Source organism: Paraburkholderia sp. RL17-347-BIC-D, from assembly GCF_046027915.1.
Classification (GTDB): domain Bacteria; phylum Pseudomonadota; class Gammaproteobacteria; order Burkholderiales; family Burkholderiaceae; genus Paraburkholderia.
In genome coordinates this window covers 112145-169815 of record NZ_JARESS010000013.1, presented here as the reverse complement: position 1 = coordinate 169815, position 57671 = coordinate 112145, and the positions used below count along the sequence as shown (strand labels likewise).

Sequence of the window (57671 nt, the reverse complement as noted above, 5' to 3'; positions counted from 1 at the left end):
AAGTGAGGCAAACACAGGAAATGCGCCCGCTATTCGTTGCCGCGAGACATATCCGTTGCACCGCGCGCCGCCTCTTCGAACCGCCGGTTCGCCTCCGCCACTTCCACTCTGAACTGCTGCAATGCGCTCATCGCCAGATCTGGCGGCGTCAGCGCGGCCCACAAGACGTCGATGAGCTGATCCGCGGTCGCATCGATATCGATATGCCGGTTCGCGAGCGTAGCGTCCCACAGCACATGCTCCATCGGCCCGAACACCATCGAGCGCAACAGGCGCAGCGGCATGTCGGCGCGAATCTGCCCGCTCTCCTGGCCTTGCGCCAGTACGCGCATCAACGGCGCGGTATAGCGGCGCTGCAACTCCGTGAGCGCCTCGCTCAGCTCATGATGCCGGGCCCGACCTTCGGATAACACCAGCGCGCACAGATCAGTGCCGTTGACCAGCATCAGCCGCAAATGCGTGCGCACGATGAACGCGAACTGCTGGCGCACATTGCCGTCGCGCGGCAAGCCGGATTCGATCGCGTCGATGATCTCGTCGTACCAGTCGCCGATCACCCGCGCGCACAGCTCGCGTTTGCCGCGGAAATAGCTGAACACGGTCGCCTCGGAAATGCCGAGGCGCTGCGCGATTTCGGCCGTTGTCGCGCGCTCGTAGCCCTTTTCGGAGAACACGTCGCGCCCCGCCTGAAGGATCTCCTTCACGCGCTGCTGCGACTTGCGCCCGGCCGGCTGGCGGCGCGAGGCGGGTAACTCGGCCTTCGTGGCAACCGTCATATGAGTCCAGTTCAGATTTGTGAGGCGAATTCGGCTCGTAAAGGTGCGGAATAAGTTTGATGACTGCGATGCTATCACGCCATAGCGATGTTGTAGGCGGTCGCTTCAGTTTCTGAGTAACACTCAAAAATACCTATTGACGCTTACGTAAATCTAGCGTGAAATGCACCTTGAACGTTTCGCGCCTCGTGCGGGACGACAGGGGCGGCCCACAAAGCCGCCGCCGTCCGCCGAGCCGCAACCGGACCAGCCGGCGCCCACCCAGGGCCGGCCGCCAACGAACTCTGGAGACACAGCAATGAGCAACCTGCCCGGTTTGCAATTCCCGCTCGGCGAAGAAATCGAAATGCTGCGCGACAGCATCGCGGGATTCGCTGCCAAAGAAATCGCCCCGCGTGCCGCGGAAATCGATCGCACGGATCAGTTTCCCATGGACCTGTGGCGCAAGTTCGGCGATCTGGGCGTGCTCGGCATGACGGTCTCGGAGGAATACGGCGGCGCGAACATGGGCTATACGGCGCACATGATCGCCATGGAGGAAATCTCGCGCGCGTCGGCGTCGGTCGGTCTCTCGTACGGCGCGCATTCGAATCTGTGCGTCAACCAGATTCATCGCAACGGCACGGAAGCGCAAAAACAGAAGTATCTGCCCAAGCTCGTGTCGGGCGAACATATCGGCGCACTCGCCATGAGCGAGCCGAACGCGGGTTCGGATGTGGTCAGCATGAAGCTGCGCGCGGAGAAGAAGGGCGACCACTACGTGCTCAACGGCACGAAGATGTGGATCACCAATGGCCCGGATTGCGACACGCTGGTCGTCTATGCCAAGACCGATCCCGAAGCGAATTCGCGCGGCATTACCGCGTTTATCGTCGAGAAGGGCATGAAGGGATTTTCCGTTGCGCAGAAACTCGACAAGCTCGGCATGCGCGGCTCGCATACCGGCGAACTGGTGTTCCAGGACGTGGAAGTGCCGGAAGAAAACATTCTCGGCCAGTTGAACGGCGGCGCGAAGGTGCTGATGAGCGGCCTCGACTACGAACGCGCCGTGCTCGCAGGCGGCCCGACCGGCATCATGGTCGCGGTCATGGACGCGGTCGTGCCGTATATCCACGACCGTAAGCAGTTCGGTCAGCCGATCGGCGAATTCCAGCTCATTCAAGGCAAGGTGGCGGACCTCTACACGACGTTGCAGGCGTGCCGCGCGTATCTCTACGCCGTGGGTCGTCAACTAGACACGCTTGGCAAGGAGCATGTGCGCCAGGTGCGCAAAGACTGCGCGGGCGTGATTCTCTACACCGCGGAAAAAGCGACGTGGATGGCCGGCGAGGCGATCCAGATTCTCGGCGGCAATGGCTATATCAACGAGTATCCGGTCGGCCGTTTGTGGCGCGACGCGAAGCTCTATGAAATCGGCGCCGGTACCAGCGAGATCCGCCGCATGCTGATCGGCCGCGAACTGTTCGCCGAAACGGCCTGAGCGGTTGTGCACTTAGTGCACTTCGCAGCGCACCATACATCGTACGGCGCGTCACGCTGCGTGTCAGCGCAAAGCCTATAAAGAAGCGGCGAAAGCAATTACCTTGCATGGGATCGGAGTAAGTGCTGAAGCACTAACTCCGATCGACAGGAGAAGCCCGTAATGCCGATCATCGAATCAAAGCTGAATCCGCGCTCGGACGACTTCCGCGCCAACGCGACGGCGCTCGAAGCGCTAGTCGCCGACCTTCGCGCGAAGGTCGAGAAGCTCGCGCTGGGCGGCGGTCAGGCGGCGCGCGACAAACACACGGGACGCGGCAAACTGCTGCCGCGCGATCGCATCGAGAAGCTGCTCGATCCGGGCACGCCGTTTCTCGAGTTCTCGCAACTCGCAGCCTACGGCATGTATCACAACGATGCGCCGGGCGCGGGCGTGATCACCGGCATTGGTCGGATCGCCGGGCAGGAGTGCGTGATCGTCTGCAACGATGCAACGGTCAAGGGCGGCACCTACTATCCAGTTACCGTGAAAAAACACGTGCGGGCGCAGGAAATTGCCGCTGAAAATCATCTGCCCTGTGTGTATCTGGTGGACTCGGGCGGCGCGAATCTGCCGAACCAGGACGACGTGTTTCCGGACCGCGATCACTTCGGCCGCATCTTCTACAATCAGGCGAATCTGTCCGCAGCGGGCATTCCGCAGATCGCCGTCGTGATGGGTTCGTGTACCGCAGGCGGCGCCTACGTGCCGGCCATGAGCGACGAGTCGATCATCGTCAAGAATCAGGGGACGATTTTCCTCGGCGGTCCGCCGCTGGTGAAAGCCGCCACCGGTGAAGTGGTGAGCGCCGAAGATCTCGGCGGCGGCGACGTGCATACGCGTCTGTCGGGCGTGGTCGATCATCTCGCGCAGAACGACGCGCATGCGTTGGGGATTGCGCGCAGCATCGTCGGCAATCTGAATCGCGGCAAGCAGGTGCCGGTGGCATTGCAGGAACCGAAACCGCCGCGCTACGACGTGAAGAGCATGTACGGCGTGATTCCCGTGGATACCCGCAAGCCGTTCGATATCCGCGAGGTGATCGCGCGGATCGTCGACGATTCGGCATTCGACGAATTCAAGGCGCGCTACGGCACCACGCTTGTCACCGGCTTCGCGCATATCTGGGGGCATCCGGTCGGCATCATCGCGAACAACGGCATTCTGTTTTCGGAGTCCGCGCTCAAGGGCGCGCACTTCATCGAGCTGTGCTGCCAGCGCAAGATTCCGCTCGTGTTCCTGCAGAACATTACCGGCTTCATGGTGGGCCGCAAATACGAAAACGAAGGCATCGCGCGTAACGGCGCGAAGATGGTGACGGCGGTGGCTACGGCCAAGGTGCCGAAGTTCACGGTGATCATCGGCGGGTCGTTCGGCGCGGGCAACTACGGCATGTGCGGTCGCGCGTATTCGCCGCGTTTCCTGTGGATGTGGCCGAACGCGCGCATCTCGGTAATGGGCGGCGAGCAGGCGGCGTCGGTGCTGGCCACCGTCAAGCGCGACGGCATCGAAGGCAAGGGCGGCTCGTGGAGCGCTGAAGAAGAAGAGGCGTTCAAGCAGCCGATTCGCGATCAATACGAACATCAGGGCCATCCGTACTACGCGAGCGCGCGCCTGTGGGACGACGGCGTGATCGATCCGGCGCAAACGCGCGATGTGCTCGGTCTTGGCTTGTCCGCCGCGATGAACGCGCCGATCGAAGACACGCGTTTCGGCGTGTTCAGAATGTGACGATGCGCGACCAAGCGCGGGAGCAGCGACGATGCAATACGAAACACTGAATGTCGAATTCGCCGGCCAGGTCGCGACGGTCACATTGAGTCGTCCGGACGTGCGCAACGCGTTCAACGAAACGATGATCGCCGAAGTGACCGCGGCCTTCACCGCGCTCAACGATCGCGACGACGTGCGCGCGGTGGTGCTCGCCGCGAACGGCAAGGCGTTCTGCGCGGGCGCGGATCTGAACTGGATGAAGAAGATGGCCGGCTACTCGGACGACGAGAACCGCGCCGACGCGATGCTGCTCGCGAACATGTTGTCGTCGATCTATCGCTGCAACAAGCCGGTGATCGCGCGCGTCAACGGCGACGCGTACGCGGGCGGCATGGGTTTGATCTCGGCGTGCGACATCGTGGTGGCTGTCGACAGCGCGCGCTTCTGCCTCTCGGAGGCGCGCCTCGGTCTGATTCCAGCCACCATCGCGCCGTACGTGATTCGCGCGCTGGGCGAGCAGGCATCGCGCCGCTATTTCACGACCGCCGAGCAATTCGATTGCGCGACGGCGTTGCGCCTCGGGCTCGTCAGCGAAGCGGTGAGCATGGAGCAACTCGACGCCACTATCCAACAGATTGCCGGGACGCTCTGCGCGAACGGTCCGCAAGCGGTGCGCGCGTGCAAGCAGCTCGTGCAGGACATCGCGGGCCATGAGTTGAACGCTGCGATGATCGAGGACACGGCGGCGCGTATCGCGCGCACGCGTGCCGGCGCGGAAGGGCGCGAAGGCGTCGCGTCGTTCCTCGAGAAACGCACGCCCGCCTGGCGCAACTGAAGCACACATTCCAGGGCGCGCGCCGCGCCTTGACCAGAACAACAGCCCCGAAAAAACGGCACACTTCATCGAGACACTTCATGTTCAACAAGATCCTGATTGCCAACCGGGGCGAGATTGCGTGCCGCGTCGCCGCGACCTGCAAGCGGCTCGGCATTGCGAGCGTGGCCGTCTATTCGGATGCGGACGCCAACGCGAAACATGTGGCCGCGTGCGATGAGGCGGTGCACATCGGCGGCTCGACAGCCGCGCAAAGCTATCTGCGCGTCGAGCGCATTATCGAAGCCGCGCGCGCCACCGGCGCGCAGGCGGTGCATCCGGGCTACGGCTTCCTGTCGGAGAACGAAGACTTCGCGCATGCTTGCGAAGCGGCCGGCATCGTCTTCATCGGGCCGCCGGTCGAGGCCATCGCCGCGATGGGTTCGAAGGCCGCCGCGAAGGCACTGATGCATGCGGCCGCCGTGCCGCTCGTGCCGGGTTATCACGGCGACGATCAGGATCCGCAACTGCTGCATCGCGAGGCGGATGCGATCGGTTATCCGGTGCTGCTCAAAGCCAGCGCGGGTGGCGGCGGCAAGGGCATGCGCGTGGTCGAACGCGGCGAGGATTTCGCGGCGGCGCTGGCTTCATGCAAGCGGGAAGCGGCAAGCAGCTTCGGCAACGATCGCGTGCTGATCGAAAAGTATCTGACGCGGCCGCGTCACGTGGAAGTGCAGGTGTTCGCGGACCGGCACGGCGGCGCGGTCTATCTGTTCGATCGCGATTGCTCGGTGCAGCGGCGGCATCAGAAAGTGCTGGAAGAAGCGCCCGCGCCCGGATTGTCCGGTGAAATCAAGCGCGAAATGGGCGAGGCGGCGGTGGCGGCCGCGCGCGCGGTGAATTATGTCGGCGCGGGCACGGTCGAGTTCATCATGACCGGCACGGGCGACTTCTACTTCATGGAAATGAACACGCGTCTGCAGGTCGAGCATCCGGTCACGGAGATGGTGACCGGCCAGGACCTGGTGGAATGGCAACTGCGCGTCGCCGCCGATGAACCGCTGCCGCTTACGCAGGCCCAGCTGAAAATCGATGGTCACGCGATCGAAGCGCGCATCTACGCCGAACATCCGGCGCGCGGCTTCCTGCCGTCGACGGGCACGCTCAAGCATCTGCGGATGCCGGATGGCGTGGAGTTCGCCATCGACGCGGCCGGTCTCGGCGAGCCCGGACGCAAGGCGCCGGTGCGTATCGACAGCGGTGTGCGTGAAGGCGACACCATCACGCCGTTCTACGATCCGATGATCGCCAAGCTGATCGTGCACGGCGCCACGCGCGAGGAGGCGCTCGCGCGTCTGAGCCGCGCGCTGCATGCATGCGAGGTGGTCGGCCCGCATACCAATGTCGAGTTCCTGCAAAGCATCGTTGCGAGCGAGCCGTTTGCAACGGGCGATCTCGATACGGGCCTGATCGAACGTCATCACGACGCCCTGTTCGCGCCGCGCAAGAAGCCATTCAAGGAAGCGTTGGCGCTGGCGTGCGCGGCGTTGCTCAAGCGCGAGGGCGGCACGGCGCACGGCGCGTCGCCGTGGGATGCGCTGTCGCACTGGCGCCTGAATAGCGGCTATACGCAGACGCTCGGCTGGCGCGATCTGGACAGCGGTAGGACGGGTAACGACAGCGAAAGCAACTTCACCGTCACGTTCGCGCGCGACGGCAACACGCAAACGCTCGAACACAACGGCGTGCGCGAGGATTTCAGCTGGTCGGACGGCAGCGGTCCGCACGAATTCCGCGCGACGATCGGCGACGCGCGCGCAACGGGCCGCGTGTTCGTCGACGTCGATACGTTCCATGTGTTCTGCCTTGGCGAAGCGCTGTCGTTCGAGTGGCAGAACCTGCTTGCGCACGCCGCGGACGCCGAAGGCGGCGAAGGCCGTTTGACTGCGCCGATGCCCGGCAAGGTGATCGCGGTGCTGGTCGAGCCGGGCACCGTGGTGGAGAAGGGCACGCCGCTGATCGTGATGGAAGCGATGAAGATGGAGCACACCATCGGTGCGCCGGCGGCCGGTACGGTGTCGGAGGTGCTGTATGCGGTCGGCGATCAGGTTGCCGACGGCGCGCAGCTTCTGGTGCTGGACGTGCAGCAGCACTAAATCCGCGGCTCAGGCCTCAGGCGAGGCGCGTATAGCCGACGGCGCGCGCTTCGTTTTCGAGCTGCTCGATGCGTTCGTAGTCCGAGGGCGGCAACACGGAAAAGCCCTGCAAACGCAGGCGTTTCGCGCGCTCGGGCTGATTGGCGAGCGCCTCGTTCAGCGCTTCGCGCAATGCCTCGATCGTCGCCGAGGGCACCGTGTCCGAGGCGATCAAAGGCAAGCCCGGCGACGGCGCAGTCGTGCCGATCCGGCGAACCTGGCGGGCCAGTTTCGGCATTTCATCGCACACGAAAGCGAAGGTCACGCAATCGATCGCGGCGACGTCCGCGCGATTTTCCGCCACCGCGCGCAGCGAGCCGAGATGCGAGCCGGTTCGCAACACTGAGCTGAAGAACATGCCGCCGCTCGAAAGCGGCGCCACGGCGTGGCGAAACACGTTCATGCCGCTATTCGAATCGTCCTGGTTGTAGGCGGCGCGTGCGCCGCGGCAGGCCGCGAGCGTGTCGAACTGCGCGTCCGCGCGCGTTACCAGCACGCTCGAATAGTGCGCCCCCTCGCAGCCCGGCGCGTCGAAGCGCGGCGTCGCGATCAGTTGAACCTGTTCGTGCAAGCCGTGCATCAACGGATAGCCGCAAGTCTGCGAGATCAGCAGATTGGGGCGCCGCCAGAAGCCGTGCAATTCCTCGTCCGGTTCGACAATGCGGCACGCGGGCTTGACCATGCGCAGCACGTCGGCGAGCCACTCGCGCCACTCGAGGTCGAGCGCGGGCGTGACGTTATACATCGGCAGGGCGGCGATCCAGGTCATGATGCGATTCTGGCATACCTGCTGTTTAATGTCTGACCATTCGGAATTCGTCGAGGCCGAGACGCACCGGCTCCGTCGGTCTAAAGGCCCACTTCTGCGCGGCGACTGAAAGGATTTCCAGTTGCGCACCTTCGAATGCGACGAGTAGATCCTCCTTGCGCTTGCTCGCCGCGCCACAATAGGCCACGAGTGCCTCGGCGCTGACCTCGAAAATCTGCGCCCGATCATCACAGCACACCCGGAACGCGACCGTCGCGCATTCCGTCACACAGGGCCTGAACCCTTCATCGACATAGACCGACATAGCCATCTCCCGCCATACACACGCCTGAGCCTTCAGGATGACAAGTCGTAAGCTGGCGGTATGTGGGAAAACCGGCATTTGCGATGAAATGGCCGTGACTTCATGGGCTGCGCCGAACAGAAGCTGAATACGTCTGCGGAAGCTTTTGTAAGCGGCTCCGTCTTTGTCCCCGGTATTCGACCGTTTTGCGCGAAGCGCGCTGGCTACACTCGTTTCAGCGATTTCGCGTTGGCTCAGGCCAATCAACACGGAAGGGGGGACGATGATCCACAGGAGTCGATACAGCCGGCCGGCGCGCCGCCGCACCCGGCAACTTCTCATGGTGGCCACGCTGGCGTGCGCCTGCGGTCTGCAGGGCTGCGCCACGTCGCTCGAAACGTTCGGGCTCGGCGCGGGCGTCGGGATTGTCGGCGCGTTCAGTCTGCTCGGCTGCGCGATTGGTTGCCGCTGACGGATGGCCCCGGACTTTCTGGCCGTGCTCGACGCCTATCAGGAGCGCGCCGAAGAAGAGCAGGCGAAAGAACGCAAGCCGCGCCCGCGACGCAAGCAGAAGGCAACGAAAGGTCGCTATGTTTGCGCGGCGGGCGTGGAGACCGCGCGTTTCATCAACATCCTCGCGGCAAGCCTGCACGCGCCGCACATTCTCGAACTCGGCACGTCGGATGGCTATGCGACGCTCTGGCTCGCGCAAGCGGCGCGGGTCGCGGGCGGCCGTGTGACCACCATGGAATTGCACGACGACAAATCGGCCTATGCACGCGAGATGACGACCCGCGCCGGCCTTGCCGCTTACGTCGACTTCAAGGTCGGCAATGCGGTCACGCTGATCGCGGACATGCCGCTCAAGCCGGATTTCGTCTTCATCGATCTTTGGAAAGATCTCTATGTGCCGTGTCTCGACGCGTTTTATCCGAAGCTCAATCCGGGGGCGATCATCGTCGCTGACGATATGATTCGGCCGGGCGGCGAGAACGCGTTGCGCTATATCCGCGCGGTTCGCTCGAAGCCGGGCATGACGAGTCTATCGTTGCCGGTGGGTTCCGGTCTGGAGATCAGCCGGTATCGCTGACGACGCGAATGGCTGCCAGCGGCTGACCGGTGTCAATGCGTGGTTCGCCATTCATTCCTTAAATTCTCTTACCAGAAAATACCCGCCGTGTTCGAGACAGGCCTCGCGTCGTAGCGGGTAAACCCTCTTGAACGGATCATGGCAGCGACCATTAGGAACACTCGGTAAAGCCGGCTCGCACAGCGCAAAATGATGATCGATCACGCTGTTGTGCTTCCGGTCTCGCGGCGGGGACCAGGTCGTCAAGCGCCCGTGCTATCCCACAGCGGGGCAAGACCGGGGGGATCTACGATTCGGCTGTTTGCCGTCGCCAATGCGTGTATGGCGGCAATGTCCGCACCGTCCAACTCGAAGTCGAATACCGCCAGGTTTTGTGCCAGTCGATCGACCCGCGTGGTTCTCGACAGCGCTACCACGCCGGACTGCTGAACAAGCCACCGTAAGACGATCTGGGCGATGGTTTTGTCATGACGGGCCGCGATCTCCATGAGCGTCGGGTCCGAGAACACGCGGCCAATCGCCATGCCGCAATATCCTGTCACGGCAAGCCCGGCCTGGCGCGTGCTTCCGATGAGCAAGGACTGGTTCAGGTACGGGTGGTATTCGAACTGATTCGTGACCAGCGGAGCCGCCGAAAGCCGGATAGCTTCCGTCATCGATGCACGGTTGAAATTGCTCACGCCTATGTGCCGGACCTTGCCGGCGCGCACGACCGCATTGAGCTCCGCGATCTGTTCGGTCAACGGCACATCCGAGCCAGGCCAGTGCAGCAGGAGCAGGTCGATATAGTCCGTCTTGAGTTTGCGCAGGCTCTCGTTCACGGACGCATCGAAGTGTCTTGCGGAGTAGTTGCTGACCCAGACCTTGGTCGTCAGAAATATTTCGCTTCTTGGAATGCCGGATTCGGCGACGCACTCGCCGATCTCGGCCTCGTTACGGTAGATTTGCGCGGTGTCGATATGGCGGAAGCCAGCACGAAGGGCGGCGGGAATCATTCGATAGATGTCGTCGCCATTCATCCCGTAGGTGCCAAAGCCTATGGCCGGAATGAGCGCGTTACCGGCACGGACGTTTTGCATGAACTATTCCTTATGGACTAAGTGTCAAGGAAGATGAGCCGGAAGAGTTTGTATTGAAGGTCACACGTAGGAATCCTGCGTTAAATCGTGAGAGAAGATCTCAGATCAAGTGGAGGGAAGAGTAAGCGTTGGCGTGTCGAGGAAGAAGCCTATATGTTTCGATGAGACCTATCGTCAGAGACGATACATATTGAGCAGCATTTATCGACGTGAGGCCATTCGCGAAGCCTCAGGCAATTACGCTCGCACTATCACTTCCGGTTCAGATCTTCGAACCCCGAAACCAGGGCGTCCAGTAGTTGCCGGACGGCCGGAACCATACCGCGTCGTGTGGGGAAGATCGCGTGAACGAGGCCCGGCGTCGTGGCCAGGCCCGCCAGTAAGTGCTGCAACCGGCCGGCGTGAATATCGGCGTCGACCAGTTCACGGGGCAGCATGGCCACGCCGACGCCTCGCAAAGCCGCAATCCGCAAGCTCGCCAGATCGTCCGTCGCCAGGCGAGGTTGATGCGCCCATGACGTCGTGCGGCCCTCGGCGTTCACCAGGTTCCACGCGAAGCGCTCGCTGCTGCTGGACATGGCGAGCGTGGGCCATTCTTCGAGCGACTCAAGGGACGTGGGCACCGGATGGCGCGCCGCCAGTTGCGGACTGGCGACCAGAATCTGCACGGATAAGCCTAGTTGCCTGACTGCGAGATCGGTGTCTTCCAAAGGGGGAAGCCTGACCCGGATGGCGAAGTCCAGACCTTCCTCGACCACATCCACGCGACGGTTGGTTGCATCGACGAGGACCTGCACCTGCGGGTTGTCCTGGACATACTGCGCAATGATTGTGGAGATGCCGGAGGTCAGCAGTCCCACGGGGCAGCTTATCCGTATGGTGCCCTGCGGCTTTGAGCGTGTCTGGTCCACAAAATCCTTGGCGGCCCTCGATTCCGCCACCAGGGCGAGGCAATGCTGATGGAACCGCCGCCCGGTTTCCGTCAGGGACAGGCTCCTGCTGGTGCGATTGAGCAGACGAACGCCAAGCTCTTCCTCCAGTGCGCGAACACGCCGGCTGAGTTTCGACGTCTGTACGCCGAGGCTGCGGGCCGCTGCCGTGAAGCTTCCGTGCTCGACGACTTCAGCGAAGAGTCGAAGATCATTGAGGTCAGTGATTCGGTTCATCCGGGGCTCTGAGTGGGGCCTTTAACGTTCTACCACTCGCAATGTTGCTTTGCAATTCAGGACATAGGCGAAATATCGTTGCGGATATAGCATCCCTAACAGGTCAAACCATCGGCCTGCAGGCAGAAGCCAAACCAATGCAACACAGGAATTCATCATGACGAAGACGAACGCTCCCGGGTCGTTCATGCTTGGGGACCGCCACGTGAGCCGCATGGGGTACGGCGCCATGCAACTCGCCGGCCCTCGCGTGTTCGGGCCGCCAAAGGATCGAGACACGGCGATTGCCGTCCTGCGCGAGGCAGTGGAGCGCGGCGTCAACCATATCGATACCAGCGACTACTACGGTCCCCACGTAACGAACCAGATCATTCGCGAGGCGCTGCATCCGTATCGTGACGACCTCACGATCGTGACCAAGGTGGGCGCTGTGCGCGGTAGCGATGCCTCATGGATCCCCGCGCAGAGTCCGGCAGCACTCACCGTTGCCGTGCACGACAACCTGCGCAATCTGCATGTCGATGTCCTCGATGTCGTCAATCTGCGCACCATGATGGACGACAGACGTCCGGCCGAGGGGTCGATTGCCGAGCAGTTTACGGTCCTTGCCGAGTTGCAGCAGCGGGGCTTGATACGGCATCTGGGTCTCAGCAATGTGACCGCCGCGCAGGTCGAGGAAGCCCAGTCAATTGCCCCGGTCGTCTGCGTGCAAAACATGTTCAATGTGATGCAACGCCACGACGGCCCGTTAGTCGATGCTCTCGCGCAGCAGGACATCGCCTATGTGCCGTTCTTCCCGCTAGGCGGCTTCACGCCTTTGCAGTCCGCGACGCTGACCGAAGTGGCGTCGTCGCTGGACGCAACGCCGATGCAGGTGGCGCTGGCGTGGCTGCTGCAGCGCTCGCCCAACCTCCTGCTGATTCCCGGGACGTCGTCGCTCATGCATCTGCGCGAGAACCTGGCGGCTGGCTCGCTCCTGCTCCCGGCTGACGTGCTCGAACAACTGGACGGCACGATTTGAACGCGCGTGAGGCGCAATCGGCTTCAGTGGCGTGGACTATTTCGGGGCGATCACTTCGACGCCCGGCAGCGCCCCCAAGTCTCGCGCGCGTGTTGAACCCGCAGTGTCATATAGCGCTGATTGACAACTTTGACGGCAGCGGATCTGCAAGGCCCACGAACGGATCGAAACGGGAAGGGCAATCGGAAAAACCGTGCTGGAAGGGTTCCACTGATGATTGTCGTCTCTGTGTGGCGCGGTCAGTGTCGCTTCATCGCCGGCTGGTGCCGATTGTGTTCGCGATGCTTACCGCGCGGAACCCATTGACTTTGATTGTTCTGTTTTGTAATCATTCTATGTGAATCGAATTCGTGTCGAATGATAGTTGGCGGGATGACGTGAGACTTTGCTAAAGCGCCAACTCAGGTCGACTAGCTTTGCATGGGACCGGAGTAAGCGCTAAAGCGCTAATTCCGGTCGACACAGGAGACAAACCGTGAAACGTGCTTCAGTCGTCGACGTCCAAGGCTTCATCAACGAGCACCCGTTCGGCCGTTTTCAACGACTCGTTTTTCTCATGTGCTTCGTGATTGTCGTGCTGGATGGCTTCGACACTGCGGCAATCGGTTTCATCGCGCCGTCGTTACTGACGCAATGGCATCTGGCAAAGCCCGATCTCGCACCGGTCCTGAGTGCCGCGCTGTTCGGCCTCGCGTTCGGCGCGCTCGTGTCCGGCCCTTTGTCCGACCGCGTTGGACGACGGTCTCTGATGATCGCCTCCGTATTCCTCTTCGGCGTTGCCTGTCTCGTGTCCGCGTTCTCGACGAACATTGGTCAATTGACCGTGCTGCGCTTCATCACGGGCGTCGGCCTCGGTGCAGCCATGGCTAATGCGGTGACCATGATGGACGAGTTCTGTCCGACCCGGCGCCGCGCGACCGTAACCAGTCTGATGTGCTGCGGATTCCCACTCGGCGCGGCTTTGGGTGGTTTGCTCGCGGCATGGTTGATTCCCCATGCCGGCTGGCGAAGTGTTCTGATGCTGGGCGGCGTCGCGCCGATACTTCACGGTGTCCTGCTATGGCTCAAGATGCCGGAATCGGTACGCTTCATGGTTGCAAATGGCAAACCCGTGGCGCGTATTCGCACAACTCTCGCGCGTATCTCCGTTGAAGCAATTCACGCGCGCGGGTTCGCACTGACCGAGCGCGCGCCGGGAACGGGCGACAAGGGGCTCGGTGTCGTGCTGTCGCGTTCATACATCGTTGGTTCATTGATGCTATGGCTCGCGGCCTTTATGGGCCTTCTGATTTTCTATGCGCTGATCAACTGGATGCCGATTCTGCTGAAAGATGCAGGCCTGAGCCAGAAGAGCGCGACGCTGATCTCCGCATTGTTCCCGCTCGGTGGTGTCGGCGCGGTGCTGTGCGGCGTGCTGATGGATCGCTTCAATGCAAATCTCGTGATTGCCGCGTGCTACCTCCTCGCTGCGATCAGCCTCTTTGGTATTGGAGAGACGGCGGGACACGTGGCTCTACTCGTGCCAATGGTACTGGTGTCCGGCGTGCTGATGAACACCGCGCAAGCCTCCATGAATGCGCTTGCGGCCGCCTTTTATCCGACCGAAGGGCGTGGCACCGGCGTCGCGTGGATGCTCGGCATGGGCCGTTTTGGCGGCATTGCGGGCTCGTTTCTCGTAGCCGAACTCGTACGCCGGCACTTTACGCTTGAAGGCGTCTTCGCGACGATCGCCGTCGCTGGAGCCCTTTCGTGCATCGCTTTGCTAGTCAAGCAGCTTGCACCGCCGCGCGTCTTCGGAGCGCCGCCCGACGGAGTCGGATCGCTGAGTCATTGACCGGCCGGTAGTGGCTGCCTCGCGGCGCTTGCTATCTGCAATGTCGTACTCAATCACCATTCGAAGAGGAGACTCGACATGTCCACCGAGGCGTCCACAGCGGCATTCGAATATGTATCGGAGGTGTACGAGGCGGTTGATTCGAAGGACGAGCGTCGGTTAGCGCGCTTCTTGACGGACAACTGCACGTTTGTCTATGCCGATAACGACCCCGTCATCGGGCGCGCAAAGGTTGCCCGTGACGACTTGGCGGGTGCGCGATCGGCAAATCGACGACTACCGTATCTACATCGACGTTGCGCCGCTGTTCACGCATTGACGCCAGAGGCAACATGAGCCGGGCTCTTGAACGGAAAGCGAGCATCGTCACGGGCGACGGCCATCACCTCCTTCGTGACGGACGCTGATCTAGCCGTGGACGGCGCTCATCTCGCAACATAACTGCTCCAGGCGGCTTGTTTGGACGCCTCCCGAATTGCAGGCCGGGCGCGAACGCGACGCTCGAGCTTCGACGTCTAGGCCGGCCCGCTCCAGGGCCGCCGAATAGCTTCCACGCCCCACAACCTCTGCGAAGCGCCGGCGATCGTCCAGGCGAGCGATCCGGTCCATTGGCATGCGCTGACTGAACCTTATCGTTCTGCCAGAAGCAACGATACTTTGCCTCCACGGAGATATGCGCATCAACATTGCGGCCGTAGCATTCATGCCAGTCGTCATTTCTTTTCAGGAGATTGTCATGGACCGTTTTAAGTTTCTTCCGTTGTTGGGCCGCATCTTGATCGGCGCGCCGTTTGTCATGAGTGGGCTGGGCAAGCTCGGAGCGTATGCTGCGACGGTTGGCTATATTGCCGCCATGGGTCTGCCCGTACCGCCGCTCGCGTTCGGTGTTGCCGTGCTGACCGAACTGGGCGGCGGCTTGCTGCTGCTGTCGGGCTACAGGGCTCGCGCCGTATCGCTGGCAATGGCGGTATTCTGCGTGGTCACGGCATTGTTTTTTCACCACAACTTCGCCGATCAGAACCAGATGATTCATTTTCTCAAGAACGTGATGATGGCCGGTGGTCTTTTGCAGATCACCTACTTCGGTGCCGGCGCGTTCAGCCTCGATGCGCGCTCCGGGCGGACAGCATCGGGCGTTTCGCCTCTGACCGCGAGCTAGGAAGACGGCTCCGATGAGACGACCGACCGACCGTTCGGATCGTCTCACCTGGATCGGCCCTTGCAGCAACACGGTGCGTGTTGTCGGGCGCACAACTTTTCCCACAGTGGCATCACCGCAGATATAGGAAGGAGGTCGAAATGTCGAAAGTTCTGGTTCTATATTATTCCTCGTATGGCCATGTCGAAGCGCTGGCGGAAGCCGTCGCTGAAGGCGCGCGCTCGGCGGGCGCGGCGGTCGACGTCAAGCGGGTGCCTGAGACCGCGCCGGAGGACGTGGCGAAGGGCGCCCACTTCAAGCTCGATCAGCAAGCGCCCGTTGCGACGGTTGCCGAACTCGCCAACTATGACGCGATCGTCGTCGGCACACCGACCCGCTTCGGGCGCATCTCGTCGCAGATGGCGACGTTTCTGGATCAGGCCGGCGGTCTTTGGATGAGCGGTGCATTGAACGGCAAGGTCGGCGGTGCCTTCACGTCGACCGCCAGCCAGCACGGCGGACAGGAGGCGACGCTGTTTTCGATTATCACCAACCTCCTGCACTTCGGCATGACCATCGTCGGCCTGCCGTATAGCCACCAGGGGCAGATGACGCTGGACGAAATTGTCGGCGGCTCTCCGTATGGCGCCACGACCATCGCAGGCGCACAAGGTCAGCGCCAGCCGAGCGCTATCGAGCTCGCCGGTGCTCGCCACCAGGGCGAACTGATCGCCCGGACGGCTAACAAGCTGTTTGGCTGAACGTCATTCAAATTCGCACCGCCTACGCGTGCGTGAGACGGCCAGGCGTTTTCCCGCCTGGCCGACACCGGTCCGGGTATCGAATCGCCATCGGCATGCTTGTCAATGAGAAGCTGCCAGCCGGCGCCGGCCTGCATACCGCACGCTGAAACCACGGCGGAATTCACCCAAAACACCACGCTCATCATCTGCAGCGGCGCTCAACTCGGCCGCTCGCACAGGTGACGCGCGCCGCATTGGCGGTGGCTCGAAACAGAGGAGAACATGCTCACACACAGACGTTGGAAATCATTGGACGGGGCGAAACGCGGCTGGCTGCGCGCGAAACATCACTTCGTGGTCAGCGCCGACGGCAATCCCGCGCACGCCGCCCTGGGTCCACTGATTGTCTGGAACGACGACGAGATCGCGGTCGGCACCGGTTTCCCCCTGCACGGACACCGTGACATGGAGATCATCACCTATGTGCGCCAGGGCCTGCTCGGGCATCGAGATACCTTGGGTTCCGAGGGAGCGATCCACGCAGGCGATGTCCAGGTCATGAGCGCCGGCACGGGCATACGCCACGCCGAGTTCAACAAGGGCGACGTGCCGCTCAAGCTTTACCAGATCTGGCTGCTGCCTCGTGAGGCCGGTGGTGAACCGGCATGGGATACCCGGCCGTTTCCCAAAAGCGACCGGTCAGGGCGTTTCGTCGCTCTCGCCAGCGGGTTCGCCCGCGATGAAGGCGCGCTTCCTATTCGCGCCGATGCGCGTGTGCTTGGCGCAATGCTAAGGGCTGGCGAAAGCGTTCGACACGAGTTGGGTCCGGCATGTCGCGCGTATCTCGTCGTGGCGTCGGGACGCATCGAAGTGAATGGCGAGCCCGTTGGGCCGCTAGACGGCGTGGCGATCACGAAGGTCGCCGCGGTGCAGATCTCCGCCCTCGAAGATTCCGAACTGGTGATGGTGGACGCGGGCTGATCGCGTTTCTGTACTCTCTCTACGCAGATCTAGTTCAGACCAAATCGCGGTAATTAGCCTACTTTTCCAGTCGTGCGATGAAGGCGCGGGCAGCCGGCCCCGGCGGCGCGTCCTTGCGGTACACAACCTTCATCGGCATCACGACTTCGCGCGGCAGGCCTTCAATGCGAATCGTCACCAGGCTGCCACTTTCGAGATCCTCCTTGACCATGTGCAGCGGCATATGGCCCCAGCCCAGTCCCGCCTTCAGGAAGGCATGCTTGGCCCCCAGATCTCCGAGCCTCCACGTCGAGGGCGACAGGACACCGAATTCGCTTCCTTGGGACAGTGCGGTTCGGTCGCTGAGCACAAGTTGCACGTGCTTTTTGATGGCGGCCGCCGAAACGAGGCCGCGGCGCTTCGCAAGCGGATGAGCGGGGCTCACGACGGTAACCAGCTCGAGCTCGCGCAACAGTTCGACCTGGAGTTCGTCCGTCACGATCGGCAGAGTGCCGATCACGCCGATGTTGCAAATCCGGTCGAGTACCAGCTTCATCACACCACCCAGCGCCTCGACATAGAGCCGCAGCGGCGTGTGCGGATAATCCTTCTGGGATTGAGCTGCCGCGCTCGTCAAGCTGTCCATCGGGTACATCACGTCCATCGCCACCGAGAGTTCGGGCTCCAGACCGTCTCGCATTGCGCGCGCTCGCGCCTTGAACCCATCGATCGTGTCAGCCACGGAACGCGCGTCAAGCAGCAGGCTCTTGCCGGCGTCGGTGAGCTGCGGGTAACGGGCCGTGCGGTCGAACAGTTTCACCCCGAGCTGGGCCTCGAGATTCGAGAGGGTTTGACTGACCACCGACTGCGCGCGCCGAAGCTTGCGTCCGGCCGCTGAGAAGCTGCCTTCGTCGACTGCCGCGATGAAGGTCCGAAGCTGGTCCAGTGTGAGGCCATCAAGCATGTCCATCGCTCCAGACGATAGGTGAAATCTAAAAATATAGGCTTTTAAGATGGAGTGCAAGCTCTTACCTTACGTGTATCGTTTTTTTCTCGAGGCAGAGCCATGAACATCGACACAGCCGTACTCACCCCGATTCAGGAAACAGCGCTTGCGCCGCGCCGGATTGCTTTTCGCACCGGCGGCAGCGCGCACGGCGGCATTGCTCGCCTGGCCAGTCCCGGCGATATCGGAGAATTGATCAAGCCTTTCGTGTTCCTCGATCACGCCGTGGTCGTGCCCACCGGTAAACCGATGTTCGGCTTCCACCCGCACTCGGGCATCGCCACGCTCACCACCGTGCTGAGTGGCGGCATCTCCTATGCGGACACGACCGGCAAGAATGGCGAGCTTTCGGCCGGCGGTCTCGAATGGATGAAGGCCGGCAATGGTGTCTGGCACGACGGCAATGTATTGCCGGGGGAAACCGTACGCCTGTTTCAACTCTGGGTCGCGCTACCGCCATCGATGGAGAACTCGCCGCCGGAAAGCCAGTACATCTCGCCGGCCCAGGTCCAGTCGGATGGGCCGGTCCGCGTCATCCTCGGCCGCCACGGGTCCGCGGCGAGCGACATTCGCGCGCCTGAAGGCATCAACTACTTCCATGTTCAACTGAGCGCGGGAGAGACCTGGCGATACGCGCCGCCTGCCGGGCACAATGTCGCGTGGCTGGCGATTGACGAGGGCCGCCTGAACGCGTCCGAGCCGATCGAGGCAGGGCAACTCGCCGTGTTCGAGGAATCCGACGGCGCGCCCATTGAGTTGCACGCCGAGGAGGCGACGTCGTTCGTCATCGGCTCCGCTATCAAGCATCCGTATCCACTGGTGCTCGGTTACTACTCGGTGCATACGAACGCAGACGCGCTTGCGCTGGGCGAGGCCGAGATACGCCGCGTCGGTCGCGAGCTGGCCGCACAGCGTCGCGTCACAACAGCGCGAAATACTTGATGCGGTAGCTCGTCCGCGAACGCGTCATCGTCTTCTGGAAAGGGCAAGCCGCGGCTGGAACGCGGCAAGCTCACAAGCCTTCTTATAGCCGCTGTCTGTCACGCGATGTTCGGATGCATTGCCTGACGCGTCCATCAGGCAATCCAAAAATTCGCTGCCGCCCGGCTGCGAACCTGCGTTCCTGACCTCCCTGAAAACGACGGGAGACTCTGCCTGCGCGCGCCAGCAGAGCACCGTGAAAAATCGAATCTGTCTGGTCGGACATTTTGTGGTTTTCCCTTATTCTAAAAAAACCGATTCCCGCTTCCTCAAAAACTTGCCAGGCCGCTTATAGCGAGTCAGCACCGGGAAGATTGTGTGCACTACCGCGCATACTTGGCGCAGCACGGTGCGTATTGTGGCGTCAGGGAAAAGGACCATTACTGCTAAATCGCGCATTTCCCTCGTTCGAATCCGCTTGCAAAAGCGGTCAAATAAAACTACGTGACGAGACGTGCCCATGAAACACAAAAATCTAGCGTTAGAGGGATTATCCGAACGTAATGATGAATTCGATCCTGGATCGATCATCGATACGTTGATTAATCACCGCGTAATGATCGCCGCGATAACAGCGGCCTTCATTTTGATGGGCGCCTTGTACGCGTTCTGCGCGACGCCGATCTATCGAGCAAGTATCTCGATCAGGGTCGAGGACAATGCGCCGACCGCGCTGCCGGATTCGAAAGATCTGGTGCGCAATGCGTCGTCGTTGTTCCAGGAGAAGTCCTCGGCCGAAGGCGAAATGCAGATCCTGAGGTCGAAAGCCATCGCCATGCAGACGGTGGATTACCTCAAGCTCTACATCGAAGCCGAGCCGAAGCGCCTGCCGGTGCTCGGCGGCCTGATCGCGCGTCACACCGACACACGGATGACGCCCGGACTCTTCGGCTGGGGCGGCTTCGTCTGGGGTGACGAATCGATCAGCGTGGCGACGTTCGAAGTGCCGAGGAAACAGGAAGGCAACGCGTACACCGTCACCGCATTGACCGGCGGCCAGTACCAGTTGCGCGGACCGGGACTGGAACAGCCGGTCACCGGACGCGTCGGCGTCGATGAGCAATTCGAAAGCAGCCACGGGCCGATCAATCTGCTCGTGAGCAAGATCGACGGCGAGAGCGGGGCCGTGTTCAATCTCACGCGCCACTCGCGTCAGGAGGCCCTCGAACAGCTGCAAAAGGGCCTCCAGATCGACGAGCAAGGCAACAAGTCGAATGTGCTGGGCGTCCTGCTGGAAGGCCGCGACCCGGTTCTCGTGACCAACATCCTCAACGATATCGGCGCGGTGTATGTGCGCCAGAACGTGAACCAGAAGGGTGCCAACGCCGAGAAGTCGCTGAACTACCTCGAGCAGCAGCTGCCGGGGGCGAAGCGCCAGATGGAGCAGGCGGAAGAAGCCTATAACACCTATCGCAACAGCCACGGACTTCTGGATGCGGACGAGGAAAGCCGACTCATCCTGCGACAGGCCACTGAAGCGGACTCGCGCCTCTACGACCTCAAGCGTCAGCGCCAGGACCTGACCGCTCACTTGACGGCCGAGCACCCGAGCGTGGTGGCGATAGACCAGCAGATCGCCAGCACCAACAAGTACGTCGAGAGTCTCGCGAGCCGCGTCAAGGCCATGCCGACGGCGGAGCAAGGTGCGCTGCGCCTGATGCGGGACATGCGCATGAGCTCCGACATGTACGCGGCGTTGCGTAGCAACATCGACACCCTGCGGCTGGTCAAGGCCGGTCAGTCCGCTTCCGTGCAGTTGCTGGATACGGCGGACGTCCCCGAGCGGCCGGTCAAGCCCGCGAAAGCGCTCGTGCTGCTGATCGCGGCGGTGCTGGGGCTGTTCATCGGTATCGGGCTTGCCTTCCTGCGTGATTTCCTGTTCAAGGGCGTGGCCGATCCGGAAGAGCTGGAGTCCCGCACCGGCCTGAGCGTGTACGCGACGATCCCGGTCAGCGACCAGCAGTTCCAGCTGACGCGGAAAATGTCCACCACGGGCGAAGAGAAGCTGGCTCTGGCTTTCCAATACCCGATGGACCCGGCTGTAGAAGCGCTGCGCACGATGCGCGCGTCGCTGCAATACGCGATGAACGGCGACCGCAACAACGTGGTGATGCTCGCGGGGCCGTTGCCGGGTATCGGCAAGTCGTTCCTGTCAGCCAATCTCGGCACCTTGCTCGCCGCAGGCGGCAAGCGCGTGCTGCTGGTGGACGGTGACCTGCGGCGCGGCCATCTGAACCAGTATTTCGGCTTGCCGCGCGCCGCGGGGCTTGCCGACGTGATCGCCGGCACTGGCTCGCTCGAAGACACCGTGCACAAGGAAGTGCTGCCGAATCTCGATGTCCTGCAGTGCGGCGAGTATCCGCACGACCCGGCTGAACTGTTGTTGAGCAGCAATTTCAGGGCAACCATTCGTGCCGCTTCGGAGCGCTACGACATTGTGCTGCTCGACGCACCCGCCATCCTTGCCGTGTCGGATACGGTGACCATGGCGCCCGTCGCCGACTCGATATTCATGGTCGCGCGTTTCGCCGATACGCGCGCCGGCGAGATCTCGGAATCGGTCAAGCGTCTGGCGCAAACCGGTTCGAAAGTGGAAGGCATTCTGCTGAATGGATTCAAGGTCAGTCGCGGCAATTACGCCCAGTCGCGCCGGTATGGCGGCTACGCATACGACGCCTATTACTCCGATTCGGCAATGAAATAGCGCGCGTATAGCCCGTGCAAAGGTTCAGGCCAATTGAATCTTGCACGGGGTTTTAAAAAAGACGCGTATCTATAATAAAGGGGAGCAACAATCATGCATTCGTTAAACGAGCTGAAACTCGCCGTGGTCGGTCTTGGCTATGTCGGATTGCCGCTTGCGGTGGAGTTCAGCAAGCGTCGCCCGGTGGTGGGATTCGACATCAACGGCGTGCGCATCTCGGCGTTACGTGAAGGACGGGACATCACGCTCGAAGTCAGCGATGAAGAACTGGCCGCGGCCACGGGCATGACCTTCACGTCGGACGTGGAGGAGCTCAAAGCCTGCAACGTGTACATCGCAACCGTTCCGACGCCGATCGACGACTACAAGCGTCCTGACCTCCGGCCCCTGATCGGCGCCAGCGAGACCATCGGCCGCGTGCTGAAAAAGAATGACGTGGTCATCTATGAATCGACCGTCTATCCGGGTGCCACGGAAGAGGAATGCGTGCCGGTTCTCGAGCGGACCTCGGGGCTGAAATTCAACGTGGATTTCTTTGTCGGCTACAGTCCCGAGCGGATCAATCCGGGCGACAAGGCGCACCGCGTGATGGATATCAGAAAGGTCACGTCGGGATCGACGCCGGAGATCGCTGAACTCGTCGATTCGCTGTACCGCGAGATCATCGTCGCGGGCACGCACAAAGCGAGCAGCATTCGCGTCGCCGAGGCGGCCAAGGTCATCGAGAATACGCAGCGCGACGTCAATATCGCGCTGATCAACGAGCTGTCGATCATCTTCAACAAGATGGGAATCGACACGGAGTCGGTCCTGCAGGCAGCCGGAACCAAATGGAACTTTTTGCCCTTCAGACCGGGTCTGGTGGGCGGCCATTGCATCGGCGTCGATCCGTATTATCTGACGCACAAGGCGCAGGCCATTGGATACCACCCGGAGATCATCCTCGCCGGCCGGCGCCTGAACGACAGCATGGGCGGTTACGTTGCGTCGCAACTGGTGAAGGCGTTGACCAAGCGGCAGATCGGCGTCGCCGGTGCCCGCGTGCTGATCATGGGTCTGACTTTCAAGGAAAATTGTCCGGACCTGCGCAACACCAAGGTTGTCGATATCGTTGCCGAGTTGCGGGAATACGGCGTCGAAGTCGATGTCTACGATCCGTGGGTCTCGAAAGAGGAGGCCCGGCGCGAACACAACCTGGACCCCATCGAGCATCCCGCCGACGGCGTCTACGACGCGACGATTCTGGCCGTCGCGCACAGCCGGTTCCAGGAATTGGGCGCGCAAGCCATTCGTGTCTTCGGCAAGCCCGGGCATGTACTGTACGACCTGAAGTACCTGCTGCCCGCGGACGCCAGTGATCTGCGTCTCTAGCAGACCCTAAGCACATCGCACGCGAGGCCATCACGACGTGATGGCCTCCTCATCTTATCCGGAGGCATCGATGCCTGATCGCTACGACACAACACGGCAACAACTCGCCGGGCATCCGCAGCAGTGGTTGATTACCGGCGTGGCCGGCTTTATCGGTTCGAATCTGCTGGAGGCGCTGCTCAAGCTCGACCAGACCGTGGTCGGACTCGACAATTTCTCTACCGGCTACCAGCGCAATCTCGACGAAGTACGCTCCGTCGTTTCGCCGGAGCAATGGCAGCGCTTCAGATTCATCGAAGGCGATATCCGGCGTGCGGAAGATTGTGTGAACGCCGTCAATGGCGTCGATCACGTGCTGCATGAGGCGGCGCTGGGTTCGGTTCCGCGTTCGGTGGTTGACCCGATCGCGACCCACGAAGTGAACATCAGCGGCTTCCTCAATATGCTCGTGGCCGCGCGCGACGCGCAAGTGTCGAGCTTCACGTATGCCGCATCGAGCGCGACGTATGGCGACCATCCCGGCTTGCCGAAAGTCGAAGACCAGATCGGGGAGCCGCTTTCGCCGTATGCCGTCACCAAGTACGCCAATGAACTGTACGCATCGGTGTTTGCTCGTGCCTACGGCTTCAAGACGATTGGCCTGCGCTACTTCAATGCGTTTGGTAAGCGCCAGGATCCGGACGGCGCTTACGCCGCGGTCATTCCCAAATGGACGGCCGCGCTCATTGCCGGCGACGACGTCGTGATCAATGGCGACGGCGAAACCAGCCGGGACTTCTGCTTTATCGACAACGTAGTGAAGGCGAACATCCTGGCGGCGACGGCGGACGAGGCGGCGAGGAACGAGGTGTACAACGTCGCCGTCGGCGATCGCACAACGTTGATCCAGCTCTACGACGGCTTGCGGTCCGTGCTCGCCGACAACGGTGTCTCCTGCGACAAGCGCCCGGTGTTCGGGCCTTTTCGCGCCGGCGATGTCCGGCATTCACAGGCAAATGTCGACAAGGCGGAGCGGCTGCTCGGCTATGAAAACACGATTCCCTTGGTAGAAGGCTTGTCCAAAGCGATGCCCTGGTACATCGAGTTCGTATCGCAAAGGTGATGTCTTCAGACGCCCGGTCTCACGGGCGTGCTTCGGCATGACGGATGCGCAACGCGTTGATCTTTTTAAGGCAGTAACGTCAATGTCTCAGATCGCAGGTTGGCGAAGCCGTCTGCTGCAGATTCATCCCGATCATTCGCGGATCGCACGCAGTGCGGTCTGGGTTTCCCTGTTCGCGCTCATGGGCAAGTCGGCGGGCGCGCTCAAGGAAATGGCGATCGCGTATCGGTATGGCATCAGCAATGTCGTCGATGCCTATCAGCTCACGCTCACGCTGGTCACCTGGCTGCCGGCTACGTTTGTCGCTGTACTGAGCGTCGTGCTCGTGCCGGCTCTCGTCGAGCTGCGCGGGAGGCCCAGGCAGGAGCAAGCGAAGTTTCTCGGCGAACTCGACGTGATGGCGATTTTTGTCGGCGTGGTGTTCGCGGTCCTTCTCTATTTCGCCTGGCCGCATGCGCTCGACCTGATGGCGCGCAACCTGTCGGAAGAAACCCGCTTGATGTCGCGCCGGATGATGCTCGGCATGGCGCCGGTCGGCATCGTCATGCTGACGATCTGCGTGTATGCGGCACGGCTCCAGGCACGCGAAAAGCATGTCAACACGCTGCTGGAGTGCGTGCCGGCGGTCGTGTTGCTGGGCTTCGTGCTGGCCTGGCACGATCCGAGCTCCCCCTTGCCGCTGATCTTGGGCAGCACGCTCGGCTTTCTCCTTCAGGCGGTGATATTGGGCGTGCTTTCCGGGCGTGCCGACAACATCCGCGCACGGCTCAGCTTCTCTGTCAGCTCGCCGCAGTGGCCACACATGTACCGCGCGGTCGGCGTGTTCATGATCGGCCAGTTCATCATGAGTCTGGCTACGCCGCTGGACCAGTATTTCGTGGCGGGCCTCGGCGACGGCAACATCGCGACGCTCGGCTATGCCAGCCGCGTGCTCGGCCTGCTCGTCAGCATGGGCGCCGTGGCGATCAGCCGGGCGACCTTGCCGGTTTTATCGGAGCTGCTGAGTGCAGGAGACAACGCTCGCGCCCGAAGCATCGCGCTAAAGTGGTCGCTATTCATGCTGGCGGTCGGTTGCGTGGTGGCGGTGGTGGCGTGGCTTCTCGCGCCGATGGTGGTGAAGCTGCTGTTTCAGCGCGGCGCCTTTAGCGCTGCGGACACGGTGGCGGTGTCTGGCCTGTTTCGCTGGGGATTGATTCAGATACCGTTTTACTTCTCGGTGCTGGTGCTGGTTCAGCTGCTGGCTAGCGAAGGCCGCTTTAAAGCAATGGCGGGCATCGCGGCCGCGAATTTCGCCGTCAAGGTGGTGGCCAATTACTTCCTGATTCGATGGCTCGGCATCACGGGGGTCGTTCTTGCAACCGGCGTCATGGGCCTCTGTTCGTTCGTATGCTATCTGTTTTTCACGTTGTCAAACGGCTCATTAAAGAACAAGACGGGTCCGCTATGAAGATTCTGCTGTTCATCCATTCCTTGCATTACGGCGGTGCGGAGCGCGTGGCAATGAACCTGTCGAGCGAATGGGTCGCGCAAGGGCTGGACGTCACTGTCGTGACGTTGACATCCACTGCAAGCGACTTCTATGCGCTACACGACTCGGTCGAACGCATTACCCTCGACCTCGCGGGGGGCAGCGGCGGTTTGGCGGGTGCGATATTCGCAAATGCGCGCCGGATGCTGGCTCTGCGCCGCGTGCTCAGACAGGTGAAGCCGGATGTCGTGCTCGGCATCGAGACGCGGCCGTCGATCCTCGCCATCCTGGCCGGCCTCGGTCTGCCTTGCAAGGTGATTGCGACCGAGCACATTCATCCGCCGATGCTCTTCGAAGGAAAGCTCTGGGAGTTTCTGCGCCGCTGGACGTACCCCTTCGCGGACAAGGTCGTCGCGTTGACGCAGAAAAGCAAGCTGTGGTTGCAGGACAACTGCAATTGCAAGGCCGTCACCGTGATTCCGAATTCGATCTCGCTGCCGATTCCTGTCGTGGAGCCTATCGTGCCGCCCCAGCAGGTGGTCGGCGCCGGGCGTCGCGTATTGCTCGCGGCGGGACGCATGGCCGAGCAAAAGGGCTTCGATATTCTGATCGACTCCTTCGGCCGGATCGCGAGCGATTTTCCCGCGTGGGATCTCGTCATTCTCGGAGATGGCCATGACCGGGATGCGCTCGTTGCACAGATAGTCGCGGCGGGATTGGGTGAGCGCGTGCTCCTGCCGGGTCAGGTCGGCAATATGCCTGACTGGTACGAGCGTGCGGACCTATACGTGCTGAGTTCGCGATTCGAAGGCTTCTCGATGACGATCGTCGAGGCGATGGCGAGCGGTTGTGCGGTGGTGAGCTTCGACTGCGACGCGGGTCCCGGAGACATCATCACGCACGGCCATGACGGCCTGCTGGTTCGTCAAGTCGGTGACCCGCAGGAACTCGCCAATTCCTTATCGACCTTGATGAGCGATGACGAGATGCGGGCACTCATGGCAGCGCGCGCGCGTGCGGTCGTCGAGCGGTTTTCGGTGGCCAGGGTCTTCTCGATGTGGCGTGACGTGTTCACGCAAACCGGCGTGAAACCTTCGGGGATCATTGATCGTCCTTCCGTGCGGGTGACGGAGTGAACCCCACGCTGCTTCCAATCATCAAGCGGGCGGAGACCTGACATTCCATGAATATCGTCTTGTTCATTAGCGCGATGCAGGATGGCGGTGCCGAGAGTGTCGCCGCGACGCTTGTCAATGCCTGGGTCGAGCGGGGCGACTCGGTCACGCTAGTCGCCACGTATTCCGGGCGGAGCACCTGCAACTACCCGGTTTCATCGCGTGTGAAGTTCGTCTATCTGGCTGACCTGGTGACGCGGCGAGGCCGGGGGCCGCTCGCCTTTGTCGAGCGCATGAGTGCGTTGCGCGCGCTCATGCGCGAGAGCCAGGCGGATGTGATCGTGTCGTTTCTGACGAATGTGAATGTCGCGACGATTCTCGCATCGCGAGGACTCGGCATTCCCGTCATCGTGAGCGAGCACACCAATCCTCTGGCCGATCGCCGTTCGTTGTTATGGAGACTTCTGTGCCGGTTTATCTATCCGAAGGCAGATCTCCTGACCCTGCTGACCGACGACGTGGTCGCGCCATTCAGAAAGGTCGTGCCGGGAATGAAGGACATCGCGGTGATGCCCAATCCACTGCCCGATGAACTGTTCGTGCAGCAACGGCAACAAGCGACGGCGCGCAAGCGCGTCATTTCTCTGGGGCGGTTGAACAGGACAAAGCAGTTCGACTTGCTGATTCGCGCCTTTTCACTACTGGCAGACGAGTGCCCTGATTGGGACTTGTGGATCTGGGGAGAAGGACCTGAGCGCGCCGCACTGGAGGCTCAGATCGAGCAACTGCACATGGGGGAACGGATTTTTCTGCCAGGACGGACGCTGACCCCGTGGAGCGAGCTGGCCAAGGGACAGGTCTTTGCGATGTCGTCGAGTCATGAAGGCTTGCCTATGGCGCTGATGGAAGGCATGGCGATTGGACTGCCTGTCGTGTCGTTCGACTGTCCTAGCGGACCGAGGCAGTTGACGCGAAACGGCGAGGACGGACTGCTCATCCCGCCAGGCGACGCGCATTCCATGGCCGCCGCTTTACACCGCCTGATTTCGGACGACCCGCTGCGCGCGGAGCTGGGCAGGAAGGCCGCCAAGTCGGTACGGGAGCGCTATTCATTGAAGGCGGTATTGCAGATCTGGGACGAGTTGTTCGAGCGGGTCGGGGCGCGGGTGAGGCCTGTTGAGTCGACGCATTGAATTGAACCGATGGCATCGTTGTGGTCGTGACCTGCCGTATTCACAAAAAGCTCAGAGATTCAGGAGCGGACATGAACGGACGTAAAGTAGTTCTCTTTGCCAACACCGATTGGTATCTCTACAACTTCCGCCTCTCGCTGGCGCAGAAGCTGCGGCAAGACGGTTATGAAGTGGTGTTGCTCTCTCCGCCGGGCGAGTTCGGGCCCAAGCTGCAGGCGCTGGGGTTTAGCTGGCATGCCATGCCGATGAATCGTCGAAGCCTCAATCCGTTGCGCGAACTCGGCGTGCTCGCGTGGCTCGTGCGGTTTCTTCAACGTGAAAAGCCCGACCTCGTCCACGGCTTCACGATCAAGAGCGCGGTGTACGGATCGCTGGCGAGCAAGCTTGCCGGCGTGCCCGCGCGAATCAATGCCGTCGCCGGCATGGGTTACGTCTTCACGAGCCGGGATTTGAAAGCCCGTGTACTGCGGCCTATCGTGCGCCAGTTGATGCGCTCCGCGTTGAATGGCCGGCGCAATGCGCTGATATTGCAGAATCCCGACGACGTCGCGGTTTTCAAACGGGCGAGAATCGTCGATGACCGGTCGATACGGCTCATCAAGGGATCCGGCGTGAACTGTTCGCGGTTCTCCGCCCGGCAGGAGACCGATGAGGAAACCCGGGCGCCATTGCGGGTCGTGCTGGCTGCCCGTTTGTTGTGGGACAAAGGGATCGCCGAGTACGTCGAGGCGGCCCGGGCACTGAGAAGTGAAAACCGCTCGGTGAAGTTCCTTCTTGCCGGCTCTCCCGACGACGGCAATCCCGCCTCTGTCTCCCGGGAACTCGTCGAAGGGTGGGTCAACGACGGCCTTCTCACGTGGCTGGGGCATGTCAGCGATATGCCGAAGCTGCTGTCCGAAGTGGACGTCGTCGTGCTTCCGAGCTATCGCGAAGGCTTGCCCAAGACGCTGATCGAGGCGGCCGCGTGCGCGTTGCCGCTGATCACAACCGATGCGCCGGGCTGCCGTGAGGTCGTGAGCTGTTCGGGAGAAGACGGCTTGCTCATTCCCGTGCGCGACAGCGCGGCGCTGGCCGACGCGATCCGCCGCCTGGACGACGACCGGAAGCTCTGCCGCAGACTCGGTCTCGCGGCGCGGGAAAAAGCCCTGAGCGAATTCGACGAATCGATCGTGATCAGCAAGACATTACGGGTCTACAGCGAATTGCTGGACCCCGTGCCTCAAGAAGTCGTCATCGCGGGTCAGCGCGAGCGGCAGATTTGAACCCGGCTGGCGCTTCCGTGCGGATATCCGTCGGACGCCAGGGCAGATTCAAAGAAATATCCTGAAGGAGATTGAGTGCGTATGGTCGCTCCGAAATTCATACTGCGCTTCGATGACGTCACCCCGGAAATGGCCTGGTCGCGATTCGATCCGTTCGATGAGCTTTCCATGGATCAGGACCTGCCGTTGCTCGTCGGCGTCGTGCCTAACTGCCTCGATCAGACGCTGGTTGTCGAGCCGGCGAGAGATGCGTTCTGGGATGCGGTCCGCGGCTGGGTCGATCGCGGCTGGAGCATCGCGCAGCACGGATACACTCATCAGTACGTCACCCAGCACCCCGGGCTGTTGCGTCTTGGCAGCAAATCGGAACTGGCCGGCCTCTCATACGACGAGCAGTTTGCCAAGCTGCAGGCGGGAAAAAAGATACTCCAGGAACAAGGTGTCTGGCAGCCGGTATTCATGGCGCCTTCCCACTCGTTCGATGAAGCGACGCTCCGCGCACTAGCCGATCTGGACTTCAAGTACCTCACGGACGGCAGCGGCGTCTATCCGTACAAATTCGGCGGTCTGACCGCGGTGCCGCAGTTGTTCGCCACGCCGGTGCATTTTGGCTTTGGCGTGTATTCCATCTGCCTGCATGTCAATACGCTAAGCGAGGCCGAGATCGACGGAATCATCGGATTCGTGAAGAAAAACCGCTCGCGGTTCATTTCTTTCGCAGAGGCCGCGAGCGTCGAAGCCCCCGTCCCAGGCATCGCGATGGCGATGCGCTTTTTAACGTCTACTCCGTTGCGTGCCATGCGCCGCATGAGGGGCTGAACTTCTTATGGGAGTGTACGGTGCGAAATAGCCGAAGAGCGGTGAATGCTTTTCTCCTCAGCAGCATGGTGGGTGCGATCACGCGCCCGCTCGCTGCGGTGGCCGACGTCGTGACCAATCAGCGGGCCGCGGCCGACGAGGTCGTCGATCGATGGTTCGGCGTCAGCGCGGACGGCAAGACGAATGACCGTGCCGCGCTTCAAAAGGCAGTCGACAGTTCAGTCGGCAAGACACTGGTCATCACAGGCCCATGCAGGATCGATGCGCAAGGGCTGCACATGCGCAGCAACAGCCGCGTGCGCTTTGCTCCCGGCGCGTCGCTCAAACTGCTTCCTCACGACACTCAAAACTATGAGGTCATCCGTATCTGGGACGTGCGGCACGTGCGGCTGGAAAATCCGCGCGTGGACGGCAGCAAGGAACTGAACACCGTGACCGGCGGAGAGTGGGGCATGGGCATATCGATCGCGGGAAGCACCGATGTGACGATACTTTCCCCCAACACGACCAACTGTTGGGGCGACGGCATCTATATCGCGAACAGCTTCGGCAACGGCCTGCCTTACTCGAGCGACATCCGGGTGATGAATCACTATGCCTCGGGTTGCCGTCGACAAGGGGTGTCGATCATCAGCGGCAGGAATATTCTGTTCGATCATCCCGTGTGGGAAAACATCGCCGGTACGCTTCCTTCCGCCGGACTCGACATCGAGCCGAACGCCAACACGGACGTTATCGAAAATATCCGGATCGTCAATCCGACGACACGACACTGCCAGTTCGGCATTCTCGTCTATCTGGAGGCACTGCCGGGCAGCCGGGAAAAGTACGTCAGCGTCGTGATCAGTGGACACAAGGATGAAGACAGCAGGGAAGCGGCCTACAGCGTATCCGGATTGGCGACGAAAGGCCGCATCGTGACCGGCTATATCACGAGCAATTCACCGACGTGGATCCGTCCGAGGAGAGACGCCTTTGTGAGCACCGACTACGACCGTGCGGGGCCGAAGATCGATATCACGAATCCCACGATCATCCGGTAGCCGCGTTCAATAGCGTAACGCTTAACGCGTTACGCCTTTCGCACGCAGTAATGTCGCGTACATGTCCCGATACTTCTGCCAGCACACCGTAATAGAAAAGCATTCGACAATCCGTTCGCGTGCCAGCTTGCCGAGTTTCTCGCGCTGCTCCAGACTCAACGTCGCCATCTCTTCCAGCGCATCCGACAAACTGACGGGATCTCGCGGCGGAACGACCAGACCGGTGTCGCCGACGAGCTGGCCGGTATCGCCCACATCCGTGACCACGCACGGAACGCTGCAGGCCATCGCTTCGCCGACGACCGTGGGCAAACCTTCCGTTCGGGATGAGAGGCACAACATGTCGAACGCCGGCATGATTCGATGCAAGTCATTCCGCGCGCCCAGCAAGTGACACACGCGGGTCAAGCCAAGCTCGCTCATCATGCGTGCAAGCGCCTTATTGTTGGCATCGACATCCTTGCCGACCATGACGAAATGGCATTCCGGCACGCGCTGATGAAGCAGGGCGGCCGCGCGCAGGAAGTTATCGTAATCCTTGGCGGGATTGGAGCGTCCGACGATGCCAATCAGTATCGAGCGTGGCGACAAGCCGAGCGAGTTCAGGAGCGTAGCCCTTGCAGTGGCATCCGGCACGAACTTGCGGACATCGAAGCCGTTATGAATCACGCGCATCCTGGAGCGATCGTAACCGTACTCGGCGTGAGTCTTGTACGACGCGTTGGCGCAGCAAATGACCGAGTCCGGCAACTGATTGGAAGTCATTGCGCCGATTCGCGCAAGCGCATTCAGAACGCGCCCGACTTTGGCCGTGGGCACTTCGGTTCGATGGATGCCCCAGACGAGCACGAACCGGTGGCGTTGCCCCCTGAGCCGGAACATCAGCCGCGCCAGCAGTGCCGCCACGCCGCCGAAAATATCCGCGTGATACATCCATGTCTGGACGACATCGGGGTTGGCCTTGACGATCCACCTGGCCAGTCGAATCAGGAGCAGCGGATTCGGAATGCCGGGTCGCATGCCCAGCAGCCTGACTTCCGCGCCGGCGGCGCGCAGACGCTCCGCCATGATATCCAGCGACGACAGGGAAATGATGACGTGCGTGCCGCCGGTGCTGCGCGATTCCGAAACGAGGTTCAGCAGCAGCGTTTCGGCGCCGCCCAAACCGAGGCCCGAGATTATATGGACGATTTTCATTTCGTTCGCACGGTTCGGCATTCGTTGATGTAAACCCGTATCTTTTTCGGTTGGGCAAACAGGTTTCATTTGCAGCAGCACTGAGTTCCACAAACACCATTCATGCCTTGCGGACGGCCGCCTTTTCCTGTCGCGTCGTTTAACGGAGTTGGTATCCGTAATCACGGTAAGACTGGTGAAAGGCTAAGTGATCGGGCAGCCGCCTTACCGTTCGGCATCGTACACAGACCGGGACAATTGTCCGCGGCCATTCCGGATGCGATTTATTGTTGATACGAATTGACGGACTAACGTTCCGTGGTCGATTCAAAACTTGTGTGCCATTCCGCTCGTAATGTCGAACAAAAGCCTGATAGCGTGCAGGGGCGTAATGCGATGTCAGTTCGAAGGCCATTCAATGGCTCGATAGCATCGTCGATTACAGAGCCCGGTCCGCTGAACGGCGATTGCCGGGAGCACATTTGAGCGGCATAAAAATCAACACCTCCTCCGGTTTGCGCAGGGCTGGCAAGCCGACGGGCAAGAGGGAGATGAAAGTGGCACAACAACTCAACTCGAAGTTCCAGTTCCAATCAGTCGGCTACCGATGGTTGCGGCCTTCCATGCTGGCATTCCTGGCATTGGCAGTGCTCATCCTGTGCAGGATCGCCTTCGGCGATCGGAGCAAACTGCTCGATCAGGACAATTACGTTGCGTACTTCAGGGATGCCGATCCGCTCTGGATCATGCATCTTTGGTCCACTAGCCATTCGACGGTGCTCTTCATCGTGAAGACGATCACGGATGAGCTCGGCTGGCGGCTCTGGGTACTAGGCATCGATTCACTGGGCTTCTCACCGGATACCGCGGTGCGGCTGACGGTTGTCGTGCTGAACGTGCTCATGGCGCTTGCCCTCAGCCGCACGCGCCGGCCATTTCTCGGCCTGCTGTTGTGGGCGGTGATCCCTACCGGCCTCGCGACGGTCGGGTTATTCCAGATCCGTCAGGGATTTGCTCTGTCGATTGCCATGTACTTCGCGATGTGCCGGCAGCAGCCCATTCGAGGCGCGCTTCTCGCCAGCATCGTTCACACCACGTTCGCGTATCCGGCCTTGTTCCTGATTCTCGCGCACGTTCTCATGAGGCGAAGCAAGGCGCTGGCAATCGTGGGTGTGGTCGGTGCGGCGCTCGCGATGTCGCTGGCGTCAGCCTGGCTTTTCAACACGTTCGGCGGCCGCCGGCTCGAAGAATACACCCAGCAGGAAGAGTTCACGGTGAACTTCCTGATATCGCTCGCCCTGTATCTGATCGTACCGACGCTCGTGCTTATGCTGCGTCGAAAAAATATCGAGAACACGGTGCGCGAAATGGTCGTCCATAAGATCGCGATCATGCATATCGGCCTGCTCATGTTCCTGATCATTTCCTTCTTCGTGTATCCGTTCGGGACCCAGCGCATTGTCTACTATGGGCCGCTGCTGTTGGCGTTCCTGCTGCCGGAGATCCGCCTCAAGAATTCGCTGGTCCTGTGGACCGTCGCTTTTGTCTTAGGTATTTTGACCTACGACGTTATTAAGAACTATCTGCTGGACACGTACAAGTACTTTCTCTGAGCAGGTGTCCGGTAGCCGCCGGGGAGCTCGTCAATGCGAAGCGCGCTTCCTGTGCGAACCGGACACGAGAACGAGCAATGGTCATTTCATATACACGTCCCGATCCGCCGATAACCTGAACCGGCGTATTCGGCAGCACGCCGCATTTACGCTTATTTGTCGGTTCATAAAATGATCGTGTCGGGGTTGTGTTGGGAATGCCACAGAGGAAAGACTCAAAATAAGAGACGGTGTGCATTACTATCCTTGTCCTAAAAAGACGTTCAAGCGACAAGAAAATAAAAATTCCTCCGTTAATATTGGAGACCGAGATGTTAAATCTTGCGCTTGGCTTTGTTGTCTCATTCCTGGTTATCTTTTTTATCGTGCGAAGTTCGGGTCTGCACGGGTCGCTTACGATGGACCACGACTTGCGCGGCATTCAGAAGAACCACGCCTACGCGGTGCCACGAATCGGCGGAATTGGGATTGCATGTGCCGCCACTGTCGTACCGGTCATACAGCCGCTGTGGGCGACCAACCCCGGGACGAGTCAACTGCTGCTCCTGTTGTGCGCCGTTCCGGTGTTCGCGGGCGGCGTGATCGAGGACATGACCAAGCGCGTGAGTCCGCGCGTGCGGCTCCTGTGCGCGCTCGCTTCGGCGCTCGCGGCCTGCCTGCTGATGCACGCGACGCTCACGCGGGTGGACTTGCCGCTCGTCGATCAGTGGCTGCGCATCGTGCCGATCGGGATCGGCTTCACGATGCTCGGCGTCGCCGGGCTGACGAACGCGGTCAATATCATCGATGGCTTTAACGGACTCGCGTCGGTCGTGACGATGCTGATCTTCGCCTCGATCGGCTACGTCGCGCACAGCGTCAACGACTGGCTCATCATGAGCATGGCACTGACGATGATCGGAGCGATCGGCGGCTTCGTGCTGTGGAACTTTCCGGTGCCTTCCGTCTTCCTCGGAGATGGCGGAGCTTATTTCGTCGGGTTCATCATGGCGGAGCTGCTCATCCTCCTGATCGTGCGCAACCCGGGCGTGTCTGCGTGGTACGCCATGGCTGTCGCCATCTATCCGACCTTCGAGACGCTCTTTTCCATCTATCGCCGCAGGATCGTGCGCGGAAGGCCGGCGGGCGCTCCTGACGGACTTCATCTGCATACGCTCGTGTACCGGCGCATCGTGCGAAAGGGTCTCGACGCGGGCAATCTGCGCCAGCGCGCGCTGCGCAATTCATTTACCTCGGTTTATCTGTGGGTGCTGAGCCTCGTCGGCATTGTTCCGGCTACGTTCTTCTGGGACCGCCCGATCGCGCTTGCCGGCGCAACCATCGCATTCATCCTGGTCTACGTTCAGCTCTATGTGGCGATCGTGCGCATCAGGACGCCGCGCTGGCTGATGATCACGCGGCACGCTCCGGTGGTCGCGCCGCGTGGGGCGGAGCGGCCGCGCCACTGAGGTGCGGGCGGCAGGGCGGGGTAGCTCATGCGTGCCGCCCGGGCTGTTGCGAGCGACGTGTTGCGCTGCGATTTGAATTTCTTTAGATGGTCAGTGTGTGAGGACGTACGTTGCGGGAGCGAAACCCGATGCACCATGTGGTTATACAAAGGCACGGGGGAAAGCCTTGTAAACCACGGCGAAGATTCGAGAAAAGGCGGATCTTGCACATAACACTTCACAGTGTGACGAGAAAATAAAATGAACCACGGATTCGAAGCCTCGCTCGTCAAGCGAGTGGTCAATCAACTGGTGACCGGCATCATCAACGGGGATTACGACGGCGACGTGCTTCCTCCGCAGGTGATCCTCTCGAAGAAGCATGGAGTGAGCCGGGCCATCATGCGCGAAGCGATCAGCATCCTCGTTTCGCGCCGGATGCTCGATGTCAGGACCAAGACGGGGACCCGCATCACGCCTGCGAAAGACTGGCTGATCATCGATCATGAAGTTGCCGAGTGGCGGCTGCGCGCCACGCCAGATCCGGAGTATCTGCATGGGCTGATCGAGTTCCGCAAGCTCGTCGACCCCCGCGCGGCTGCGTTCGCGGCCACTCGCGCGAACCGGCATCAGCGCATTGCGATCACCGCCATGTATCAGACGCTCCAGCGTGCGAGTGGGAATTACGTCGCGGAGAAAGCCGCCGAAGACGCATTGCAGGCGGCCATCGTCGATGCGAGCGGCGACGCGTTGCTCAGCCAGATGGGCAGTATCGTCCGGATGGGGCTGAGGGCCATGCAGGCGATCTCCCACGTGCAAGCGCTCGCGTACGATACGCGGGTCGCCGACTACGGGAAAGTCGTGCGTGCGATCGAAGCTGGCGATGCAGGGGGCGCGAAGGCGGCGATGATGCAACTCATCAGCCATAGCGCGGACCAACTGCTTGGAGAAACGGTTTGAGTTGATTGTGGGGCGCCGCCGTTGCCTGGAGGCGGACGATTTAATTCGGATGCCTATAGAGAAGAAATATGCGCGAAGCAACGGATCGCTTTAGCGCATCACAGCATGCTTTATGAAGTCCACGCGATATTCCAACACTGTTGAGTCGCGATACGGGCTAAACCATCGGAGGGGAATATGTGTGGAATCGTGGCGGGGATCGCGGAACGCAATGTCGTTCCGGTATTGCTCGAAGGCCTGCGGCGGCTGGAATACCGTGGCTATGACTCCTGCGGAGTGGCGGTGCTTCGGGACGGCGCGCCACACCGCGTGCGCAGTCTGACGCGGGTTCGCTCCCTGGATGCCGAGGTCCGCGAGATGGGCCTCGAAGGCGCGACGGGCATCGCGCACACGCGTTGGGCCACGCACGGTGCGCCGGCGACCCAGAACGCGCATCCCATCTTCTCGAAGAACGAGGTCGCGATCGTTCACAACGGCATCATCGAGAACTTCGAGGCGCTGAAAATCAAACTGAGCCGCGCGGGCTATGAATTCGCGAGCCAGACGGACACGGAGGTGATCGCTCACCTGATTCACAGTTGCTACCAGGGCGATCTGGCGGATGCGGTGCGTCGCGCGGTAAGCGAACTGCGCGGCGCCTATGCAATCGCCGTCTTCTGCAAAGCCGAACCGGAACGCGTAGTGGGCGCGCGATATGGCTCGCCGCTCGTGATCGGGATAAACGGCAAGGAATCGTTTCTCGCGTCGGACCCGCTTGCGCTGTCCGATGTCACCGACCGTTTCGTGTTCCTGCAGGACGGCGACATCGCCGACCTCTCCCGCAGCGGCACTCGCATCATGAACCGCGACGGCGAGCCGGTCGTGCGCGAGGCGCGCACGTTGCGCCACCCGCCCACCGAGGCAGCGCTCGGGCCGTACCGTCACTTCATGCAAAAGGAAATTTTCGAGCAGCCGCTCGCTGTGTCGAAAACGTTCCCCCGCAACAGCGCGTTCGACGCCACGCTCTTCGGCGCAACCGATCCGAATGCGTTCGCGCAGATCGACCGCATCCTGCTGCTCGGCTGCGGCACGAGTCACTATTCCGCGATGACCGCCAAGGCGTGGTTCGAATCGATCGCGAAGATTCCGACCCAGGTCGAGATATCCAGTGAATACCGATACGGCGAGACGATCGCGGGCAAGAACACGCTCGTGGTGCCCGTTTCGCAATCGGGCGAAACCGCCGACACACTGGGTGCGCTGATCCATGCGCAATCGCTGGGTCAGGAACACACGCTCGCCATCTGCAACGTGGCGACGAGCGCGATCGTGCGACAGTCGCGCTGGTCGTTCATTACGCAAGCCGGGCCCGAGATCGGCGTCGCATCGACCAAGGCCTTTACCACGCAACTCGTGGCGCTGTTCGTTCTCGCGGTGACGCTCGGCCGCTCACGCGGATACGTTGACGACCAGCAGGAAGCGAACTATCGGTCGCAGCTCTCGGGCCTCTCCACGGCGCTGCAGGGCGTGCTTGCGCGCGAACCGCAGATCATCGCGTGGGCGCACGAGATCGCGCGCACGGACAGCGCGATCTTCCTCGGCCGCGGGGCGCACTTCCCAATCGCGCTGGAAGGCGCGTTAAAGCTCAAGGAGATTTCGTACATTCACGCCGAGGGCTATCCCGCCGGCGAACTGAAGCACGGACCGCTTGCGCTCGTGACCGATGCGATGCCGGTCGTCGTGACCGCGCCGAACGACGGCTTGCTGGAGAAACTCAAGTCGAACATTCAGGAGGTTCGTGCGCGCAGAGGCCAGGTGTACGTCTTCGCCGATGCCGATGCGAATCTGTCAAACGAGGAAGGGCTGCGCGTCATCCAGATGCCCGAGTACTACGGGGCGTTGTCGCCGATCCTGCACGTGCTGCCTCTGCAATTGCTCGCGTATCACACGGCGTGTACGCGAGGGACCGACGTCGACAAGCCGCGCAACCTCGCGAAATCGGTGACGGTGGAATGACGCGCGGGGCACATGCATATTGATCTACGAAGACAATCAGCGATGAACAAGATAAAGGTCGGGGTTCTCGTCGACGACATTGCGTTGCCGGCCTGGGTGAATCACATGCTGGGGCAGATTGCCACGGAGGAGGGCATGGAGGTCGCCCTTGTCGTCAAATATGCGTATAAACAGCGGCCGGAAAAGAAGATCGCTGCGCAGGCCGCTCCGTGGCTGTTGTCGCTGTGGATGGCGCTCGACAAGCGGCTCGTCAAGGTTGGGCATGACGCGTTCAGGACCGAGCCGCTGGTCTCGACGCTGCCGGGAATCCCGACCTTGAATGTCGAGGTGGAGAGCAGGGAATGCGGGGATCACTTAGATGCTCGCGACCTCGCGAACATCGCCGCCTATGGCATCACCGTATTCTTGCGGCTGGGCTCGCTGCGCCCTTGCGGCGAGATCTTCGATACGGCTTCCTGCGGCATCTGGTCGTATCGGCATGGTGATGAGGTTGTCGAACGTGATGGACCCGTCGGCGTGTGGGACATTCTTCTCGACCGCGCAACGACGGCGTCCGCCTTGCAGTTTCAGACCCGCGCGGGCGAACGCCCGCACACGCTGCAAAGATCATGGTCGATGACCTACCCGGTGTCGATTCACAGGAACCGCAGCCACTGCTACTGGAAGACGCTTTCGTTCGCGCCGAGAAGGTTGCGCGAGCTTAGGCAGATCGGCGAGGAAAACTTCAGGCTGAAATACACGAAGGCTGATACGCCGCCGGCGTTCTATTCCGGAGAGAAAATCGCCGAGCCGACCAGCGGATCCTATGGCAAGTTCATCGGCCAGTTGTTGGCGCGCACCGTTGCAAAGAAGGCAAGCGGACTGCGCAAGTTCGAACAATGGATGCTGCTGTATCACTTCGGCGAGAACGGTCATCTCCCTGACCGTCTTTTCGAATTCAAGCAACTGGTGCCTCCCAAGGACCGTTTCTGGGCGGACCCGTTTGTCGTCGAAAGACATGGCGAGTATGCGGTGTTCCTCGAAGAACTCGAATACTCGAAGAACAGGGGTCATCTTTCGGTTATCCGTTTCGATGCAAACGATCAACCGATCTTGCCTCCTGTGAAGATTCTGGAGCGGCCGTATCACCTGTCTTATCCTTTCATGCTGGAGGAGGACGGTGAGCTCTACATGATTCCGGAGACGAACGAGAGCAAGGCCATCGAGATTTACCGGTGCACGCGGTTCCCGGATCAATGGGAACACGTCATGAACCTGATGGACGACGTCATGGCCGTCGACACCACGATCTGGCGTCACGACGGCAAATATTGGCTGTTCGCCTGCATGCGGGAAAACGAGCACGCACCGCTGTCCGACGAGTTGTTTCTGTTCTGGTCCGATTCGCTGTTGACGCAGGACTGGCATCCTCATCCGTGCAACCCGATCGTATCGGACATCAGAACTGCCCGCCCCGCAGGGAACATTTTCGAGCACCAGGGGCAGTGGTATCGGCCCGCGCAGGATTGCAGCGGTAAGTACGGGCGCGCATTGTCGTTTCAGCGTATCGACGTAATCGACGAGACGACCTACAAGGAGACGCCGGCCAGCCGGATAGAAGCCAACTGGGACGCAAGCATAGATCGCGTGCATACGTTCAACCGGGCGGGGAGATTGACTCTTATCGACGGGATGAAAACGCGCGGTAAATTGTGACTCACCGCAGTATAAATCCCCTCTCGATACTGCATCTCGGCAGACTGCACAACGCCTTGGCGATGGCGAGTCATCAAGCAGAGTCGTAGACGGCACTCGGTGAATCCAGCATGCGGGGCTATTGAAGCAAACAGCCCCGCGTGACGCCGGGGCTGTCAGAATTCACATCCTTCCCTATCACGGCGTTCTCTTTCGTCCGGACGGCCCATGAATCTCGGGCGAGTCTGCGTGAGCGCTATCGGCATCGTCGCGAGTAACCGGACGCCGTGCGTGAGCCTTCCTCTTCCCGCTTGCGAGCGGCCTTTCGTATTCCTCTCGCTCCCGTATTGCGCCGTTGTGAACCAGCGCGCAAAGGAAGAGTACGACGAAGAGCCATACTGAAACTATTAGAATAATTGTGGTTAATGTGGTCATGGCGAGCCTGCTTTATTGGAATCGATTGATGGGCGCGAACGACTGTGGAGCGTTCAATCCAGGCGATTCAACCTGGTGCCGTATATTTACCGATCGCCATTTTGGTCCCCCTTCTTTTAATGTATTTGATGGCGATGTTGGAGCTAAAGGCACGCCTCTTCTGCGGCGCTGCGCACACTCAAATCAAACTGCGCGGTAATACGCGGACAATAAGCAACCCGGCTATTGGGCAGTGATCCAGGCGCGATGAACGCCGCCGTGGTCATATTCCCAGCCATGGGATTCTTGCTGCGGCTTAACGGACGCGGCCATGTGAGGTACAGTGCAGAACTCGTCGTCGCCGCTGAACCGCTCCGGGCGCCATTGCCTGCCAGCCGTTCAGGGGTGCGGCGCGGGTATCGCGTGTCTTGCTAACAACTTAATGGAGCGTTATAGGAAAGGCAGGGTTGAGCTAGCTAATCGGGTGTGGCACCCGGATGTGCCAAAAACGTCCGCATGCGGAATGACATGTGATTAGATTGCAAACCCTGGGATTGGTAAAGCCTGCATCGATCCGCGCTTGCCCTTGACTCACGGAGGTCATATGACTCTTTTGGGCATCATCGGGACGGTTGTTTTCGTCGCGGTTGTCGTGCTCTCGTTGCTGGCGGTGGTGGACGTCCTGTTTTCTACGTCCGATAAAAAGAAGATGTCAAAGAACAATGCTGGAGCACGAAAACCGAACGGACGTCGAAGATGGTTGCGTAAATGAGTTTGCCTGCACAACCGCCGGACGGCCCGCGGCTCGCATGTCGCGGTGAAGCGGTTCTCGCGGAACGCGATCCTCTGACCGCACGCTTACGGCGCCTGAATGGGCGACCCGGCCGTCAGCGCATCCAGATCTAACGCGTTGGCGATTGCTTGCAAGCCCGCTTCGTTTGGATGGAGGTTATCGCCGCTGTTATAGGCCGGCAGTAAAACAGCGGGATTGGCGGGGTCGCTGACTGCCTTCGCCTGATCGAGTACCGCGTCGCAGCCGCTAGTCGAACTCAGGATAAATGCGTTCACGTCCTGACGCGCAGCTTCGATGCTGTCCGTCGCGCCAAACGGCGTCAGCGTGGAGCAGATTGCCTTGATGTCGGCGCGATGCGCCCGCTCGACGAGCTGTCGCAATGCGCTGATCAACTGCGGAGCCGTGGAGGGTCTGTCGGTGTTCAGATTGTTGATTGCATCGTCCGAGATGACCACCCATTTCGCACCCGGTTGTTGGAGCACGTCGCGACCGAAGCGTCTGAGACCAGCCTGGCCGGCGCTATTGGTGAAGAAGTTATTGCCGCTGATGCCCTGGTTGAGCACGCCCACCGTCATTCCGGCCTGTTGCAGCCGTATCGCGAGGCGATTGGGCCAGCGCCGGTTGCCATTGACACTCGATATGAGGCCGTCGGTTATGGAGGCGCCAAACGTGACGATCGCGCCCGTCGCCGCCTCGTTCTGCACGTCGAGATTCGTCAAGAAATAGTAGGACTGGCCGCCTGGGGAGATTGTGGTCCCGCCGGTAAAGGCCGGGTCGGCGCCCACGTCTCCAGCGGCAATATACAGGTCTTGCAGGCCATCGACGTGGCCCGTCGAACGCGGCGGGGTCCGCACGGGGAGATAGAGGCTGATGGCGACATCGGCAAGCGGAGGGACCTCGAACGCGATCGCGTCGCTCACGACCGAAGCGCCCACGGGAATCGTGACGTTCCGCTGGCCGCCGAACGTGACGGCGCGGTCGCTGCCGACCACTGTTTTTTGACCTTGCGCGCGCCGCGCGATTTGAGCTTCGCCGATTACCAGGGGCTCGGAGCCGAATAGATTCGACAGATGGATTCGCGCGGATGTTCCGCCGATGCTGGTGCGCACGATCTGCCGCAACGTCTGATTATTGAAGCCGTTATCGTCCGTGATGGATGGCGAAACTGACCACGTGCCTGTCCAGGGTGCGGACGTCCCGATCCCTTGCGCACGATAGCGGGTTGCATCAGGCAGCGCGATGGAGATGACCACGACCGCTTTTAGAAGCGCTGGAATCCATCGTTTCATATTCTTCCCCTCGTGGACGGCCGAAGAGGGGGCACGAAGCCGGCCGCGTGGCGAAGAACGAATGTTGCAATCTCTTTTGCAAACGCACCGCCCAATGTTCTTATCGTGCAGCGCATGAGCCTGATCCTCTTTCCAGTTTGATGGTTTCCGGTCGATTGGAGCGTGCTTTGCACGGGCCTTCGGTACGCTAGATAACACAGCGCAAAGCGGCGCGAGAATTAGATTCATCTGCTCGCAACAAATCGGTATTTAAAGCATCGTGCCGCGAGACGTTCTTTGCGACGCATGTAATTTTGTGTGAGGTCGCACATAGCATCGTTGCCTCGCGCAGTAATCTGTTTGCGAGGGGACGGTGCTCATGGTCAAGCACAAGGCATTGTCGGAATGCGACTGGTCGCCGGCGCCTGCCGGCAGACAGATAAATACTTATAAAGCTTTGTTCCAATACGGGTGCGCGGATGAATCACGAGAGGGTCGTCGGGGCGAGCATACGCATGTATGCGCGCGAACCCCTATTTCAGAACTTGCCGGAGCGCGTCGCTCAATCGCGCATGTCACGCTTCACTGCGGCGCTGGAGAACTTCACCGGCGAGCGTTTCGCGGACTATCCAGAACTGCATGCCTATTCGACGCGCGAATTCCGCCGCTTCTGGCAGTGCTTTCTGCAGTGGACCGGAGGAATGGAATGGGGCGGTAGCATGGAGACGGCCTGCATCGGCGACGAATGCGAGACCGCGCTTTTCTTTCCGCATGTCGAACTGAATTACGCCCAAAGCGTTCTTGGGCGAAGGATCGCGCCGGACGACTCGCCGGCACTCACCGCGCGTTATGCCGATGGCCGCCGCGAAACGATGACGCGCGGCGATCTGCGCGACCGGGTCGCGCGCCTTGCCTATTCGCTCAGCGAACTCGGTTTGCGTCCGGGCGACCGCGTGGTCGCGATGATGCGAAACGACGCGGAGGCCATCATCACGGCGCTCGCGGTGACGGCGGTTGGCGCGACGCTATCCACCGCGGCGCCTGAAACTGGCGTGCAGGCGATCCTCGACCGCTTCGAGCCGCTCGAGCCACGCATGCTGTTTGCGCACACGACGCAGCGCTCATTCGATACGGCTGGCTCGATCGCCGCGCACGTCGCCGCGGTGGCCGCGGCATTGCCGACGCTCACCAACGTCATCTGTCTGGATGAAACGCCGCTGCCGAGCACGGTCAGCCAGCCTCAGCATTCGCTGCGCGATCTCATCGTTCACGGTGACGCAGCACGGTTCGAATGGCGGCATTTTCCGTTCAATCATCCGCTTTTCATCATGTTCTCGTCGGGCACGACGGGAAAGCCCAAGTGCATCGTGCACGGCGCCGGCGGCACATTGCTCGAACATCTGAAAGAGCATCAGTTACACAGCGACCTGGGTCCGGGCGACAAGCTGTACTTTCACACGAGTTGTTCGTGGATGATGTGGAACTGGCAGTTGTCGGTGCTGGCCTCGGGCGCCGAGATCGTCACATACGACGGACCGGTTACGGAAGTCGACACACTTTGGCGGCTGGTCGCCGATGAACGCGTGACCGTGTTCGGCACGAGTCCCGCCTATCTGAAGATGTGCGAGGACTCGGGCCTGAAACCTGGCGAGCAGTTCGGGCTGGATGCGCTGCGCGCGATGATGTCGACGGGCGCCGTGCTCTACGACTCGCAGTTCGAATGGGTGCGCTCCTACGTCAAGCCGCTGCAGCTCCAGTCGATTTCAGGAGGCACCGATATCATCGGCTGCTTCGTGCTCGGCAACCCGAATCTGCCGGTTTATGCAGGCGAAGCACAGTGCAGGAGTCTCGGCCTCGATGTGCAGGCGTGGAACGAGGGCGCACTCACCTCCATGACCGGCGAACTGGTGTGCGTCAATCCGTTTCCGTCGCGCCCGCTTGGCTTCTTCGGCGACGCGGACGGCGCCCGCTTTCACTCCGCCTATTTCAAGGCGAACCCGGGCGTGTGGACGCACGGCGACATCATCGAGTTTTCGGCGCAGGGATCGGCGCGCCTGCATGGACGCAGCGACGGCGTGCTGAATGTGCGCGGCATCAACGTGAGCCCCGGTGAGATGTACCGCATTGTCAGCAGTATTGGCGAGATCAATCAGTCGATGGTCGTCGCGCAGACTGCCCATGACGCGAGCGGATCAGGCCAGCGCGTCGTGCTGTTGCTCGTGTTGCGCAGGGGCGCGAAGATGAGCGCGGCACTCGCTTCGCGCGTGCGGCGTGAGTTGATGCTGCAGGGTTCGGCGGCGCTCGTGCCGGACGTGATCGCCGAAGTCGAAGCGCTGCCCGTCACGCATAACGGCAAGGCATCGGAGGTGGCCGCGCGCGATGCGGTGAACGGGCTGCCGGTGCGCAACCTGTCGTCGCTGGCGAACCCCGGATGCGTCGAGAATATCAGCGCGCATCCCGCGCTTGCCCGCACACGTCGCGAGTTGCCGGAACCCGGCGAATCGGCCGAGCAGGTGGAAGTCTATCTATGCGCGCTCTGGGAGCAGCTTTTCAGCTTCTCGCCGGTCGGTCTCGACGACAACTTCTTTGAACTCGGCGGCCATTCGCTGCTCGGCGCGCAGATGCTCGCCGAAATAAGGCTGGCAACCGGCCGAACCCTGCCGCTTGCGACGCTCATCATCGCACCGACCATTGCGCGGCTCGCGGCCGTCATCGCGGGAGAAAGCGTGCAGGGCGCGCATCCCAACGTCGTGCCGATGCGTGCGGGGCGCGGGCGGCCTGTCTTCATGCTTCATAGCATCACGGGCTCGGTGATGGAGTGCCTGACGCTCGCCGGTACGCTGGAAAGCGAGCGGCCGGTGTACGGCCTGCAGGCGCGCGGGCTCGATGGCGACCAGGAGCCGCAGCGGCGCGTCGAGGAGATGGCGAGTGTCTATGTCGAGCAGATGCGTGCGGTGCAGCCGAGCGGTCCGTATGCGCTGGTCGGCTATTCGTTTGGCGGGCTAGTCGCGTTCGAGATAGCGCAGCAGCTTGTCGCGGCGGGCGAGAAGATCGAGTTGCTGTGTCTGCTCGATACCTACGTCGATGAACGCTATTTGCCGCTGCATGCGTGGTTCGGCTTCCAGTGCGAGGTCATGGCGAAGCGCGTGCAAGCGTTCCGTGCGCTTTCCGCAAGCGGTCGCCTTGCCTATCTGAAGGACAGGGTGTCCGGAGCCGCCGACCGGATTCGCATGCGGCTCGGCAAGATGGCTTCCAGGCCGGCAGCCGATACGCAAGGCCTGCCGCCGGTACTGCGGCAGGTACGCGAGTCGATGCGCGTCGCGATGGCGACGTATCGTCCGCGCCGCTATCTCGGCAGCCCGATTGTCTACGTGCGTGCGTCCGTCAGGGAAGGCGGGCAGGGCGATCCACTGCCGGCCTGGCAGCGCGTCGCGAAGAATGGTCTGCTGGTGAAGAACATCGACGGCGCGCATACCGATCTCGTCGTCGAGCCGAACCTCGCAACGGTGGCGGATACGCTCGCGCGAAGGTTGGCCGGCGCGTAACGAGCCGGGACATGGTTCAATGTCATGTTGGTGTCAATCACCAGGGCCTGGCGGAAAGGCCGGGCTGCGCGTGAATCGCCGTAAAAGCAAACGGGGCGCACCTTTCGTTTCCCGACATGCCGGGTCATGCTTTCGTATCAGAATCGCGCCGGACGAGCAGGGCCGCAAACATGAAGAGACTCTTCGTTTGCTGTGACGGCACATGGAACTCGGAGAGCGACGAGTTTCAGGGAGTGCCCGTACCAACCAATGTCGTGCGTTTTTTCAACGCATTGCGTGAGCGCGGCGACGATGGCGTCGAGCAGCTCCGGTACTATCACGTCGGCATTGGCGCCAACGAAGGCCGGGTGCGTCGCCTCGTGGATGGCGCGCTAGGACTAGGCCTCTCCCGCGACATTCGAACCGCGTACAAGTGGCTGTCCGATCACTACGAAGAAGGCTCCGAAATCTTTGTCATCGGCTTCTCGCGTGGCGCGTTCACGGCTCGAAGCCTGGTCGGCATGCTTCACCACTGTGGACTTCCTCGCGAGGCAAGCTGGACGCTGGTGACGCAAGCATGGAACCTCTACCGGCTCGACCCGAAAATACCGGAAAGCGTCAGCCGGCAGGAACGGTTCCGCATCGAGCATGGCAAACCTCCACCCATTCGTTTCCTGGGGGTGTGGGAGACGGTGGGCGCGCTCGGCATCCCGGAAATTGTGGACATATTCGGGTTCGGCAGAAAGCGCTATGAATTTCATGACACGAGGCTCCCGCCGGAAGTTGAACGCGCGGTACATGCCCTCGCAATCGATGAGCAGCGGAACAACTTCTCTCCAACGTTGTGGATGGACTCGGATGGTTGCGACCTGGCTCGCGTGACGCAAGTGTGGTTTCCTGGCGTGCATGCTGACGTTGGGGGTGGCTACAAAGAGACCGGCCTTTCCGATGCCACGCTCAAATGGATGATCTCGGAGGCCGCGCAGTGCGGCGCGGTGTTTGAGCCCGACATGTTGAAGCAGTTAGCCCATGCGGACCAGTTGTCGCCATCGGCAATACATGGCGTGCTTCACAATTCGCTCACCGGCTTTTACAGGAGAATCGGCTTTCGCCCTCGATCCTTTCCGTATCTGGCGAAGGGTTCACGAAGATGTTCTGAATCGATATCGGATCTGACATTGAAACGGCAGGCTAGTCCGCCAATCTTTCAGGCTCCCTATCGACCGAACATAGACCCTGCGTCGGCGGTTCAGGTGCGGGTTTTCGCCAGTTCGTTGTGGAATTGGACAGGTATTTTCATGAAGGAAGGGACGAGCTACCGGTTCAAGGTGCCTGAAGGGCAAGCGTGGCTGAATGGGGACACTCCATCCGGCGCGCAAGGAACGCCGGGTAACTGGATGCAACACCTGTTTGCGTGGGCGAGGCGGGTCAGGGAAGCGAACTGGTTCGAACTCTGCGGTGCAATCTCACATCCAGGACAACCGGGCAGGACAGGCGTGCCGCCTGAACCCTTCTACTTCAGGATTGGTAGGGAAGTGGAGATTAAGGCTCCCTACTCGGGGTACCTGTATTGCTTCGCCAACGACGCCAGTTGGGCGTACTGGAATAATCAAGGAAGTCTGCGGGTTGAAATAACCGAATCAGGCGGCATGCCGGCTAGCCATGCGGCGGCTGACGACCTGACTGCACCCGCAACAGCGCCCGGAGGTTCCGGAGCGGGTCAACCGTCGTGACGCGTCAGGCATCGAAAAAAATCAGTGACCTGGCCCTTGCCCACCGCGGCGGCCGATGAAACCTTCGGCGGCGTTACCTATCATAGCGGCGGTGGGCCATCTGCCATATGAGGTAACCGTCCCATTCACTGTCGCGCCCGCGCAGTCACGGCGCTGCCGTCCGCATGTTTTTCACACGCTAGCGAAAGCGAACTATTCTTAAAGGATCTCGCGAAGTAGTTTCCTGTTTGCTTTCAGCGGAGGTGCGTCATGTCTATCTCAGCCACGCTCCAGGACTGCCTGCGCAGCAAGGGCTCGCAGTACGAAATCGTGCATCATCCATACAGCCATTCCAGCGTCGAAACCGCGGCGGCAGCGCATATTCCCGGCGATCGCCTCGCCAAGACAGTGCTTTTTGAAGACGAACACGGCTATGTGGCCACCGTGCTGCCATCGACTTACGCCGTGCGGCTCTCCGAGCTATGGGCAAAGACCGGACGCCACCTCGTGCTCGCCAAAGAGACCGATCTGCGGGAGTTGTTCAAGGATTGCGACGCGGGAGCGCTCCCGCCGGTCTGTACGGCCTATGGCATGCAAACCTATCTCGACGAGAGCCTCGCCTTGCAGCCGGACGTTTATTTCGAGGCCGGCGATCATGAAGAGCTGATCCATATGGACACGGATCAATTCCTGGATCTGATGGACCGAGCCGAGCGGGCACGCTTCGCCCGTCGCATGCAGGGTATGCCGATGTGACCGGCCCGGTTTGCGCAGCGCGGCCTGAAGCGCGCTGCGTCCCCAACCTTTGCGCGAGGCGGATCATGCAACGCAGCGATACGGTCCTGAAGCAGGTGGTGGCAGCCTTCGAACGCGAATCACACCTGAAGCTTCACAATCATCCCATTCATATGAGTTTCGACGACGATGCCTTGACCGTGGCAGGCGAGGTGCCGGATGTCGCATCCAAGAAGCGCCTTCTTCAGTTGACCCGGCTACACAGCGAGGGCAAACGCGTGGTCGACCAGTTGCGTGTCACCGCCAACCCGCCGGTCGCGGATGGCGAATTGCGCACACGTATCTGCGAACGGCTGGCTCAGGCGGTGGATTTCCGCAACTGTGTGATCTGTGCACGGGTGAAGGGCGAGCTCGAAGTGCTGCGCGGCACCATGGACGAAGCGGGCAACGACGGCAGCGGCGTCATCGAGATAACGGTCAAGGACGGTGTGGTGACCCTGACGGGGCAAGTGATCAGCCTGTCTCACAGGCGCCTGGCGAGTGTGACTGCCTGGTGGGTCGGCGGCTGCCGCGACGTGGTGAACCTGCTGGAGTTGGTGCCCGCCGAAGCGGACGGCGACGATGAAATGTCCGACGTCCTGCACCTGGTGCTCGAAACCGATCCGCGCGTGCGCGCCGCGCAGATCACCATCAACGTGGAAAACCACAGGATCACGCTAGCAGGTTGGGTGGCGACCGAAGCCGAAAGCCGGCAAGCGGAACAGGACGCCTGGTGCATGGATGCGATCGGGGGCGTCGTCAATCGTATCCAGGTGCGTGCGTCGATCTGACTGTAGGCCTAGGGGAACGAGTGCGTTCAAGGGCCGTTCGTTGCGACGCTCCGTCAGATGATCAGACCTTCGGGTCGAGTGCACCGGCAGCGAGACGGAAGGGGCGCACTGGGCGCGGGATTTCGGAACGCATGGAACCTTGTGGCGGCGACGCTGGCCGGCATGGTGGGCGACCCGCGAGTACTTTCCCTATAGGCTGCCAAACCTCTTGACATCGTGAATTTGACTTCATAAATTCTCTCCCACTGAACTGTCAGTTTTTGGCAGTTCCACGGCAACGATGCCGTGCCACATTTGGAAGGCTATGTAGCCCCCGAACTCGCGTCCAACGCAGGTTCGGGGGCTTTTTGCTTTTGGGAGACAAAATGGTGACATTGCAGTACAACTCCGCGGAACGTGGCCTCGAGGGCCTTGTCATTGCATGCGTTCAGATGGAGCCTCATGTCGGCAGAAAGCGCGAGAACGTGGCGCAATGCATCCGGCACATCGAAGCCGCTGTGGATCACGGTGCGTCCCTGGTGGTGTTGCCGGAGCTGGCCAATACCGGCTACGTGTTCACGGATCGCGCCGAGGCGTTCGCGCTGGCCGAACCGTTGCCGCAAGGGGAAACCGCGCAACTGCTTGCTGAAACGGCGCGCCGTCTTGGTGTCCATATCGTCAGCGGTATCGCCGAACGGGCTGGCAACCAACTCTACAACTCAGCAATCCTGACCGGCCCCGCGGGTCACGTCGGCGTCTATCGTAAGCTGCATCTGTGGAATAACGAACATCTCTTCTTCGAGCCGGGTAACCGTGGCGTTCCAGTATTCGATACGCCGCTGGGACGAATCGCCATCGCAATCTGCTACGACGGGTGGTTTCCCGAAACATACCGGCTTGCCGCGATGCAGGATGCGGACATCGTTTGCGTGCCGACCAACTGGGTGCCGATGCCCGCGCAACCGGACGATCGTCCCGCCATGGCCACGACGCTCACCATGGCGGCTGCGCACAGCAACGGCGTGGCGATCGCATGCGCAAACCGCATCGGCACGGAGCGCGGTCAGCCGTTCATCGGCCAGAGCCTGATCGTGGGCGGTAACGGATGGCCTGTCGCGGGCCCGGCCAGTGTCGATCGCGAAGAAATCCTGTACGCCTCGATCGATCTGGAGCGCACCCGTTCGGAACGCACGCTGAACACCTTCAATCACGTGCTGCACGACCGGCGCGCGGACGTGTACGACCCGATGCTGGGCACCGGCTGGCCTGCGTCGCGTTCATGACGCATCCCATCGCACCTGTATGAAGCACAAACATTTCATTCGACCACTGTGAGGAAAAAATCCATGCTTCCGTTCAACAAACCCATCCTTGTCGGCGCAGTCGTGGCGCTCGCCACGGCCTGCACCTGCATCAGCGCACTCGCCGCCGATCCGATCAGAATCGGTGTAGCAGTGGGACTGTCCGGCGCAAATAGTGTGGTTGCGCCGGCCGTCGTGCAGTCGTCGCAACTCGCCGTCGACGAAATCAACGCATCGGGTGGGATCATGGGCCGCCAGGTGCAGCTCGACATCACCGACGACGCATCCGGTGCAGTCGGCGCGCAGAAGGCGTACGACACGCTGGTGTTCCAGAAGAACGTCGACGCGATCATTTCCATGGAAACGAGCGCCGCGCGTAACGCGGCGCTGCCGATCGTGGCGCGCGGCAAGAAGCTTTTGGTGTACACGTCGTTTTATGAGGGCCGTTCGTGCAGTCCGTGGATGTACGTGAACGGCTGGGTGCCTGAGCAGCAGGTCGCGCCGGTGGTCGATTATTTCGCGAAAAGCAAGGGCGCCAAGACCTTCTATCTGGTCGGCAACGACTACGTTTTTGGCCGCGGCATGCTTGGATTCACCAGAAAATATATCGAGGAGCACGGCGGCAAGGTAGTCGGCGAGGAGTACTTGCCGATCGACGGCACCGACTGGACGCCGATCCTTTCCAAGATCCGTGCGGCTCACCCTGATGCGCTGATCAGCGCGACGGCCGGCGGCGCACCCAACGTGTCGCTTGCCAAACAGCTGAAGGGTTCCGGCATGACGCTGCCTTATGGCAACCTGGCGATCGACGAAGGCACCGCGAAGAGCATGGGCGACGTCGCCGCCGGTATGTACATGTCGGGCTCCTACCTGACGGGCATCGATACGCCGGGCAACAAAAAATTTCTCGCTGCGATGGACAAAAAATTCGGCAAGGATCTAAAGACGCCGAACGAGTTGTCCGAGCCGCAATACGAAGCCTTCTTCCTGTACAAGGCCGCGGTGGAAAAGGCGGGCTCCACCGACGCCGACAAGGTGATCAAGGCGCTGGGCCAAGTGTCGTTTGACGGACCGCGCGGACCGGTGGCCATGAACAGGAGCCGGCACACGCCTCTTGCCATGCGCCTCGGCCAGATACAGCCGGACGGCTCGGTGAGGATCCTGCAGACCTTCCCGAATGTGGACCCGGGCGCGCAGTGCCCGAACATCAAGTAGAAGCAACTCGAAATACGGCATCCGCCTGATGCATATCCGCAGGCAACGCACAGGCGGATGCGACTGGAGAAGACAATGGTTCTTGCACTCGATATTTTCACAACCGCGGCGGTGCTGTTCATCGTGACCGCAGGATTGATGGTGATTTTCGGCGTGATGAAAATCGTCAATTTCGCCCATGGCGCGCTGCTGACGATAGGCGCCTACGCGAGCTTCGTCGTGACGCAGCTCAAGCTGAGTCCGTGGCTCGGGCTGCCACTCGCGATCGTGGTGGGTGCCGCCGTGGGCATGCTCGTCGAGCAGGTGATCGTCCGGCCGCTCTACAAGCGTCCGCTCGACGCGATCCTCGCCACCTGGGGTCTGGGTATCGTGATTGGGCAGCTCATCGTGATGGCGTTTGGCCGCGAGGCGCAGTTCGTGGAGACGCCGCTCAAAGGGGCCGTCACTATCGCGGGGACCGATTACTCTGCCTACCGTTTGCTGCTGATCCCGATCGCGCTCGGTCTGTGCGTCCTCATGAGCGCGCTTCTCGCGGGAACGCGCTTTGGCATCAGGACACGCGCGGTGATCATGAACGAGGACCTGGCGCGAAGTCTCGGCATTCATTCCGGCCGCATCCGTTTCATTACCTTCAGTCTGGGCGCGGCGCTCGGTTCCCTCGCCGGCACGCTCATTACGCCGCTATCGAGCGTCGATCCCGATATGGGGCTGCCGTGGCTGGTGAGCGCGTTCATGCTGGTCATGGTTTCAGGACACTCGATGCTCAGCCTGCTGGTGACGTGCCTCGTGTTCGGCGCTTGCCAGGTGCTGGTCAGCACGTTCGTCAGTCCGGTACTGGGCGGATTGACGATCGCCGTGCTGGCGGCGCTCACGTTGCGGATTCGTCCCAAGGGGTTCTCTCATGGCTAAAGTCGACGAATCGGTGCATCGTGCCGGTGCTCCAACTGTGCAAGGCGACGGGCAAGCACGCAAACGGCCAACCATTCACGGACGCGGTCTGCTCATGGCCGGCGGGGTGGGTGTGGTTCTGCTGGCCGCCGGTCCGCTTGTTTTCGGCTCGTATCTGCTCAACGTCCTCATTCAGGCTTTCTTCTTTTCCATCGTGGCCGTGACCGTGGATATTCTGTGGGGTTACACCGGCTATCTGACGTTCGGGCAATCGGCGTTCTTCGGTCTTGGGGCCTATGCCGCAGGTCTCGTGTTTACGCACGGTGGTTTCTCGGCGGGTTATGTGGTGCTCGCACTGGGCGCGGCAATCGCGGTGACCGCGGCCGTGGCTGCGTTGCTCGGCTGGTTGTCGTTCTATCGCGGCGCGTCGCCGTTTTTCGCGACTGTGATGTCGCTCGTATTGCCGATCGTTCTCAGCCAGTTGCTGCTCTCCGGCGGCGCGTGGACCGGTTCGAGTTCGGGACTCACCGGCTACGAGACCTTCGATCTTTCGCTGCAGGCCTGGTACTGGCTTGCCGGTGCGGCGCTGCTGGTCGTCGCCACGCTTGCGTGGCTATTCGTGCGAAGCGACGGCGGCCGCGTGCTGGCTGCCATTCGCGACAACGAATCACGCTGTTCGTACCTCGGCATCAATACGTCGCTCGTAAAGATCGCCTTGCTGGTTGCGACCGCAGCCATCGCCGGTCTCGCGGGATTCGGCTACGGATCGTTCAGCGGCGTGGTCGCGCCCGAGCTGGCCGGGTTTGTCCTCGGCACCCAACTGATCATCTGGGTCGCGCTCGGCGGCAGAGGAACGTTGTGGGGGCCGGTGATCGGCGCGCTTCTGATCAATGTCGGGACCGCCTATCTCAGCGGCAGCATGCCATTCGCGTGGCAACTGATCCTGGGCGCCGCGTTCGTGGCCGTCATCGTGCTATTGCCGCAAGGTCTGGTGCCGCTGTTGCTAAAGCCATTGCGCCATCTGGCCGGTCATGGCGCCGAACCGGAACTGGTCGAACGCGACGTAGGTGTGGCTCATCAACGGGATCTGTCAGCGCCGGCCCTGCAGATGAGCGGCGTTGCCAGGCATTTCGGCAGCCTGAAAGTGTTGCAAGGCATCGACCTGAACGCCAATGGAGGTGAGCTGGTTGGTCTCATCGGCCCGAACGGCGCCGGCAAAACGACGCTCATGCGCTGCATGAGCGATGGTGCGGAACGCTCCGCCGGCACGGTTGTGCTGTGTGGCCACGATGTCCGTCAATTGCCGCCGAGCCGATGCGTGCATTTCGGGTTGGGGCGCAAGTTCCAGAACGCGAATATCTTCGAGACGCTTACCGTTGCCGAGTGCCTGAGAATCGCGGGCACCATCATCGAACGGCCATCGCTGTTCCGACGTTCCACTACGCTTGCGCTGCCGCCGTATGCGCTGGAGGTGCTTCGTACCACTCATCTCGATCAGAGGCTGGGCGCCGTGGCGAAGGATCTGTCGCACGGGCAGCAGCAGGCGTTGGAACTGGCGATGGTGCTCGCCCTGGAGCCACGGATCGTGCTGCTCGACGAGCCCACGGCAGGTTTGACCAAAACGGAGCGCACGCAAATCGGGAATGTGCTCGCCGCATTGGCTCACCAGTATCAGCTTTGCTGTCTGCTGGTGGAACATGACCTCGATTTCGTGGCCGGGATTGCCACGCGCATCGTGGTGCTGCATCAGGGGCGTATCGTGATGCAAGGCAACTTCGACGAAGTAGTCAACTCGGAGCTGGTCAGAACGATTTATGCAGGGACCGCGCAAAGCGCCGCGGCAGGCGAAAACGTCGGACAACAGGAGGCGTCATGAGCCGGATCGCGCTGGAATTGCAGGACGTGACGAGCGGGTACAAGGCTTCGGTCGTGCTCCGCAAGTTGTCGATGACCGTTGCCGACGGCGAGGCCGTCGCGCTGCTCGGCAAGAACGGCATGGGCAAGACGACGGTGCTCAAGACAATCATGGGCTATCTGCCGAAGCAAGCCGGCGCCATCCGGGCGCGGGGGCAAGATATCACGCGCATGGCGCCTCACCAGATCGCGCGAGAAGGCATTGCTTACGCGCCTCAGGAACACGCATTGTTTCAGGACCTCACCATCCGCGACAATCTGCGTCTTGGGCTCGCGAAGGCATCGGCGTTCGACGAACGCTTTGCCGGGATCGAGCCGGTGTTCCCGGTGTTCGCGAGTCGTCTGAAGCAATTGGCCGGCACGCTTTCCGGCGGCGAACAGAAGATGCTGCTGGTGGCGCGCGCGCTCATGATGCGTCCTTCGCTCATTTTGCTCGATGAGATTACGGAAGGGTTGCAACCGTCCGTGATCGAACGTCTCGCCGACGCGCTGCTATGGGAACGCAGCCAGCACGGCACGGCGCTGCTGCTGGTAGAGCAAAATGTTCCCTTTGCGCTGAAGGTTGCCGACCGCTACGCGGTACTCAAGCAAGGCGAGATCCTCGAGCATGGCAACGCGAAGGATGAAGCGGCGGTGGGATCGATCTTCGAACACTTGCGTGTGTAACATGCGGGACGACCATGACGATAGGCGACACATGATGAACGCAAACTCATTTTATCGACCCCGCTCCGGACTGGACATGCTCGAGCAAACTGCCGCCGACCCTCGCGAGCGCGGTCGCGTCGTCCTCGAGTCGCTCGCGCGCATCGAGGAAGTCGAGCCGGAGGTGAGGGCGTTGACGGCCGTTGCGCAGCGCGAAACGGCGTTGACCGCGGCTGCTGGTGCAACGGGGCCGCTGGCCGGCATGCCGATCGCGGTGAAAGATATCTTCGACACGAGCGACCTGCTCACCTGCTACGGCTCTCCAATTTACGAAGGCCATCAGCCGAAGTCCGATGCCGCGATTGTCACGCTGTTGAGGCGCAACGGCGGCATCGTCATCGGCAAGACCGTCACCAGCGAGTTTGCCTATATGAACCCGCCGGTGACGCGCAATCCGTGCGACCTGGCGCGTACCCCCGGCGGATCGTCATCCGGGTCGGCCGCCGCGGTGGCCGCCGGGATCGTGCCTTTCGCGATCGGTTCGCAGACCGGCGGCTCGACCATCCGGCCCGCTTCGTTCTGCGGCATCGCTGGCTACAAGCCCACGCTCGGCATGTTGCCGACCGTCGGCATGAAGTGCTTTTCGTGGTCGCTGGACACGGTTGGCCTGTTTGGCGCCGGCGCGCGCGACGTGGCTTACCTCGCGCAGGTGCTGTCGGGCCACCAACTGGCCGTGGACGATGTATCCGCCAACCCGGTATTCGGCGTGCCGGACAGCTACCCATGGACCGAACCGTCCGCGAATGCCAGCACCGCGCTCGACACGGCGGTGCGGGCCATCGAGCAGGCGGGGGGCCGTGTGCGGCGTGTGCGTTTCGCTCCGTGGATGGCCGACCTGGTCGCCGCGCACAATACGATTCAGAGCTACGAGTCATATCGGGCACTGGGCTTCGAGTACGATCATCACCGTGCCGATCTATCGCCACTGCTCGCCGGTTTTCTTGAGCGTGCTGCGAGGGTGGATACGACAAGCTACGCCAAGGCGTGTGTTCTCGCGGAACAGGCGAAGACCAGGCTTGCCGGGTTGTTCGACGGTATGACCGGACTGCTGACGCCCAGCGCACCCGACGAAGCGCCCGACGGCCTGGCGTCCACAGGCGACCCCGCATTCAATCGCAATTGGACGTTGCTCGGCTGCCCGTGCGTGAACGTGCCGGGATTGAAGGGCACACGAGGCGGCCCGATTGGCGTGCAGGTGATCTGCCGCCCGTGGGACGATGCCCGATGCCTCGAGGCTGCTGCGTTCGTCGAGCAGGCGATCGCTGCGTCAGTGGGACGTGTTCCCGCGACCTAGGAAACGAGGAAGCGATGCAAGGAGGAAGCGAAATGGAGGCAAGCTCGCGACAGTCGGCCAATCCGGCGCCCGCGGACGATGGTTGGCGCATCGGCGTGTTGTACTCGCGCACGGGCGTGACTTCGGCAACCGAGTCGGAGCATTTTTTCGGCACGGCGCTCGCGATTGAAGAAGTCAACGCGGCCGGCGGAGTGAGCGGGCGCCTGCTCGACCCCGTTGTTTACGATCCGAAGAGCGATCCCGATGAATACCGCCGGCTCGCCACCCGGATGCTGCAGGAAGACGACGTGACCGTGATTTTCGGCTGTTCGACCTCGTCGAGCAGAAAGGCGGTTTTGCCGGTGATCGAGCGCACCAACGCATTGCTATGGTACTGCTCGATCTACGAAGGGTTTGAGTATTCGCCCAACGTGATCTACACCGGCGCGGTGCCGAACCAGAACAGCATGCAACTGGCGGCCTACCTGCTGCGCAATCATGGCCGCCGTTTTTTTCTGGTGGGCGCCGACTATATCTATCCGCGAGAATCGAACCGGATCATGCGCGACATGGTCGAGCAGCATGGCGGTGAAATCGTGGAAGAACTCTATCTGCCGAGCGACGCAGATCCGGCGGCGCTGGAAGAAGTGGTGCGGCAGATCAGGAGCGTCGAGCCCGACGTCGTGTTCTCCACTCTGATCGGGCGAGGTGCGCGTGCTTTTTATCGGCTGTATCGCGAGCACGGTATCGACCCTGCACAGATTCCGATTGCAAGCTTGACGATGACCGAAGGCGAAACGCGGATGATTGGCCCCGAACTATGCGGCAGCCACATCATCTCGGCGAGTTACGTCAACACGCTGAACCTCGCGAGTAATGAGCGCTTTCTGAAATCATGGCATGCGCGATTCGGCGATCAACCGGCCAGCATGTGGTCGGAGATGGCGTACAACCAGGTGCATCTCTTTGCGCTGGCGCTGGCCCGTAGCGGAAGTCTCGATACGGCGAAGCTGGTGGAGGCGGTGCACGAAGTCGAATTCGATTCGCCGGAAGGGCTGCTGAAAATCGACCCGGAGAACAATCACGCGATACTGACGCCGCGCATTGCCGT

At 61.3% G+C, this 57671-nt stretch carries 46 protein-coding genes (1 of these 46 cut by a window edge); 38 read left to right on the top strand and 8 right to left on the bottom strand.

Annotated elements, in window-relative coordinates; translation table 11 throughout:
- Positions 1 to 29: 29 nt before the first annotated feature.
- A complete protein-coding gene (locus P0D96_RS19840; protein ID WP_408314941.1) occupies positions 30 to 776 on the bottom strand; it encodes a TetR/AcrR family transcriptional regulator in 747 nt (248 codons plus the stop codon).
- Positions 777 to 1074: 298 nt separating this feature from the next.
- On the opposite strand from P0D96_RS19840, the gene P0D96_RS19835 reads away from it, so the two are divergent.
- From P0D96_RS19835 to P0D96_RS19820, 4 genes are all read left to right on the top strand, one after another.
- Positions 1075 to 2256 (top strand): isovaleryl-CoA dehydrogenase, encoded by a 1182-nt coding sequence (locus tag P0D96_RS19835; protein WP_132377550.1) that lies wholly within the window; start codon positions 1075 to 1077, stop codon positions 2254 to 2256.
- A 162-nt stretch (positions 2257 to 2418) separates the two neighbouring features.
- A complete protein-coding gene (locus P0D96_RS19830; protein ID WP_408178183.1) occupies positions 2419 to 4026 on the top strand; it encodes a carboxyl transferase domain-containing protein in 1608 nt (535 codons plus the stop codon).
- Between the two features lie 31 nt (positions 4027 to 4057).
- Positions 4058 to 4843, top strand: a complete 786-nt coding sequence (locus tag P0D96_RS19825; RefSeq protein ID WP_408314939.1) for an enoyl-CoA hydratase/isomerase family protein — start codon at positions 4058 to 4060, stop codon at positions 4841 to 4843.
- An 80-nt stretch (positions 4844 to 4923) separates the two neighbouring features.
- Positions 4924 to 6978, top strand: a complete 2055-nt coding sequence (locus P0D96_RS19820) for an acetyl/propionyl/methylcrotonyl-CoA carboxylase subunit alpha (protein WP_408314937.1) — start codon at positions 4924 to 4926, stop codon at positions 6976 to 6978.
- 16 nt (positions 6979 to 6994) lie between these two features.
- Here P0D96_RS19820 and P0D96_RS19815 read toward each other — a convergent pair whose 3' ends face one another.
- Both P0D96_RS19815 and P0D96_RS19810 read right to left on the bottom strand, forming a co-directional pair.
- A complete protein-coding gene (locus P0D96_RS19815) occupies positions 6995 to 7786 on the bottom strand; it encodes a phosphate/phosphite/phosphonate ABC transporter substrate-binding protein (RefSeq protein ID WP_408285293.1) in 792 nt (263 codons plus the stop codon).
- A gap of 25 nt (positions 7787 to 7811) precedes the next feature.
- On the bottom strand, positions 7812 to 8090 hold the full coding sequence (locus P0D96_RS19810; RefSeq protein WP_132379356.1) for a DUF1488 family protein: 279 nt from the start codon (positions 8088 to 8090) through the stop codon (positions 7812 to 7814).
- Between the two features lie 319 nt (positions 8091 to 8409).
- Between P0D96_RS19810 and P0D96_RS19805 the strand changes: the two genes are divergently transcribed.
- Both P0D96_RS19805 and P0D96_RS19800 read left to right on the top strand, forming a co-directional pair.
- On the top strand, positions 8410 to 8541 hold the full coding sequence (locus P0D96_RS19805; protein WP_279388618.1) for a hypothetical protein: 132 nt from the start codon (positions 8410 to 8412) through the stop codon (positions 8539 to 8541).
- Positions 8542 to 8544: 3 nt separating this feature from the next.
- On the top strand, positions 8545 to 9159 hold the full coding sequence (locus tag P0D96_RS19800) for an O-methyltransferase (RefSeq protein WP_408314935.1): 615 nt from the start codon (positions 8545 to 8547) through the stop codon (positions 9157 to 9159).
- Positions 9160 to 9401: 242 nt separating this feature from the next.
- On the opposite strand, the gene P0D96_RS19795 is transcribed toward P0D96_RS19800, so the two are convergent.
- Positions 9402 to 10238 (bottom strand): aldo/keto reductase, encoded by an 837-nt coding sequence (locus P0D96_RS19795; protein WP_408314933.1) that lies wholly within the window; start codon positions 10236 to 10238, stop codon positions 9402 to 9404.
- Positions 10239 to 10489: 251 nt separating this feature from the next.
- Positions 10490 to 11404: a LysR substrate-binding domain-containing protein gene (locus tag P0D96_RS19790; protein WP_408178178.1), complete on the bottom strand. Its 915-nt coding sequence runs from the start codon at positions 11402 to 11404 to the stop codon at positions 10490 to 10492.
- A 157-nt stretch (positions 11405 to 11561) separates the two neighbouring features.
- On the opposite strand from P0D96_RS19790, the gene P0D96_RS19785 reads away from it, so the two are divergent.
- From P0D96_RS19785 to P0D96_RS19765, 5 genes are all read left to right on the top strand, one after another.
- On the top strand, positions 11562 to 12425 hold the full coding sequence (locus tag P0D96_RS19785) for an aldo/keto reductase family oxidoreductase (RefSeq protein WP_408314931.1): 864 nt from the start codon (positions 11562 to 11564) through the stop codon (positions 12423 to 12425).
- A gap of 475 nt (positions 12426 to 12900) precedes the next feature.
- Entirely contained in the window at positions 12901 to 14259 is a 1359-nt protein-coding gene (locus P0D96_RS19780) for an MFS transporter (protein WP_408314929.1), read from the top strand.
- 736 nt (positions 14260 to 14995) lie between these two features.
- Complete coding sequence (locus tag P0D96_RS19775) at positions 14996 to 15418, top strand: DoxX family protein (RefSeq protein ID WP_408314984.1); 423 nt, start codon at positions 14996 to 14998, stop codon at positions 15416 to 15418.
- A 140-nt stretch (positions 15419 to 15558) separates the two neighbouring features.
- Entirely contained in the window at positions 15559 to 16158 is a 600-nt protein-coding gene (wrbA, locus tag P0D96_RS19770; RefSeq protein WP_408178175.1) for an NAD(P)H:quinone oxidoreductase, read from the top strand.
- 264 nt (positions 16159 to 16422) lie between these two features.
- Positions 16423 to 17121: a pirin family protein gene (locus P0D96_RS19765; protein ID WP_408178174.1), complete on the top strand. Its 699-nt coding sequence runs from the start codon at positions 16423 to 16425 to the stop codon at positions 17119 to 17121.
- Positions 17122 to 17179: 58 nt separating this feature from the next.
- On the opposite strand, the gene P0D96_RS19760 is transcribed toward P0D96_RS19765, so the two are convergent.
- Positions 17180 to 18064, bottom strand: coding sequence for a LysR family transcriptional regulator (locus P0D96_RS19760; RefSeq protein WP_408314926.1), 885 nt, complete (start codon positions 18062 to 18064; stop codon positions 17180 to 17182).
- Between the two features lie 102 nt (positions 18065 to 18166).
- Between P0D96_RS19760 and P0D96_RS19755 the strand changes: the two genes are divergently transcribed.
- The 10 genes from P0D96_RS19755 to P0D96_RS19710 all read left to right on the top strand — a co-directional run bounded on the left by P0D96_RS19755 (position 18167) and on the right by P0D96_RS19710 (position 31164).
- Entirely contained in the window at positions 18167 to 19048 is an 882-nt protein-coding gene (locus P0D96_RS19755; RefSeq protein ID WP_408314924.1) for a pirin family protein, read from the top strand.
- Positions 19049 to 19547: 499 nt separating this feature from the next.
- Positions 19548 to 21791, top strand: a complete 2244-nt coding sequence (locus P0D96_RS19750; RefSeq protein WP_408314923.1) for a polysaccharide biosynthesis tyrosine autokinase — start codon at positions 19548 to 19550, stop codon at positions 21789 to 21791.
- A 93-nt stretch (positions 21792 to 21884) separates the two neighbouring features.
- The gene (gene tviB, locus P0D96_RS19745; RefSeq protein ID WP_408178171.1) at positions 21885 to 23162 is read left to right on the top strand and encodes a Vi polysaccharide biosynthesis UDP-N-acetylglucosamine C-6 dehydrogenase TviB; all 1278 of its coding nucleotides are present in this window, start codon (positions 21885 to 21887) and stop codon (positions 23160 to 23162) included.
- Between the two features lie 70 nt (positions 23163 to 23232).
- Positions 23233 to 24264, top strand: a complete 1032-nt coding sequence (locus P0D96_RS19740; protein WP_408314921.1) for an SDR family oxidoreductase — start codon at positions 23233 to 23235, stop codon at positions 24262 to 24264.
- A gap of 82 nt (positions 24265 to 24346) precedes the next feature.
- Positions 24347 to 25711 carry a murein biosynthesis integral membrane protein MurJ gene (gene murJ, locus P0D96_RS19735; protein ID WP_132377534.1) on the top strand — a complete coding sequence of 455 codons (1365 nt, stop codon included), beginning with the start codon at positions 24347 to 24349 and terminating at the stop codon, positions 25709 to 25711.
- Positions 25708 to 26868, top strand: a complete 1161-nt coding sequence (locus P0D96_RS19730) for a glycosyltransferase family 4 protein (protein ID WP_408314919.1) — start codon at positions 25708 to 25710, stop codon at positions 26866 to 26868. Before murJ ends, P0D96_RS19730 begins: the two co-directional genes overlap by 4 nt.
- 47 nt (positions 26869 to 26915) lie before the next feature.
- Entirely contained in the window at positions 26916 to 28040 is a 1125-nt protein-coding gene (locus P0D96_RS19725; RefSeq protein WP_408178167.1) for a glycosyltransferase family 4 protein, read from the top strand.
- Between the two features lie 20 nt (positions 28041 to 28060).
- Entirely contained in the window at positions 28061 to 29302 is a 1242-nt protein-coding gene (locus P0D96_RS19720) for a glycosyltransferase family 4 protein (protein ID WP_408314917.1), read from the top strand.
- Between the two features lie 81 nt (positions 29303 to 29383).
- On the top strand, positions 29384 to 30121 hold the full coding sequence (locus tag P0D96_RS19715; protein WP_132377531.1) for a DUF2334 domain-containing protein: 738 nt from the start codon (positions 29384 to 29386) through the stop codon (positions 30119 to 30121).
- Positions 30122 to 30162: 41 nt separating this feature from the next.
- A complete protein-coding gene (locus P0D96_RS19710) occupies positions 30163 to 31164 on the top strand; it encodes a right-handed parallel beta-helix repeat-containing protein (RefSeq protein WP_243658301.1) in 1002 nt (333 codons plus the stop codon).
- A gap of 21 nt (positions 31165 to 31185) precedes the next feature.
- Here the strand turns inward: P0D96_RS19710 and P0D96_RS19705 are convergent, their stop codons facing one another.
- Entirely contained in the window at positions 31186 to 32361 is a 1176-nt protein-coding gene (locus tag P0D96_RS19705) for a glycosyltransferase (protein ID WP_408285267.1), read from the bottom strand.
- 536 nt (positions 32362 to 32897) lie between these two features.
- Between P0D96_RS19705 and P0D96_RS19700 the strand changes: the two genes are divergently transcribed.
- The 6 genes from P0D96_RS19700 to P0D96_RS19675 all read left to right on the top strand — a co-directional run bounded on the left by P0D96_RS19700 (position 32898) and on the right by P0D96_RS19675 (position 41195).
- On the top strand, positions 32898 to 33953 hold the full coding sequence (locus P0D96_RS19700; RefSeq protein ID WP_165923923.1) for an EpsG family protein: 1056 nt from the start codon (positions 32898 to 32900) through the stop codon (positions 33951 to 33953).
- Positions 33954 to 34264: 311 nt separating this feature from the next.
- A complete protein-coding gene (locus tag P0D96_RS19695) occupies positions 34265 to 35401 on the top strand; it encodes an MraY family glycosyltransferase (protein WP_408178165.1) in 1137 nt (378 codons plus the stop codon).
- Between the two features lie 240 nt (positions 35402 to 35641).
- Complete coding sequence (locus tag P0D96_RS19690; protein WP_132377528.1) at positions 35642 to 36340, top strand: FadR/GntR family transcriptional regulator; 699 nt, start codon at positions 35642 to 35644, stop codon at positions 36338 to 36340.
- 177 nt (positions 36341 to 36517) lie between these two features.
- Entirely contained in the window at positions 36518 to 38335 is a 1818-nt protein-coding gene (gene glmS, locus P0D96_RS19685; protein WP_132377527.1) for a glutamine--fructose-6-phosphate transaminase (isomerizing), read from the top strand.
- A 42-nt stretch (positions 38336 to 38377) separates the two neighbouring features.
- Entirely contained in the window at positions 38378 to 40030 is a 1653-nt protein-coding gene (locus P0D96_RS19680; protein WP_408314914.1) for a glucosamine inositolphosphorylceramide transferase family protein, read from the top strand.
- A 997-nt stretch (positions 40031 to 41027) separates the two neighbouring features.
- Positions 41028 to 41195 (top strand): hypothetical protein, encoded by a 168-nt coding sequence (locus P0D96_RS19675; protein WP_408285258.1) that lies wholly within the window; start codon positions 41028 to 41030, stop codon positions 41193 to 41195.
- An 86-nt stretch (positions 41196 to 41281) separates the two neighbouring features.
- Here the strand turns inward: P0D96_RS19675 and P0D96_RS19670 are convergent, their stop codons facing one another.
- Positions 41282 to 42505 (bottom strand): GDSL-type esterase/lipase family protein, encoded by a 1224-nt coding sequence (locus P0D96_RS19670; RefSeq protein ID WP_408314913.1) that lies wholly within the window; start codon positions 42503 to 42505, stop codon positions 41282 to 41284.
- A gap of 551 nt (positions 42506 to 43056) precedes the next feature.
- Between P0D96_RS19670 and P0D96_RS19665 the strand changes: the two genes are divergently transcribed.
- From P0D96_RS19665 to P0D96_RS19615, 11 genes are all read left to right on the top strand, one after another.
- On the top strand, positions 43057 to 46029 hold the full coding sequence (locus P0D96_RS19665) for an acetoacetate--CoA ligase (RefSeq protein WP_408314912.1): 2973 nt from the start codon (positions 43057 to 43059) through the stop codon (positions 46027 to 46029).
- A gap of 170 nt (positions 46030 to 46199) precedes the next feature.
- Positions 46200 to 47741 carry a T6SS phospholipase effector Tle1-like catalytic domain-containing protein gene (locus tag P0D96_RS19660; RefSeq protein WP_408314910.1) on the top strand — a complete coding sequence of 514 codons (1542 nt, stop codon included), beginning with the start codon at positions 46200 to 46202 and terminating at the stop codon, positions 47739 to 47741.
- Positions 47742 to 47990: 249 nt separating this feature from the next.
- Complete coding sequence (locus tag P0D96_RS19655) at positions 47991 to 48476, top strand: aminoacyl-tRNA deacylase (protein ID WP_132377521.1); 486 nt, start codon at positions 47991 to 47993, stop codon at positions 48474 to 48476.
- Between the two features lie 65 nt (positions 48477 to 48541).
- Positions 48542 to 49285 (top strand): BON domain-containing protein, encoded by a 744-nt coding sequence (locus P0D96_RS19650; protein ID WP_408178159.1) that lies wholly within the window; start codon positions 48542 to 48544, stop codon positions 49283 to 49285.
- A gap of 365 nt (positions 49286 to 49650) precedes the next feature.
- On the top strand, positions 49651 to 50547 hold the full coding sequence (locus tag P0D96_RS19645) for a nitrilase family protein (protein WP_408178158.1): 897 nt from the start codon (positions 49651 to 49653) through the stop codon (positions 50545 to 50547).
- Positions 50548 to 50610: 63 nt separating this feature from the next.
- Complete coding sequence (locus P0D96_RS19640) at positions 50611 to 51780, top strand: substrate-binding protein (protein WP_408314908.1); 1170 nt, start codon at positions 50611 to 50613, stop codon at positions 51778 to 51780.
- A 75-nt stretch (positions 51781 to 51855) separates the two neighbouring features.
- A complete protein-coding gene (locus P0D96_RS19635) occupies positions 51856 to 52689 on the top strand; it encodes a branched-chain amino acid ABC transporter permease (RefSeq protein ID WP_408314907.1) in 834 nt (277 codons plus the stop codon).
- Positions 52682 to 54544, top strand: a complete 1863-nt coding sequence (locus P0D96_RS19630) for an ABC transporter permease subunit (protein ID WP_408314905.1) — start codon at positions 52682 to 52684, stop codon at positions 54542 to 54544. Before P0D96_RS19635 ends, P0D96_RS19630 begins: the two co-directional genes overlap by 8 nt.
- Positions 54541 to 55248, top strand: a complete 708-nt coding sequence (locus P0D96_RS19625) for a branched-chain amino acid ABC transporter ATP-binding protein (RefSeq protein WP_408314903.1) — start codon at positions 54541 to 54543, stop codon at positions 55246 to 55248. Before P0D96_RS19630 ends, P0D96_RS19625 begins: the two co-directional genes overlap by 4 nt.
- A 31-nt stretch (positions 55249 to 55279) precedes the next feature.
- Positions 55280 to 56581 carry an amidase gene (locus tag P0D96_RS19620; protein ID WP_408178153.1) on the top strand — a complete coding sequence of 434 codons (1302 nt, stop codon included), beginning with the start codon at positions 55280 to 55282 and terminating at the stop codon, positions 56579 to 56581.
- 32 nt (positions 56582 to 56613) lie between these two features.
- Positions 56614 to 57671, top strand: the 5' portion of a protein-coding gene (locus P0D96_RS19615) for a transporter substrate-binding domain-containing protein (protein WP_132377513.1). The gene runs 118 nt beyond the window's last position; the window shows 1058 of its 1176 coding nt (coding positions 1-1058); it begins with the start codon at positions 56614 to 56616; its stop codon lies beyond the right edge, outside the window.

Bases quoted from the DNA above. Each gene is read 5' to 3' on its own strand.
- P0D96_RS19840 (WP_408314941.1), bottom strand. From the start codon at position 776: ATGACGGTTGCCACGAAGGCCGAGTTACCCGCCTCGCGCCGCCAGCCG.
- P0D96_RS19835 (WP_132377550.1), top strand. From the start codon at position 1,075: ATGAGCAACCTGCCCGGTTTGCAATTCCCGCTCGGCGAAGAAATCGAA.
- P0D96_RS19830 (WP_408178183.1), top strand. From the start codon at position 2,419: ATGCCGATCATCGAATCAAAGCTGAATCCGCGCTCGGACGACTTCCGC.
- P0D96_RS19825 (WP_408314939.1), top strand. From the start codon at position 4,058: ATGCAATACGAAACACTGAATGTCGAATTCGCCGGCCAGGTCGCGACG.
- P0D96_RS19820 (WP_408314937.1), top strand. From the start codon at position 4,924: ATGTTCAACAAGATCCTGATTGCCAACCGGGGCGAGATTGCGTGCCGC.
- P0D96_RS19815 (WP_408285293.1), bottom strand. From the start codon at position 7,786: ATGACCTGGATCGCCGCCCTGCCGATGTATAACGTCACGCCCGCGCTC.
- P0D96_RS19810 (WP_132379356.1), bottom strand. From the start codon at position 8,090: ATGTCGGTCTATGTCGATGAAGGGTTCAGGCCCTGTGTGACGGAATGC.
- P0D96_RS19805 (WP_279388618.1), top strand. From the start codon at position 8,410: ATGGTGGCCACGCTGGCGTGCGCCTGCGGTCTGCAGGGCTGCGCCACG.
- P0D96_RS19800 (WP_408314935.1), top strand. From the start codon at position 8,545: ATGGCCCCGGACTTTCTGGCCGTGCTCGACGCCTATCAGGAGCGCGCC.
- P0D96_RS19795 (WP_408314933.1), bottom strand. From the start codon at position 10,238: ATGCAAAACGTCCGTGCCGGTAACGCGCTCATTCCGGCCATAGGCTTT.
- P0D96_RS19790 (WP_408178178.1), bottom strand. From the start codon at position 11,404: ATGAACCGAATCACTGACCTCAATGATCTTCGACTCTTCGCTGAAGTC.
- P0D96_RS19785 (WP_408314931.1), top strand. From the start codon at position 11,562: ATGACGAAGACGAACGCTCCCGGGTCGTTCATGCTTGGGGACCGCCAC.
- P0D96_RS19775 (WP_408314984.1), top strand. From the start codon at position 14,996: ATGGACCGTTTTAAGTTTCTTCCGTTGTTGGGCCGCATCTTGATCGGC.
- wrbA (WP_408178175.1), top strand. From the start codon at position 15,559: ATGTCGAAAGTTCTGGTTCTATATTATTCCTCGTATGGCCATGTCGAA.
- P0D96_RS19765 (WP_408178174.1), top strand. From the start codon at position 16,423: ATGCTCACACACAGACGTTGGAAATCATTGGACGGGGCGAAACGCGGC.
- P0D96_RS19760 (WP_408314926.1), bottom strand. From the start codon at position 18,064: ATGCTTGATGGCCTCACACTGGACCAGCTTCGGACCTTCATCGCGGCA.
- P0D96_RS19755 (WP_408314924.1), top strand. From the start codon at position 18,167: ATGAACATCGACACAGCCGTACTCACCCCGATTCAGGAAACAGCGCTT.
- P0D96_RS19750 (WP_408314923.1), top strand. From the start codon at position 19,548: ATGAAACACAAAAATCTAGCGTTAGAGGGATTATCCGAACGTAATGAT.
- tviB (WP_408178171.1), top strand. From the start codon at position 21,885: ATGCATTCGTTAAACGAGCTGAAACTCGCCGTGGTCGGTCTTGGCTAT.
- P0D96_RS19740 (WP_408314921.1), top strand. From the start codon at position 23,233: ATGCCTGATCGCTACGACACAACACGGCAACAACTCGCCGGGCATCCG.
- murJ (WP_132377534.1), top strand. From the start codon at position 24,347: ATGTCTCAGATCGCAGGTTGGCGAAGCCGTCTGCTGCAGATTCATCCC.
- P0D96_RS19730 (WP_408314919.1), top strand. From the start codon at position 25,708: ATGAAGATTCTGCTGTTCATCCATTCCTTGCATTACGGCGGTGCGGAG.
- P0D96_RS19725 (WP_408178167.1), top strand. From the start codon at position 26,916: ATGAATATCGTCTTGTTCATTAGCGCGATGCAGGATGGCGGTGCCGAG.
- P0D96_RS19715 (WP_132377531.1), top strand. From the start codon at position 29,384: ATGGTCGCTCCGAAATTCATACTGCGCTTCGATGACGTCACCCCGGAA.
- P0D96_RS19705 (WP_408285267.1), bottom strand. From the start codon at position 32,361: ATGAAAATCGTCCATATAATCTCGGGCCTCGGTTTGGGCGGCGCCGAA.
- P0D96_RS19695 (WP_408178165.1), top strand. From the start codon at position 34,265: ATGTTAAATCTTGCGCTTGGCTTTGTTGTCTCATTCCTGGTTATCTTT.
- P0D96_RS19690 (WP_132377528.1), top strand. From the start codon at position 35,642: ATGAACCACGGATTCGAAGCCTCGCTCGTCAAGCGAGTGGTCAATCAA.
- glmS (WP_132377527.1), top strand. From the start codon at position 36,518: ATGTGTGGAATCGTGGCGGGGATCGCGGAACGCAATGTCGTTCCGGTA.
- P0D96_RS19680 (WP_408314914.1), top strand. From the start codon at position 38,378: ATGAACAAGATAAAGGTCGGGGTTCTCGTCGACGACATTGCGTTGCCG.
- P0D96_RS19675 (WP_408285258.1), top strand. From the start codon at position 41,028: ATGACTCTTTTGGGCATCATCGGGACGGTTGTTTTCGTCGCGGTTGTC.
- P0D96_RS19670 (WP_408314913.1), bottom strand. From the start codon at position 42,505: ATGAAACGATGGATTCCAGCGCTTCTAAAAGCGGTCGTGGTCATCTCC.
- P0D96_RS19665 (WP_408314912.1), top strand. From the start codon at position 43,057: ATGTCACGCTTCACTGCGGCGCTGGAGAACTTCACCGGCGAGCGTTTC.
- P0D96_RS19660 (WP_408314910.1), top strand. From the start codon at position 46,200: ATGAAGAGACTCTTCGTTTGCTGTGACGGCACATGGAACTCGGAGAGC.
- P0D96_RS19655 (WP_132377521.1), top strand. From the start codon at position 47,991: ATGTCTATCTCAGCCACGCTCCAGGACTGCCTGCGCAGCAAGGGCTCG.
- P0D96_RS19650 (WP_408178159.1), top strand. From the start codon at position 48,542: ATGCAACGCAGCGATACGGTCCTGAAGCAGGTGGTGGCAGCCTTCGAA.
- P0D96_RS19645 (WP_408178158.1), top strand. From the start codon at position 49,651: ATGGTGACATTGCAGTACAACTCCGCGGAACGTGGCCTCGAGGGCCTT.
- P0D96_RS19640 (WP_408314908.1), top strand. From the start codon at position 50,611: ATGCTTCCGTTCAACAAACCCATCCTTGTCGGCGCAGTCGTGGCGCTC.
- P0D96_RS19635 (WP_408314907.1), top strand. From the start codon at position 51,856: ATGGTTCTTGCACTCGATATTTTCACAACCGCGGCGGTGCTGTTCATC.
- P0D96_RS19630 (WP_408314905.1), top strand. From the start codon at position 52,682: ATGGCTAAAGTCGACGAATCGGTGCATCGTGCCGGTGCTCCAACTGTG.
- P0D96_RS19625 (WP_408314903.1), top strand. From the start codon at position 54,541: ATGAGCCGGATCGCGCTGGAATTGCAGGACGTGACGAGCGGGTACAAG.
- P0D96_RS19620 (WP_408178153.1), top strand. From the start codon at position 55,280: ATGATGAACGCAAACTCATTTTATCGACCCCGCTCCGGACTGGACATG.